Source organism: Mesorhizobium sp. B2-8-5 (genome assembly GCF_006440675.2).
Lineage (GTDB): Bacteria > Pseudomonadota > Alphaproteobacteria > Rhizobiales > Rhizobiaceae > Mesorhizobium.
Genome location: NZ_CP083951.1, coordinates 958374 through 1013220, shown reverse-complemented (window position 1 = coordinate 1013220; position 54847 = coordinate 958374). Strand labels below are relative to the sequence as shown.

The 54847-nt window shown below is 65.2% G+C and carries 55 protein-coding genes and 1 tRNA gene (2 of these 56 only partly in view); 31 read left to right on the top strand and 25 right to left on the bottom strand.

The window, feature by feature from the left end:
• Nucleotides 1–442, top strand: partial view of a hypothetical protein gene (locus FJ430_RS04820; RefSeq protein WP_140707245.1) — the 3' portion only. 233 nt of this gene lie to the left of the window's left edge; 442 of the gene's 675 nt are visible here — the last part of the coding sequence; the start codon falls outside the window, past its left edge; its stop codon occupies nt 440–442.
• Between the two features lie 33 nt (nt 443–475).
• Nucleotides 476–1234: a DUF4336 domain-containing protein gene (locus FJ430_RS04815; protein WP_140647860.1), complete on the top strand. Its 759-nt coding sequence runs from the start codon at nt 476–478 to the stop codon at nt 1232–1234.
• Nucleotides 1235–1255: 21 nt separating this feature from the next.
• Here the strand turns inward: FJ430_RS04815 and FJ430_RS04810 are convergent, their stop codons facing one another.
• Together FJ430_RS04810 and FJ430_RS04805 are read right to left on the bottom strand one after the other, a co-directional pair.
• Nucleotides 1256–2608 carry a chloride channel protein gene (locus FJ430_RS04810; protein WP_140707247.1) on the bottom strand — a complete coding sequence of 451 codons (1353 nt, stop codon included), beginning with the start codon at nt 2606–2608 and terminating at the stop codon, nt 1256–1258.
• Between the two features lie 137 nt (nt 2609–2745).
• Nucleotides 2746–3045, bottom strand: coding sequence for a hypothetical protein (locus tag FJ430_RS04805; protein WP_140647862.1), 300 nt, complete (start codon nt 3043–3045; stop codon nt 2746–2748).
• A 331-nt stretch (nt 3046–3376) separates the two neighbouring features.
• Between FJ430_RS04805 and FJ430_RS04800 the strand changes: the two genes are divergently transcribed.
• The 3 genes from FJ430_RS04800 to FJ430_RS04790 all read left to right on the top strand — a co-directional run bounded on the left by FJ430_RS04800 (nt 3377) and on the right by FJ430_RS04790 (nt 6607).
• Nucleotides 3377–4807, top strand: coding sequence for a DHA2 family efflux MFS transporter permease subunit (locus tag FJ430_RS04800; RefSeq protein WP_140707249.1), 1431 nt, complete (start codon nt 3377–3379; stop codon nt 4805–4807).
• A gap of 103 nt (nt 4808–4910) precedes the next feature.
• Nucleotides 4911–6143 (top strand): 23S rRNA (adenine(2503)-C(2))-methyltransferase RlmN, encoded by a 1233-nt coding sequence (gene rlmN, locus FJ430_RS04795; RefSeq protein WP_140707251.1) that lies wholly within the window; start codon nt 4911–4913, stop codon nt 6141–6143.
• Nucleotides 6140–6607 carry a hypothetical protein gene (locus FJ430_RS04790; RefSeq protein WP_140707252.1) on the top strand — a complete coding sequence of 156 codons (468 nt, stop codon included), beginning with the start codon at nt 6140–6142 and terminating at the stop codon, nt 6605–6607. The genes rlmN and FJ430_RS04790 overlap by 4 nt, the downstream gene beginning before the upstream one ends.
• 3 nt (nt 6608–6610) lie before the next feature.
• On the opposite strand, the gene FJ430_RS04785 is transcribed toward FJ430_RS04790, so the two are convergent.
• Nucleotides 6611–7252 carry a LysE family translocator gene (locus FJ430_RS04785; protein WP_140647866.1) on the bottom strand — a complete coding sequence of 214 codons (642 nt, stop codon included), beginning with the start codon at nt 7250–7252 and terminating at the stop codon, nt 6611–6613.
• Nucleotides 7253–7435: 183 nt separating this feature from the next.
• Here FJ430_RS04785 and FJ430_RS04780 point away from each other — a divergent pair, with 183 nt between their 5' ends.
• Nucleotides 7436–8656 (top strand): argininosuccinate synthase, encoded by a 1221-nt coding sequence (locus FJ430_RS04780; protein ID WP_140707254.1) that lies wholly within the window; start codon nt 7436–7438, stop codon nt 8654–8656.
• A 143-nt stretch (nt 8657–8799) separates the two neighbouring features.
• On the opposite strand, the gene FJ430_RS04775 is transcribed toward FJ430_RS04780, so the two are convergent.
• Both FJ430_RS04775 and FJ430_RS04770 read right to left on the bottom strand, forming a co-directional pair.
• On the bottom strand, nt 8800–9087 hold the full coding sequence (locus FJ430_RS04775) for a GIY-YIG nuclease family protein (RefSeq protein ID WP_140707256.1): 288 nt from the start codon (nt 9085–9087) through the stop codon (nt 8800–8802).
• A 297-nt stretch (nt 9088–9384) separates the two neighbouring features.
• Nucleotides 9385–10188, bottom strand: a complete 804-nt coding sequence (locus FJ430_RS04770; RefSeq protein ID WP_140707258.1) for a lytic transglycosylase domain-containing protein — start codon at nt 10186–10188, stop codon at nt 9385–9387.
• A 155-nt stretch (nt 10189–10343) separates the two neighbouring features.
• On the opposite strand from FJ430_RS04770, the gene FJ430_RS04765 reads away from it, so the two are divergent.
• From FJ430_RS04765 to rpsP, 7 genes are all read left to right on the top strand, one after another.
• Nucleotides 10344–11591 carry a flavin monoamine oxidase family protein gene (locus FJ430_RS04765; protein WP_140707260.1) on the top strand — a complete coding sequence of 416 codons (1248 nt, stop codon included), beginning with the start codon at nt 10344–10346 and terminating at the stop codon, nt 11589–11591.
• A 69-nt stretch (nt 11592–11660) separates the two neighbouring features.
• Complete coding sequence (locus FJ430_RS04760) at nt 11661–12740, top strand: putative zinc-binding metallopeptidase (protein ID WP_140707262.1); 1080 nt, start codon at nt 11661–11663, stop codon at nt 12738–12740.
• An 86-nt stretch (nt 12741–12826) separates the two neighbouring features.
• Nucleotides 12827–13432: a DUF1236 domain-containing protein gene (locus FJ430_RS04755; protein ID WP_140647871.1), complete on the top strand. Its 606-nt coding sequence runs from the start codon at nt 12827–12829 to the stop codon at nt 13430–13432.
• A 479-nt stretch (nt 13433–13911) separates the two neighbouring features.
• Nucleotides 13912–14862: a CPBP family intramembrane glutamic endopeptidase gene (locus tag FJ430_RS04750; protein WP_140707264.1), complete on the top strand. Its 951-nt coding sequence runs from the start codon at nt 13912–13914 to the stop codon at nt 14860–14862.
• Between the two features lie 341 nt (nt 14863–15203).
• Complete coding sequence (gene ffh / locus FJ430_RS04745; protein WP_140707266.1) at nt 15204–16784, top strand: signal recognition particle protein; 1581 nt, start codon at nt 15204–15206, stop codon at nt 16782–16784.
• 7 nt (nt 16785–16791) lie between these two features.
• On the top strand, nt 16792–17118 hold the full coding sequence (locus FJ430_RS04740; RefSeq protein WP_095770012.1) for a chorismate mutase: 327 nt from the start codon (nt 16792–16794) through the stop codon (nt 17116–17118).
• Nucleotides 17119–17167: 49 nt separating this feature from the next.
• Entirely contained in the window at nt 17168–17569 is a 402-nt protein-coding gene (rpsP, locus tag FJ430_RS04735) for a 30S ribosomal protein S16 (RefSeq protein ID WP_140647874.1), read from the top strand.
• 73 nt (nt 17570–17642) lie between these two features.
• Here rpsP and FJ430_RS04730 read toward each other — a convergent pair whose 3' ends face one another.
• The 4 genes from FJ430_RS04730 to FJ430_RS04715 form a co-directional block, all read right to left on the bottom strand.
• Complete coding sequence (locus tag FJ430_RS04730) at nt 17643–17906, bottom strand: YMGG-like glycine zipper-containing protein (RefSeq protein ID WP_095770014.1); 264 nt, start codon at nt 17904–17906, stop codon at nt 17643–17645.
• A gap of 147 nt (nt 17907–18053) precedes the next feature.
• Nucleotides 18054–18581, bottom strand: a complete 528-nt coding sequence (locus FJ430_RS04725; RefSeq protein ID WP_140707268.1) for an SRPBCC family protein — start codon at nt 18579–18581, stop codon at nt 18054–18056.
• A 12-nt stretch (nt 18582–18593) separates the two neighbouring features.
• Nucleotides 18594–19004 carry a DoxX family protein gene (locus tag FJ430_RS04720; protein ID WP_140647876.1) on the bottom strand — a complete coding sequence of 137 codons (411 nt, stop codon included), beginning with the start codon at nt 19002–19004 and terminating at the stop codon, nt 18594–18596.
• 326 nt (nt 19005–19330) lie between these two features.
• Nucleotides 19331–20236 (bottom strand): bestrophin family protein, encoded by a 906-nt coding sequence (locus FJ430_RS04715; protein WP_140658646.1) that lies wholly within the window; start codon nt 20234–20236, stop codon nt 19331–19333.
• Nucleotides 20237–20398: 162 nt separating this feature from the next.
• Between FJ430_RS04715 and FJ430_RS04710 the strand changes: the two genes are divergently transcribed.
• Nucleotides 20399–20806: an ACT domain-containing protein gene (locus tag FJ430_RS04710; RefSeq protein ID WP_140707270.1), complete on the top strand. Its 408-nt coding sequence runs from the start codon at nt 20399–20401 to the stop codon at nt 20804–20806.
• Between the two features lie 517 nt (nt 20807–21323).
• On the opposite strand, the gene FJ430_RS04705 is transcribed toward FJ430_RS04710, so the two are convergent.
• The gene (locus FJ430_RS04705; RefSeq protein WP_140707272.1) at nt 21324–22358 is read right to left on the bottom strand and encodes an aspartate-semialdehyde dehydrogenase; all 1035 of its coding nucleotides are present in this window, start codon (nt 22356–22358) and stop codon (nt 21324–21326) included.
• 667 nt (nt 22359–23025) lie between these two features.
• Here FJ430_RS04705 and FJ430_RS04700 point away from each other — a divergent pair.
• On the top strand, nt 23026–24891 hold the full coding sequence (locus FJ430_RS04700; RefSeq protein WP_140707276.1) for a DEAD/DEAH box helicase: 1866 nt from the start codon (nt 23026–23028) through the stop codon (nt 24889–24891).
• Nucleotides 24892–25214: 323 nt separating this feature from the next.
• Here the strand turns inward: FJ430_RS04700 and leuB are convergent, their stop codons facing one another.
• The 5 genes from leuB to leuD form a co-directional block, all read right to left on the bottom strand.
• A complete protein-coding gene (leuB, locus tag FJ430_RS04695; RefSeq protein ID WP_140707278.1) occupies nt 25215–26318 on the bottom strand; it encodes a 3-isopropylmalate dehydrogenase in 1104 nt (367 codons plus the stop codon).
• A 333-nt stretch (nt 26319–26651) separates the two neighbouring features.
• Complete coding sequence (locus tag FJ430_RS04690; RefSeq protein ID WP_140647186.1) at nt 26652–27002, bottom strand: VOC family protein; 351 nt, start codon at nt 27000–27002, stop codon at nt 26652–26654.
• On the bottom strand, nt 26999–27397 hold the full coding sequence (locus FJ430_RS04685; RefSeq protein ID WP_140707280.1) for a RidA family protein: 399 nt from the start codon (nt 27395–27397) through the stop codon (nt 26999–27001). Before FJ430_RS04685 ends, FJ430_RS04690 begins: the two co-directional genes overlap by 4 nt.
• Nucleotides 27398–27877: 480 nt before the next feature.
• Nucleotides 27878–28831, bottom strand: coding sequence for a hypothetical protein (locus tag FJ430_RS04680; protein WP_140707282.1), 954 nt, complete (start codon nt 28829–28831; stop codon nt 27878–27880).
• A 72-nt stretch (nt 28832–28903) separates the two neighbouring features.
• Complete coding sequence (leuD, locus tag FJ430_RS04675; protein WP_140707284.1) at nt 28904–29509, bottom strand: 3-isopropylmalate dehydratase small subunit; 606 nt, start codon at nt 29507–29509, stop codon at nt 28904–28906.
• A 184-nt stretch (nt 29510–29693) separates the two neighbouring features.
• Here leuD and FJ430_RS04670 point away from each other — a divergent pair, with 184 nt between their 5' ends.
• From FJ430_RS04670 to FJ430_RS04655, 4 genes are all read left to right on the top strand, one after another.
• On the top strand, nt 29694–30119 hold the full coding sequence (locus FJ430_RS04670; RefSeq protein ID WP_140707286.1) for a GNAT family N-acetyltransferase: 426 nt from the start codon (nt 29694–29696) through the stop codon (nt 30117–30119).
• Between the two features lie 337 nt (nt 30120–30456).
• Nucleotides 30457–30777, top strand: a complete 321-nt coding sequence (locus tag FJ430_RS04665) for an ArsR/SmtB family transcription factor (protein ID WP_140647191.1) — start codon at nt 30457–30459, stop codon at nt 30775–30777.
• Nucleotides 30774–31223: an SRPBCC family protein gene (locus FJ430_RS04660; protein ID WP_140707288.1), complete on the top strand. Its 450-nt coding sequence runs from the start codon at nt 30774–30776 to the stop codon at nt 31221–31223. Before FJ430_RS04665 ends, FJ430_RS04660 begins: the two co-directional genes overlap by 4 nt.
• A gap of 44 nt (nt 31224–31267) precedes the next feature.
• On the top strand, nt 31268–31804 hold the full coding sequence (locus tag FJ430_RS04655; protein ID WP_140707291.1) for an SRPBCC family protein: 537 nt from the start codon (nt 31268–31270) through the stop codon (nt 31802–31804).
• On the opposite strand, the gene FJ430_RS04650 is transcribed toward FJ430_RS04655, so the two are convergent.
• Genes FJ430_RS04650 through FJ430_RS04635 form a run of 4 tightly spaced genes read right to left on the bottom strand, consistent with a single transcriptional unit; the run spans nt 31782 to nt 36772 of the window.
• A complete protein-coding gene (locus FJ430_RS04650; RefSeq protein ID WP_140707293.1) occupies nt 31782–32948 on the bottom strand; it encodes an NAD(P)/FAD-dependent oxidoreductase in 1167 nt (388 codons plus the stop codon). The two genes, FJ430_RS04655 and FJ430_RS04650, sit on opposite strands and share 23 nt — an antisense overlap.
• Nucleotides 32949–32975: 27 nt before the next feature.
• Nucleotides 32976–34475 carry an ATP-binding protein gene (locus FJ430_RS04645; RefSeq protein WP_413467860.1) on the bottom strand — a complete coding sequence of 500 codons (1500 nt, stop codon included), beginning with the start codon at nt 34473–34475 and terminating at the stop codon, nt 32976–32978.
• Between the two features lie 59 nt (nt 34476–34534).
• On the bottom strand, nt 34535–35233 hold the full coding sequence (locus FJ430_RS04640) for a response regulator transcription factor (RefSeq protein ID WP_140707297.1): 699 nt from the start codon (nt 35231–35233) through the stop codon (nt 34535–34537).
• 3 nt (nt 35234–35236) lie between these two features.
• Complete coding sequence (locus FJ430_RS04635; protein WP_226892077.1) at nt 35237–36772, bottom strand: DUF4153 domain-containing protein; 1536 nt, start codon at nt 36770–36772, stop codon at nt 35237–35239.
• 543 nt (nt 36773–37315) lie between these two features.
• On the opposite strand from FJ430_RS04635, the gene FJ430_RS04630 reads away from it, so the two are divergent.
• Nucleotides 37316–38194, top strand: coding sequence for an HpcH/HpaI aldolase/citrate lyase family protein (locus FJ430_RS04630; protein ID WP_140707301.1), 879 nt, complete (start codon nt 37316–37318; stop codon nt 38192–38194).
• Between the two features lie 29 nt (nt 38195–38223).
• Nucleotides 38224–38430, top strand: coding sequence for a DUF1737 domain-containing protein (locus FJ430_RS04625; RefSeq protein ID WP_140647198.1), 207 nt, complete (start codon nt 38224–38226; stop codon nt 38428–38430).
• Between the two features lie 253 nt (nt 38431–38683).
• On the opposite strand, the gene FJ430_RS04620 is transcribed toward FJ430_RS04625, so the two are convergent.
• Nucleotides 38684–39121 carry a metallopeptidase family protein gene (locus FJ430_RS04620; protein ID WP_140647199.1) on the bottom strand — a complete coding sequence of 146 codons (438 nt, stop codon included), beginning with the start codon at nt 39119–39121 and terminating at the stop codon, nt 38684–38686.
• A gap of 184 nt (nt 39122–39305) precedes the next feature.
• Here FJ430_RS04620 and FJ430_RS04615 point away from each other — a divergent pair, with 184 nt between their 5' ends.
• Genes FJ430_RS04615 through FJ430_RS04605 form a run of 3 tightly spaced genes read left to right on the top strand, consistent with a single transcriptional unit; the run spans nt 39306 to nt 45077 of the window.
• Nucleotides 39306–40313 carry an ImuA family protein gene (locus tag FJ430_RS04615; RefSeq protein ID WP_140707303.1) on the top strand — a complete coding sequence of 336 codons (1008 nt, stop codon included), beginning with the start codon at nt 39306–39308 and terminating at the stop codon, nt 40311–40313.
• Nucleotides 40255–41745 carry a DUF6504 family protein gene (locus FJ430_RS04610; RefSeq protein WP_140707305.1) on the top strand — a complete coding sequence of 497 codons (1491 nt, stop codon included), beginning with the start codon at nt 40255–40257 and terminating at the stop codon, nt 41743–41745. The genes FJ430_RS04615 and FJ430_RS04610 overlap by 59 nt, the downstream gene beginning before the upstream one ends.
• Nucleotides 41742–45077 (top strand): error-prone DNA polymerase, encoded by a 3336-nt coding sequence (locus tag FJ430_RS04605; RefSeq protein ID WP_140707307.1) that lies wholly within the window; start codon nt 41742–41744, stop codon nt 45075–45077. The genes FJ430_RS04610 and FJ430_RS04605 overlap by 4 nt, the downstream gene beginning before the upstream one ends.
• Nucleotides 45078–45329: 252 nt before the next feature.
• On the opposite strand, the gene FJ430_RS04600 is transcribed toward FJ430_RS04605, so the two are convergent.
• The 4 genes from FJ430_RS04600 to FJ430_RS04585 all read right to left on the bottom strand — a co-directional run bounded on the left by FJ430_RS04600 (nt 45330) and on the right by FJ430_RS04585 (nt 48154).
• On the bottom strand, nt 45330–45575 hold the full coding sequence (locus FJ430_RS04600; protein ID WP_140707309.1) for a Trm112 family protein: 246 nt from the start codon (nt 45573–45575) through the stop codon (nt 45330–45332).
• Nucleotides 45576–45598: 23 nt separating this feature from the next.
• Complete coding sequence (locus tag FJ430_RS04595; RefSeq protein WP_140659057.1) at nt 45599–46270, bottom strand: LON peptidase substrate-binding domain-containing protein; 672 nt, start codon at nt 46268–46270, stop codon at nt 45599–45601.
• 276 nt (nt 46271–46546) lie between these two features.
• Nucleotides 46547–47539 (bottom strand): thioredoxin, encoded by a 993-nt coding sequence (gene trxA, locus FJ430_RS04590; RefSeq protein ID WP_140707414.1) that lies wholly within the window; start codon nt 47537–47539, stop codon nt 46547–46549.
• Between the two features lie 120 nt (nt 47540–47659).
• Nucleotides 47660–48154 carry a prolyl-tRNA synthetase associated domain-containing protein gene (locus FJ430_RS04585; protein ID WP_140707311.1) on the bottom strand — a complete coding sequence of 165 codons (495 nt, stop codon included), beginning with the start codon at nt 48152–48154 and terminating at the stop codon, nt 47660–47662.
• A 262-nt stretch (nt 48155–48416) separates the two neighbouring features.
• Here FJ430_RS04585 and FJ430_RS04580 point away from each other — a divergent pair.
• From FJ430_RS04580 to FJ430_RS04560, 5 genes are all read left to right on the top strand, one after another.
• Nucleotides 48417–48491 (top strand) — tRNA-Gly (locus tag FJ430_RS04580).
• A gap of 334 nt (nt 48492–48825) precedes the next feature.
• Nucleotides 48826–49803, top strand: a complete 978-nt coding sequence (locus tag FJ430_RS04575; RefSeq protein WP_140707313.1) for a hypothetical protein — start codon at nt 48826–48828, stop codon at nt 49801–49803.
• An 8-nt stretch (nt 49804–49811) separates the two neighbouring features.
• Nucleotides 49812–50945 (top strand): glycosyltransferase, encoded by a 1134-nt coding sequence (locus FJ430_RS04570; RefSeq protein WP_140707315.1) that lies wholly within the window; start codon nt 49812–49814, stop codon nt 50943–50945.
• Between the two features lie 411 nt (nt 50946–51356).
• Nucleotides 51357–51839: a hypothetical protein gene (locus tag FJ430_RS04565; protein ID WP_140707317.1), complete on the top strand. Its 483-nt coding sequence runs from the start codon at nt 51357–51359 to the stop codon at nt 51837–51839.
• A gap of 214 nt (nt 51840–52053) precedes the next feature.
• Entirely contained in the window at nt 52054–52431 is a 378-nt protein-coding gene (locus FJ430_RS04560; RefSeq protein WP_140707319.1) for a hypothetical protein, read from the top strand.
• A 251-nt stretch (nt 52432–52682) separates the two neighbouring features.
• Here FJ430_RS04560 and FJ430_RS04555 read toward each other — a convergent pair whose 3' ends face one another.
• Complete coding sequence (locus tag FJ430_RS04555; protein WP_095769871.1) at nt 52683–53123, bottom strand: Lrp/AsnC family transcriptional regulator; 441 nt, start codon at nt 53121–53123, stop codon at nt 52683–52685.
• 128 nt (nt 53124–53251) lie between these two features.
• Between FJ430_RS04555 and rocF the strand changes: the two genes are divergently transcribed.
• Together rocF and FJ430_RS04545 are read left to right on the top strand one after the other, a co-directional pair.
• Entirely contained in the window at nt 53252–54184 is a 933-nt protein-coding gene (gene rocF / locus FJ430_RS04550; protein WP_140707321.1) for an arginase, read from the top strand.
• Between the two features lie 2 nt (nt 54185–54186).
• Nucleotides 54187–54847, top strand: the 5' portion of a protein-coding gene (locus FJ430_RS04545; RefSeq protein WP_140707323.1) for an ornithine cyclodeaminase. It continues 398 nt past the right edge of the window; 661 of the gene's 1059 nt are visible here — the first part of the coding sequence; its start codon is at nt 54187–54189; the stop codon falls past the right edge of the window.

Sequence of the window (54847 nt, the reverse complement as noted above, 5' to 3'; positions counted from 1 at the left end):
CGAGCTCTGCGAATGGAACGGCGCCATCCTCGCCGATCAAGCCGCTGCCTTGCTCCGATATTATCCGCGGGGGTCGCGCCTCGTCCTCGTTACGATCAAAGGTGACAACCTCGTTGCGATCCGGGACTGCGACACCGCCACGGCCCCGGCAAAGTCGCAGGTGACTGCGAATGCAAAACCGGGCGAAGGGCAAGCCGGTCCGGCCGAGGACGCGCGGCTTGCCGATTTTCGCGCCGCGGCGATGCTACGCGATTCCGCGTCCATGTCGTTCGACCGGGCCACCGAAATTGCGCTGTCGACGATCGCGGCGCGCATGAAGCTCGGACGCATGGAATTAATCCGTGTCGCGCTTCGCGAGTGGCTGGCGATGCGTGCAGCCATGCGCTTCCCTCCAGACGAAGGCGCGCCATATGGCTCGCAGGCGCCGGACGGTTTCGGCTGACCGCATCGCGCTTCGAGTTACCGCCGAGTAGCCATGCCCCAGGAATCGCCCGCCGACAGGTCCGCTCTCGATCTCTATGAGCCGATCGATGTCCTGAAACCCGTCGCTCCCGATCTGTGGATCGTGGATGGACCACGGATCGGCTTCGGCGTCGGACCGTTTGAATTTCCTTTCACCACCCGCATGACGGTCGTGCGGCTTCGCAGTGGCGACCTGATCCTGCATTCGCCCGTCGCGCTTGCGCCCGCGCTCCGGTCCGCAGTCGAGCTTCTGGGGCCGGTCCGCTTCCTGGTCGCGCCGAACTCCCTTCACTACTGGTGGCTGCCCGATTGGAAGGTCGCCATGCCTAGGGCGGAGGTTTTGGCCGTGCGCGGCCTGCGGGAACGGGCAAAGCGTCCTATCGCCGTGGACCGGCTGCTGGTGGGGCGCGCCTCGCCCTGGCCCGCTGAGATCGACCTTTTGGTCGTGCGCGGCGACGTCCTCACCGAGGCCGTGCTGTTCCATCGCGCATCGCAAACGCTGATCCTCACCGACCTGATAGAGAACTTCGAGCCAGGCCGGATTCATAGCTGGTTTCTGCGATTGCTCGTCAGGCTCGCCGGCGCGATCGATCCGGACGGCAAGGCGCCGATCGACATGCGGCTGAGCTTCTTTCGCCGTCGTCGGGCCTTGCGGGCGGCGGTTCACCAGATGCTCGCTTGGCAGCCGGAGCGCGTCATAATCGCGCATGGCCGATGGTATGACAAAGACGGCGCCGCCGAACTCAGGCGCGCGTTCCGTTGGGTTTTGTGACGACGACCCACCTTCGAAGCGCTACGCCTTGACTGCTTCGCTCGTCTCCGCCCTGCGACGCCGGATCGCCTCGGCGATGAAGACGCGCGACAGCGCGTGATAGAGCGGCTCGTGCGAGATCAGCCGCGCCGTGCCGTAGCCCAGCACCGCAGCGCACATCAGCGCGATCACATTGTCGTGGTTGCCGGTCATTTCGAGGATGATGACGAAGGCCGTCATCGGTGCCTGCACGACGCCGGCGAAATAGCCGGCCATGCCGAGCAGCGCCGCGGTTCCCGTGGCCGCGCCGAAGACGAGGCCGAGCGTGCTGCCCAGCCCGGCGCCCACCGCCAGCGACGGCGCGAAGATGCCGCCCGGTATCCCCGACACCATCGACAGCAGGCCGGCCGCGAATTTCTCGACGAAGAAGAAGGCCGGCAGCGGCGTGCCTTCGATCGCGCCGCGCGCCTGCGTGTAGCCGGTGCCGAAGGTCAAACCGCCCGAGGTGATGCCGATCGCGGCCACGGCCAGGCCGCAGACAGCCGCCACGACCAGCGTGCGCGGCAGCGGCTGCAGCGCGTTCCAGCGCCGGATGCGGCGCATGACCTTCAGCGCCGAGAGCGAGAACAGCGCGCCGACACCGCCGCCGATGATGCCGCAGGCCAGCACCAGCGGCCAGTCGGCGGCGAAGGCGACCGTGTCCTTGGCGACGCCGAAATAGGTGTAGTTGCCGATGAGCCCGAGCGAGGCAAGGCCGGCTAGGATAACCGCCGTCAGCACCAGCCCGTTGGTGCGCGATTCATAGGCCCGGCCCATCTCCTCGATGGCGAAGACGATGCCGGCGAGCGGCGTGTTGAAGGCCGCCGCGATGCCGGCGGCCGAACCGGCAAGGATCAGGCCGCGCGCCTGCGCCATGCCGCCCCAGCGCGCCGCCTGCAGCATCAGCGAAGCGCCGACTTGCACCGTCGGGCCTTCGCGGCCGATCGAGGCGCCGCAGGCGAGGCCGACGATGGTGAGCGCGATCTTGCCCGCCGCCAAACGCAGCGACAGGATGTGGCTGCGGTCGTCCTCGTCGCGCAGATGCCGTGCCGCGATCGCCTGCGGAATGCCGCTGCCTTGCGACCCCGGGAAGAAGGAATGCGCCAGCCAGGCGCAAAGGACGAAACCGAGCGGCGTCACGACCAGCGGCAGATAGAGGCGCCAGCCGCCGTCATTGCCCGTCATGAGATGGAACAGGGTTTGCGCGCGGTCGGCGAGCAATGCGAACAGGACGCTGATCAGGCCGATCGAGATGGCGCCGGCCCAGAAGACCAGACGCGGCTGCCAGACGCGCCGCGACACCCACATCGCCTGTGAGCGCCGCAGCATACGATTCTTTCGGGATATGCCGGCCATGTCCGCCCTCGTGATGGAATTCAGCCCTAGCACAGGCTGAGGGTCGATCAAGACCGCGCAGGCGTAATCGTGCATGCGCTCAAGATTGTCCCGCCGGCTCCGATGCCGGCGGGAATGTCAGGCGGGCAAGGTGGATCTCACATCGCCATTTTTTCACATTCGGCCTGGGCCTTCTTGGTCGACGTATCGATCATGTAGGCTTTGCCCTTGGCGTCGGTGATCATCATCATGCAATGCTTGATGGGCTTGGCCATCTTCATCATATCGGCGCTCATCTTGGCGTCCGGCATCATGGTGCCCATGTGACCGTCCGGCATGATCGCGGTGACCTGCCCGCCCTTCATCATCGTCATGGCGCCCATCGTGTCCTCGGCGAAGGCCTGCGAGGCGCAAAGACCGGCGAGGCCGGCAACGAGTGCGAACTTGATCGAGTGCATCAGAACAACTCCCATTGTTGAGGGGCATGGTCGCCCCTTTCAGGTTCGCGGATGCGCTTCGATTGGTTACGCCAACACGAATATGTGATCGATTTTCAGCCGACCATGGCGGGAGCCAGCCCCGTTCCGCCCTGGCACAGGCGGCAGGGCTCAAAATTTGTTGACCCCTGTGCCAGTCGAAATCGCTATCGCTTCGCATCGATCGGGACATAAAGCAGTCGGGTGCGGTGGGAAGGCCAGGCCGGCTGGGCCGCACGACATCGACGCCGGCTTGATCGTGGATGGCCCACAGGCGGGCCACCGCTTCCTGCACGACGGAACTGGCGGACAATTGGAACAGCATCTCTTTGCGACCGAGCGCGACCCGCGTCTCAAGCTGATCATCGCGGCAATCGTCGCCATCGCCTTCCTGATGGAGCAGCTTGATTCCACCATTCTCACCACCGCTATCCCGGCCATCGCGCAGAGCCTCGACACCACCCCGGTCCGGCTCAACCTGGCGATCACCACCTACATCCTGACGCTCGCGGTGTTCATCCCGGTCAGCGGCTGGTTCGCCGACCGGTTCGGCGCCCGCAAGATCTTCGCCCTGGCGCTCTTCACCTTCACCCTCGGTTCGATCCTGTGCGGCGTGGCCGACAGCGTCGGCATGCTCCTGGCCATGCGCGCGCTGCAGGGGCTGGGCGGCGCCATGATGACGCCGGTCGGGCGGCTGATCCTGTTGCGCTCCTTTCCGCGCAGCGGGCTGATCACCGCCATGACCTACATGACCTTGCCGGCGATCGTCGGTCCCGTCATCGGGCCGCTGCTCGGCGGCTTGCTGACCACCTATGCGTCCTGGCGCTGGATCTTCTACGTCAACGTGCCATTCGGCCTCATCGGCATCTTCGCCGCCTTGCGCTTCGTCGACGATTTCCACGGCGAGGAGGCGCAGCCTTTCGACTTCGCCGGCTTCCTCATGGTGGGGGCCGGCGCCGCGCTGCTGCAGTTCGGCCTGGAGAATATCGGCAGGCCGATCATTTCCTCGCTGGCGACCATGCTGGTGCTGGCCGCGTCGGTCCTGCTGCTGCTCGCCTTCGGCCGCTATGCCCGCCGCGTCGCGGCGCCCGCGATCGATCTCACGCTGTTTCGCTTCCGCTCCTTCTGGGTCGGCACGCTGGCCGGGGGGCTGTGCCGCATCGGCCTCAACGGCGCGCCGTTCCTTTTGCCGCTGATGCTGCAGGTCGGCTTCGGCATGAGCCCGGTCACGTCCGGCTCGCTGACCTTCGTCGGCAGCTTCGGCGCGCTTCTAATGCGGCCGCTGCTGTCGTTCTTCCTGCGGCGCTTCGGCTTCAAGGCCGTGCTGAGCGGCAGCGCGGTGGTCGGCTCTGTTGCCGTGGCGGGCTTTGCCCTGCTCGATGCCGACACCCCGCATTGGCTGATCGGCCTCTATGTCTTTTTCTTCGGCATCGTGCGTTCGGCGCAGTTCATGTCGTCCAACACGCTGTCCTATGCCGACCTGCCAGGCGAGAAGCTCAGCCGCGCCACCAGCCTCGGCGGCGTCCTGCAGCAGCTCAGCGTTTCGCTCGGCGTCTCGATCGCCGCCATGGTGCTCGGCCTCGTCTCCGGCCAGGCGCATGCGCCGACGGCGGACCAGTTCCATTGGGCGTTCCTGCTGACGGCGGTGATCCCGCTGCTTTCCATACCGGGGTTCTTCTTCCTGCATCCGGAAGACGGCCAGCAGGTCAGCGGCCATCGCCGCAAGGCGGAAGCCGACGCCTGAACCTGCGGGGCGCATGACTCCGTCGCCGAGCTGTGCTATGCGCCGCGCTTCCATTTGCGGCCGATGCTGAAATCGGCCGCAAATCGCTTATATTGGCGCCACCATGACCGTTTCGCTTGATCTTACCGCCGAAGGCGCTCGTGACGCCTTGCGCCGCGCAACACCGGCCGAGAAGCCGTCGCTGATCGGCCTGACCCGCGCCGAGCTCGGTGAAGCTCTCATCAATGCCGGCATCGTGCCGGAGCGTCATGCCAAGATGCGCGCCCAGCAGCTCTGGCACTGGATGTATGTGCGCGGCGTTTCCGACTTCGCGCATATGTTCAACATCTCCAAGGACCTGCGCGCCGAGCTCGACAAGCATTTCACCGTCGCGCGGCCGGAAATCGTCGAGGAGCAGATCTCTTCCGACGGCACGCGCAAATGGCTGTTCCGCTTTCCGCCGCGCGGCGCCGGGCGTCCCGTCGAGATCGAGACCGTCTACATTCCCGAGGAAGGCCGCGGCACGCTCTGCATTTCCTCGCAGGTCGGCTGCACGCTCACCTGCTCCTTCTGCCACACCGGCACGCAGAAGCTGGTGCGCAACCTCACCGCCGAGGAGATCCTGGCGCAGCTGCTCACCGCGCGCGACCGGCTCGGCGACTTCCCCAATCGCGACACGCCCGACGGCGCCATCGTGCCGGCCGAGGGCCGCAAGGTTTCCAACATCGTCATGATGGGCATGGGCGAGCCGCTCTATAATTTCGAGGCGGTGAAGAAGGCGCTGCTGATCGCGTCCGACGGCGACGGGCTTTCCTTGTCAAAAAGACGCATCACCCTGTCGACCTCGGGCGTGGTGCCGGAGATCGCCCGCACCGGCGAGGAGATCGGCGTCATGTTGGCGATCTCGCTGCACGCCACCAATGACGACCTGCGCGACCTGCTCGTGCCGATCAACAAGAAGTTCCCGCTGAAAGACCTGATCGCCGCCTGCAAGGCCTATCCGGGCCTTTCCAACGCCAAGCGCATCACCTTCGAATATGTGATGCTGAAGGACGTCAACGATTCCCTCGACGACGCCAAGGCGCTGATCAAGCTGCTCAGGGGCATTCCGGCCAAGATCAACCTGATCCCCTTCAACCCCTGGCCCGGCACCAACTATCAGTGCTCGGACTGGGAGACGATCGAGAAGTTTGCCGACTACATCAACAATGCCGGCTACGCCTCGCCGATCCGCACCCCGCGCGGCCGCGACATCCTCGCCGCCTGCGGCCAGCTCAAGTCGGAATCCGAGCGCATGCGCAAGGTCGACCGTCTGGCGCTCAAAGCCATGATGATCGCGGGACACGGCGAGGCGTGAGGCGCATCATCGCCTACCTCATCCGCTTTGCCGCCATCCTGGTCGGCTATGTCGTCGCCTCGCTGGCGGCGAGCGCCTTCCTCAACATCCTGGTCCTGGCGCATCTGGGCTACACCCCGGCCGATCCGGAGCCGACGGCCACCGCCTCGCTCTATTTCTCGGTGCCTTTCGTGGCGCTGTTCGTCGCCTATTTCGCCTTCATGCCGGCGGCGGTCGTCATTTTGATCGCCGAGGTGCTTGGCCGCCGCGACTGGCTGTTCTACGCGCTCGGCGGTGCCGTCATCGCCATCGTCTTTCTCGGCTTCGTGCACAATGTCGGCGATGCGAATTTCGACATCACCGAAACCAATGCCAGGCTGGCCGTGATCGGCGCCGGCATGGTCGGCGGCATCTTCTACTGGCTCTCCGCCGGTCGCTGGGCCGGAAGCTGGCGCCGCGCACCCTTGCTCGACGCGCAGCCGTGAGCCCTACTTCGCCTGTGCGGTCAGTATCTTGAGCGCGAAGGCGGAGAACACGCCGGCGAACAGATAGTCGACCACGCGGGTGACGCGCGGGCTTGCCTTCATCGCCGCCGAGAACTTTTCCGCCGCCAGCACCATCGGCACCGTCACCGGGATCGACAGCACGATGAACATCATGCCGAGGAAGAACAGCTTTCCGGACGCGTTCGGATCGTGCGCGGAGACGAATTGCGGGAGGAAGGTCATGAAGAACAGGATGATCTTGGGGTTGAGCAGGTTGACGCCCAGCCCGGCCGCCCAACTGCGGAACAGGGAGACTTGCGGTCCGGTCCTCTTCTCCGGCGAGAAGGCCGAGCCCTTCGTCACTGCCTGCCAGGCCAGGAACACCAGATAGCCGGCGCCAAAAATCTTCAGGACGAAGAAGGCCATCGGCGAGGCGACGATCAGCGCCGAGATGCCGACCACCACCAGCGTGGTGTGGATCAGCGTCCCGGTGAGCGCACCCGCCATCGAGGCAAAGCCGGTGGCGCGGCCCTGGCTCAGCGTGCGCGAGACGAACAGCGTCATGTCCGGCCCCGGCGTGATCGCCAGGATGACGGTGGCGATGGCGAACTGGATGAGCGTCGAAGTGTCGGGAATAAAGGACATGCGCGCGGCCCTGGGAGAGATCGCGCAGCCTATAACGCGACCATTTTTGCTCCGCCAGCGTCTGCCCGGGCAAACATCTGGCCCAGCCTGTGCTGGAGCCAGGCCTCTGTTCGTCTCTTGCGCCGCCCGGAAAGGCCGTGATACCTCGCCCCGCGAAGCTCTTTTCCCGCGGAACCGCCAAAAATGTCCAAGATCAAGAACGTCAAGAAAGTCGTGCTCGCCTATTCCGGCGGCCTCGACACCTCCATCATCCTGAAATGGCTGCAGACCGAGCTCGGCGCCGAAGTCGTCACCTTCACCGCCGATCTCGGCCAGGGCGGCGAGCTGGAGCCGGCCCGTAAGAAGGCCGAGATGATGGGCATCAAGGACATCCGCATCGTCGATGTGCGCGAGGAATTCGTCGCCGACTTCGTTTTCCCGATGTTCCGCGCCAATACCGTCTATGAAGGCACCTACCTGCTCGGCACCTCGATCGCCCGGCCGCTGATCTCCAAGCACTTGGTCGAGATCGCGAAAGAGACCGGCGCCGACGCGATCGCCCATGGCGCCACCGGCAAGGGCAACGACCAAGTCCGCTTCGAATTGTCCGCCTATGCGCTCAACCCCGACATCAAGGTCATCGCGCCCTGGCGCGACTGGACGTTCAAGTCGCGCACCGATCTGATCAACTTCGCCGAGCAGCACCAGATCCCGGTCGCGAAGGACAAGCGCGGCGAAGCGCCCTTCTCGGTCGACGCCAATCTTTTGCACTCCTCCTCCGAGGGCAAGGTGCTGGAGGATCCGTGGAGCGAGCCGCCGGAATTCGTGCATCAGCGCACCGTTTCGCCTATGGACGCGCCCGATGCCGTCACCGAGATCGAGATCGAATTCCTCAAGGGCGACCCGATCGCGCTCAACGGCAAGAAACTGTCGCCGGCCACCATGCTGGCCGCGCTCAACGACCTCGGCCGCGACAACGGCATCGGCCGCCTCGATCTGGTCGAGAACCGCTTCGTCGGCATGAAGTCGCGCGGCGTCTACGAGACGCCCGGCGGCACCATCCTGGTCGCCGCCCATCGCGCCATCGAATCGATCACGCTCGACCGCGGCGCCGCCCACCTCAAGGACGAGTTCATGCCGCGCTACGCCGAGCTCATCTATAACGGCTTCTGGTTTTCGCCCGAGCGCCTCATGCTGCAGGCGATGATCGACAAGAGCCAGGAAGACGTCGAAGGCACGGTGCGGCTGAAGCTCTACAAGGGCAATGTCATCGTCACCGGCCGCAAGTCGAAGAAGACGCTTTATTCCGATGCGCTGGTCACCTTCGAGGACGACCGCGGCGCCTACGACCAGAAGGACGCTGAGGGATTCATTCGCCTTAATGGCCTGCGGCTGCGGACGCTGGCGGCAAGGAACCGTCGCTGAAGCTTGCTGATCTTCCCCGCAAGGGGAGTGCTGTCCCGGCAGCCCATCCTTCGTCATTCTAGGGCGGAGCAAGGAGCGAAGCGACGCGCGCAGACCCTAGAATCCATGCCGTGACGCCTGAGCGCCGCCACGGTCCAGAACGCTCACCAGCCAATTCCGCGAAACAACTCGAACCATTCCGGATTGGTCTTCTCGATCAAGTCGACCTTCCATTGGCGTGGCCAGCGCTTCAATGAGGTCTCACGCTGGATGGCGTCGGTGATGTCGAAATGCTCCTCGTACCAGACCAGACGCTGCACGCTGTAACGGCTGGTGAAGGTGGAGCCCTGGCCGGTCTTGTGCTCGGGCATCCGACGAGCAAGGTCGTTGGTGACACCAATATAGATCGTGCCGCCTTTCTGGCTTGCGGTCATGTAGACGTAGCCTGTCATGCTTCGATCTTACCTGGCGCCATCGCCAACGGCTATTCTGGACGGCAGCATTCTACGGCTAATGTCACGGCATGGATTCTAGGGTCTGCGCGCGTCGCTTCGCTCCTTGCTCCGCCCTAGAATGACGAAGGATACGTCGCCGTTTCACGCGCAAGGACCCCTCCGTCGCTTCTGGCGACATCTCCGCCGAGGCACCCGAGAGGGGAGAGACCTGCTTCCCGGCTTTCGCCAATCTCCAAGTCCAACAAAAAAGCCCGGCGCATGGCCGGGCTGTTCTGCTCAACAGAGATTCAAAGATCAATCCGCGTCGATCGCCTCGGCGATGCGGGCGATGGCCTGCTGGTAGACGCTGGCCGAATTCCAGCCGGCGATTGCGCCCATATTGGCCTCATAGCTCGCGCCGGCGTGCCAGCCATGGCCCTTGAGGTAGTTGGCGGTGGAAGCCAGCGCCGTGTTGCGGTCGCGCAGGTTGCCGCTGCCGACGCCGTATTTCAGCACGTTTCCGGGCAGGAACTGGGTGTGGCCGATCTCGCCATGCATGGCGCCCACCGAGGCGGCGCTGAGCGCGCCGCGATCGACCAGCTTGAGCGCCGCAATGGCGTGCGGCGTGAAATAGTCCGGGCGGCGGCAGTCATAGGCGAGCGTCAGGATGGCCGACACCGTGTTCTGGTTGCCCATCGAGGCGCCGAAGCCGGTCTCCATGCCCCAGATGGCCAGCAGCACGCCCGGCGGCACGCCATAGGTCCGCTCGATATTGGCGAACATCGCCGCGTTCGCCTTCTTCAGCGCACGGCCTCTCGAGATGATGGCGGAAGCGCCGCGACGTTTCATGAACGCCTCAACGGAGCCGCTGAAAGCCTTGTGGATGGCGCGGTCGGCCGAAATCGTCCTTGTCGCGTAGGTCGCCCCGGCCAGCGCCGAAAGGCCCCTTTGGCCGACGCCGTTGGCCTTGGCCTCGGCGGCAAAGTCCTGCTTCCAGGCGTCGAAGCCGGCGCCGTTCTTGCCGCAGCTGGCCGCGGCCTCGGCGCCTGTCGCCAGCCCAAACATCGCCACCACCGCCGCGGCGGCCACGAAAATCCTTCCCTTGGCAAAAAATGCCATATCCGTCTCCTGGTTGCCTTGAATCACGTCCCGGTTGCGAATTTGCCAGCGAAACGCCTGATTGTCACCGCCCCCGCCGGGGACGTGACACCCGACACTGGCGAAAGAAGGGCAATTTGCCTACGATCAGCCATCAGGTGTGGCGGGCTTGCCTCATGAAAGACGTTGACGTCGTGATCATTGGCGCCGGTTCCGCGGGGCTTGCCGCGGCCAAGACGCTTCGAGCGGCCGGGCTTTCCTTCATTCTTCTCGAGGCGATGGATCGCATCGGCGGCCGCGCCTGGACCAGCGACCGCCATTTCGGCGTGCCCTTCGACATTGGCTGCGCCTGGCTGCACGCGGCAGACCGCAATCCTTATTTTCCGGACGCCCAGGCGGCCGGCTGGACGCTGCATCACCACGACATGAATGTCGACCACCTCTATTACCGCAAGCGCAAGGCGGGCGAGGAGGAAGAGGCCGAGATGAAGGCGGCCGATGCCAAGCTGTTCGAATTGCTCGCCAATCACCAGGTCGAGGAAGGCGACGACGACCGGCTGTCGGCGCTGCTCGCCAAGGGCCAGGCGCCGCGCGCGGCCGCCACCTTCGCCGGCCCGATGGATTTCGGCGCCGACGAGGACGAGATCTCGATCCGTGACTTCCAGGCGGCGGCCGACCTCGACCCCAATTATTTCAGCAAGGAAGGGTTCGGCGCGCTGGTCGCGCGCTTCGGCTTCGATGTGCCGGTCGAGCTGTCGACGCCGGTGCGCAAGATCCTCTGGGATGTACCGGGCGTCGCCTGCGTCACCGACCGCGGCACGGTGCGCGCGAAGGCGGTGATCGTCACCGCCTCGCCGGCCGTGCTCGCCTTCGAGGAGATCGAGTTCTCGCCGGCGCTGCCCGACGCGCATTTCGGCGCCTTCTTCGACCTGCCCATGGGCATGCTGACCAAGCTGCCGGTGGAGATCAAGGGCACGCGGCTCGGCCTTGAACCTTTCGACGACCTTCTGATCGAACGCATGGCCAGGCACGACATCTATTTCCTCTGCTTCCCCTTCGACCTCGACCTGATGGTCGGCTTCGTCGGCGGCGACTTCGCTTGGGAGATGTCGGCCGCCGGCGAGGCGGCCGGGGTCGATTTCGTCGTCGACCGCCTGTGCGGCATCTTCGGCGGCGACGTGAGGAAGCATGTCGGCCGCGCCATGATGACAAACTGGGGCGCGGAGCGCTTTGTGCGCGGCGCCTATGCCGCGGCGCGCCCTGGCCGTTCGGAGGCGCGCGCGACGCTGCTGCAGCCGCTAGCGGAAAAGATCTTCTTCGCCGGCGAGCATGTCGCCGGCCCGCTGATCCAGACCTGCGGCGGCGCCAGGCTTTCGGGCGAAAGCGTGGCCCGGCAGGTCATTGCCCAGCTCGCTACGAAATAGCTTCGGAACGCCGGAGGCCCGGCGGACGTTTCGACGAGGCTTCCACCTCTTCCGCATGTTGAAAACAAGATGAAGCTGTTCGACTGTCCAAACTGCGGCCACCGCCTTTATTTCGAGAACGCCCAGTGTCTGAACTGTTCCAGCCTGGTGCTCTACGACCCGTACGAAGCACGTTTCCTGCTGGCGGGTGCGAGCGGCATTGCCGCATGCGGCAATGCCGATGAATGCGCCTGCAACTGGCGGGCCGAGGCTGGCCGGACTTTCTGCCGCGCCTGCGCCCTCAACCAGGTCATTCCCGACCTTTCCATCGACGGCAACCGTCGGCGCTGGATCCGGATCGAAGCAGCGAAGAAGCGGGCCGTCTATTCACTGCTCGCCTTTGGCCTGCCGGTCGTTCCCAAGGCCGGCCCGGACGACGAGGTTGGGCTTGCCTTCGACCTCCTCGCCGACCCGATCGGCGCCGGTCCGGGCGGAGAGCGCATCCTGACCGGCCATGACAACGGCTTGGTCACGCTCAACGTTGCCGAGGCCGATTCCGTCGAGCGCGAGCGACGACGCGTCGAAATGGGCGAGAATTACCGCACCCTGCTCGGCCATTTCCGCCACGAGCTTGGCCACTATTATTGGGACCGGCTGATCCGTGGCGATCCCGCGCGACTTTCGGCCTTTCGCTCGCTTTTCGGCGACGAGCAGGCCGATTATGAGCAGGCCCTGAAGGCATACTACGCCAATGGCGCGCCGCCGGACTGGCAGCAACGCCACATCTCCGCCTATGCCGCATCCCATCCCTGGGAGGACTGGGCCGAGACCTGGGCGCATCATCTCCACATCGCCGACACGCTGGAAATGGTCCATGCGCTGAATTTTCCGCTGGGCCGGCTGGAGACCGTGGATGCCGACGCCATCCCGCGCGGCGACACTGGTGGCCGTCTGCACCCGGCGCCCGCCGATCCCGACCTGGATCCGGAGCCATTTGAAAGGATCCTGGCCCGCTGGCTGGTATTGTCGGAGGCATCCAACTCGATCAACCGCTGCATGGGTCTGCCGGATCTGTACCCCTTCGTGATTTCCGAGGTGGCGGCGGGCAAACTCGCATTCGTGCACGAGCTTTTGACAGGCGCGCCGAAAAAGGCCTGGAACAATTCGTGAGCGGGCGCAAAGCACTTTAGCCGGAACGCATAAGCCTTTGTTTCGTTTCCGATCCCGAGGGAGCGTTGAAAACGGAGAGAAGAACCATGACACGCGTGTTGTTTCCGGCTCTGGCCGGTGCGCTGCTCACAATCTCGGGCGCAGCTTTCGCCGACACTCCCGTACAGGCGGTGACCGACTTGAACGTTCGCGCTGGCCCCGGGCCGCAATATCCGGTTATCGGCGTGCTGGCGGCAGGGCAGTCGGCCACGCTTAACGGCTGCATCGAAGGCAGCAAATGGTGCACGATCGCCGAAGCCGACGGCAAGGGCTGGGTCTATTCCGACTATGTGACGGGCGATTTCGGCGGCAGCCGCGTCGTCGTGACCCGCCGCCCGGCCAATGCCGAGATCGCCGTCGTCGCCCCGCCGACCGACAACATCTACACGACCGATACCTACACCGGCGCCATCGTTTCCAACGACGACGCCATCGAGTCGATCGGCAGGCCGCCGGCCGAGGTCGGCACCTATGTCGCCACGCACCGGGTCGACCCGGTCTATCTCGACGGCGAGGTGGTGACCGGCGCCACACTGCCCGACACGGTCGAGCTGCGCGAGATCCCCGATTACCGGTATCGCTACGTCTATGTGAACAACCAGCCGGCGCTGGTCGACCCTGGCACGCGGCGCATCGTCTATGTGATGCGTTGATCGGCCTGATCGCCGTGAGAAGAGCGGCCGCCGGCGATGGCGGCCGTTTCTTTTGTGTGCCGGCGGCTCAGGCCGCCTGCATCTGTTCGATGCCGCGCAGCAGACGTTTGTGGATTGCCGAAGCTTCCGAATTTCGTCATCCACGGGCGGAGCGGAAGCGAAGCGGACGCGTAGACCCGAGGATCCATTCCGTGACTTTGCGCGAAGGGTAAAGTCGGCGCAGAACAGAGATCGTTCTGCACCGTCGTGACGCTTACAGGTAACGGAATGGATCCAAGGGTCTGCGCGGCGTCACTTCGCTCCTTGCTCCGCCCCAGGATGACGATCGATATACGTTTCAGCAAGTTTCCAACCGTGGCGTCCGCGCCGCATTGTGCTCGAGCCGATCCTATTCAGCCGCGAACCTCGATGGCGTAATCACGCGGTAACCACTGGTCGCCATAGATCATGCAGCCGAAAGCCTTCGGCAGGGGAGCCGCGTGACGATCGAAAATGCCGCCTTCGAGCGCTATCGCCGCTCGCCGAACGGAAAGACCAATTTGCTGCGCCTGTTCTTCGGGACGGCGATCGTCATCGCCTTCTGGATGGCGATGACGGCTCTGGTGCTGTTTGCCGGCACCTATGTCTACATCGTCTGGCGTCTCCCCGGCCCCTCGACCGGGCGCTACATGCAGGACTTCCTGGCATCGCCCACCGGCATCCTGAGCGCGCTGACCTCCTTTGCCGGCATCTGGATCGGCCTGTGGGTGGCGATGCGCTTCGTCCACGGTGAGCCGCTGTCGGCCCTGTTCGGCGTCAGCCGCCGCGTCGCGGGCGGCGATTTCCTCAAGGGCCTGGCCGCGGTGATGATCACCTCGCTCTTTTCCGAGGTCTTGCTCTATTGGCTGCAGCCCGAGATCGCGCGCGGACCGATCGCCTTTTCGTCCTGGCTGCTCTTCCTGGTGCCGATCGTGCTGCTCGCCTTTCTACAGACCTCGTCGGAGGAGATGCTGTTTCGCGGCTATCTGCTGCGCGGCCTCGCCTATCGCTTCAGCAGCCCGCTGGTCTGGGCGCTGCTGCCCGGGCTGCTGTTCGCGTCGCTGCACTGGAATTCGGCCTCGACACTTGCCATCAATGCCTGCGTGCTGGTCTCGATCGGCACCTTTGCCCTGCTGCTCACGCTCCTGGTCTATGTCACCGGCAATCTGGGCGCCGGTTTCGGCGCCCATCTCGGCAACAATCTGACCGGCTTCCTGCTGATCTCGCACCAGGAGGGCTACAATGGCTTCGCGCTGCTTAATGCCAAGCCCCTTGAAGGCCCCGGCTGGACCGGGCTGGACGCCGTTCTCATCGCCGCGATCGGTATCGTCAGCACGCTTTTGACGATGCTCTTGCTTTTGCACCGCCGCTCGCCGCTCAGGGTCGGGACGATCAAGCAAAGCCTGGGCTGAGTTATCGACAATAGCGGCGTTTTGGCTCGGATTCCGGCATTGTTTTTTGATGCATGCCGTTGCCGCAAAACCGCTGCGCACTTTTGCGCGACATGCATCAGCCTTGACTCCGCGGCCAATTTCCTGTCTAGAGCCGCTGAATTCCGCGACGAGTTTTCTTTCGCGAAAGCCGACCAGGACGCCGAAGCCTCTTTGAGGCCGGTGCTGTAAAGAGATCCTGGAGGCCAACACCCGGCAGCGCGATGCGCCCCCGGGTGCTTTTTGGCTTTGCGCTTTTGCTTGGCGACCCGGCGCGAACGCACTACCTCTCGGTCGAAACCCACCGAGATCAAGGACCGCAGATGTTTGAATCCCTCCAGGAGCGTCTTGGCTCCATCCTGAACGGCCTGACTGGCCGCGGCGCGCTGTCCGAGGCGGATGTCTCGGCGGCTTTGCGCGAGGTGCGCCGTGCGCTGCTCGAGGCCGACGTCGCGCTGGAAGTGGTTCGCTCCTTCACCGACAAGGTGCGCGAGAAGGCGGTCGGCGCCGCGGTGCTGAAGTCGATCAAGCCCGGACAGATGGTCGTCAAGATCGTCCATGACGAACTGGTCGACATGCTCGGCGCCGAGGGCGTCGCCATCGACCTCAACGCGCCGGCGCCCGTCGTGGTCATGATGGTCGGCCTGCAGGGCTCCGGCAAGACGACCACCTCGGCCAAGATCGCCAAGCGCCTGACCGAGCGGCAGAACAAGAAGGTCCTGATGGCCTCGCTCGACACGCGGCGGCCCGCAGCACAAGAGCAGCTGCGCCAGCTCGGCGAGCAGACCAAGGTCGCTACCTTGCCGATCATCGCCGGCCAGAGCCCGGTCGATATCGCCAAGCGCGCCGTGCAGGCCGCCAGGCTCGGCGGCCATGACGTCGTCATCCTCGACACCGCCGGCCGCACCCATATCGACGAGCCGCTGATGGTCGAGATGGCCGACATCAAGAAGGTGTCGAGCCCGCACGAGATCCTGCTGGTCGCCGACTCGCTGACCGGCCAGGACGCCGTCAACCTTGCCAAGAGCTTCGACGAACGCGTCGGCATCACCGGCCTGGTTCTGACCCGCATGGACGGCGACGGCCGCGGCGGCGCGGCCCTTTCGATGCGCGCCGTGACCGGCAAGCCGATCAAGCTGATCGGCACCGGCGAAAAGATGGACGGGCTGGAGGAATTCCACCCCAAGCGCATCGCCGACCGCATCCTCGGCATGGGCGACATCGTCTCGCTCGTCGAGAAGGCCGCCGAGACCATCGACGCCGAGCAGGCGGCGGCGATGGCCAAGAAGATGCAGTCGGGCAAGTTCGACCTGAACGACCTCGCCCAGCAGCTTCAGCAGATGTCGAAAATGGGCGGCATGGGCGGCATCATGGGCATGATGCCCGGCATGGGCAAGATGAAGGACCAGCTCGCCGCCGCCGGCCTCGACGACAAGATGTTCGGCCGCCAGCTCGCCATCATCTCCTCGATGACCAAGGCCGAGCGCGCCAACCCCGATATGCTCAAACACTCGCGCAAGAAGCGCATCGCCGCCGGCTCCGGCACCGACGCGGCCGAGATCAACAAGCTGTTGAAGATGCACCGCGGCATGGCCGACATGATGAAGGCGATGGGCGGCAAGGGCAAAGGCGGCGGCCTCATGCGCGGCATGATGGGCGGCCTCGCCTCGAAAATGGGCCTTGGCGGCATGATGCCGGGCGGCGGCATGCCCGATCTTTCCAGGATGGATCCCAAGCAGCTCGAGGCCCTGCAGAAGCAGGCGCAGGCCGCCGGTCTCGGCAAAGGCATGCCGGGCGGACTTCCCGGTGGCGGCGGACTGCCGGGCCTGCCCGGCGGCATGAAGCTTCCGGGTCTTCCGGGCCTCGGCGCCGGCGGGCTGCCCGGCCTTGGGAAAAAGAAGTGAGGGGGCGATGAACGAGGAGAAAGACATGGCCGACGCACGCGCCATCCTGGCTGGCTACCGCGCTTCGATCGACAACATCGACGCCGCCCTCATCCATATGCTGGCCGAGCGCTTCCGCTGCACCAAGGCCGTCGGCGTCCTGAAGGCCGAGCATGGCCTGCCGCCCGCCGACCCCGCGCGTGAGCAGCAGCAGATCGCCCGCCTTCGCCAACTGGCGAAGGATGCGCATCTCGACCCGGATTTCGCGGAGAAATTCCTCAACTTCGTCGTCCGCGAAGTGATCCGGCACCACGAACAGATCGCCGCTGCCAACGGCGTGACGAAAACCGGCTGAAACCCAGCTGAAAACTCATCAACGAAATCAGAGCTTTTAGGAGAAAACAATGGCACTGAAGATCAGACTGGCCCGTGCGGGCTCGAAGAAGCGTCCCTACTACCACGTCGTCGTCGCCGACGCCCGTTCGCCGCGCGACGGCCGGTTCATCGAGTCGCTCGGCTCGTGGAACCCGCTGCTGCCGAAGGACGGCGAGCGCGTCAAGGTCGACGCCGATCGCATCAAGCATTGGCTGTCGCATGGCGCCCAGCCGACCGACCGCGTGCTGCGCTTCCTCGACGAGGCCGGCCTTGCCAAGCGCGAGACCCGCTCGAACCCGAACAAGGCCCTGCCCGGCAAGAAGGCGCAGGAACGCGCCGCCCTTTTGAAGAAGGCCCAGGAAGACGCGGCCGCTGCCGCCGCCGCGGCGACCGCCGCGCCGGCCGAGGCTGAAGCCGCCACCGCCGAGTAATCACGGCTTTTTCGTTAACGAGAACGGCGGGCCCATGCCCGCCGTTTTTTATTCGATTGTCCGGTCCGATGCCTCAATAGCCGGACGGGCAGCGCGCCACATAAACGCGTCCGTAGCGGTCGCGGTAGCGGCACTGGCCGGCTTCGCTGGCATGACCGATCAGCGCGCCGGCCACTGCGCCAACAGCGCCGCCGACCACCGCGCCTTGCACCGGATCGCCTGCCACCGCGGCACCGACCGCCGCACCGCCCAGGCCGCCGATCGCAGCACCCTTTTCTGTTTGCGAGCAGGCGCCAAGGGCCACCGTCAGCACCAGGATGGTAATTGCTTTCTTCATTGCTGTTCCTCTCTCAAGCGCCGTCCTCGCCGCCATGCCCTAAACTCACGAACAGCTGAATTGATCCCGCAGATGATGAAGATTGGCCGGCTACGCGCCGGCCGGATTTACGGTACTGAGCGCCAACGCATTGAAACTTCGTGGTTTTCACCGCTCGGTGAGGCGCTTCAGATTGCCGAGCCCGGCCTCGAAATCCTTGCCGATCAGCGTGTCGAAATTCATGAACAGGCCCATCAGCTTGGCGATGAAGGGCCTCGCGCCGCGCATCGCCCAGGTGACGGTCGTGCCCTCGCCGGACGGCGAAAGCGAGAAGTCGACACTGTTGTTGGCCCTGAACGGCTTTTCGAAATCGAGTTTGAGCGAAACCAGCGAGGACGGCACCGAGTTGACGATTTCCATGCGCCCCTTGCCGGCCTTGGAATTGCCCTCCCAGGCATAGGCCGCGCCCTTGCCGCTTTCGGCGCCGGACAGCGTGCGCTGCATCTGGGGGTCGAGCTTTTCGAAGGGCGACCACTCCGGCCAACGCCGGAAATCGTTGATCAGTGGAAAGATCGTCTCGGCCGGCGCCTTGATGCTGGCCGAGCGGGTGACGACGAAATCGTTCGGCCGGGTCGCGGCATAGACCAGCACGGCGGCGATGATGAGGGCCAGGATGATGAGGATGGTGGCAAACATCTCTTCTCCTCCCTATCGCGAAAACGGGATCAGCGCGCGCACTCTTGCGTCGCGCAGATAGAGCCCGCCCCACAGGATAATGCCGAGATAGACGCCAAACAGCGTGTGCGAGAACAGCGGGTTGCCAATCCGCACATGCGTCGAAATCGCGCCGCCCATATAGGCGGTGAGCAGGATGGCGCCGAGCACCGACGTGCGTGGCCATGCGTAGAGCGCGGTCGAGACCAGGCCGATGACGCCCAGCATGCGCGCCACATTCGGATCGGCCGGCCAGCCGAGCTGCGCCATCGTTTGCGTGACGATGTCGAGCGGCGGCAGCTTGATGGCGCCGTCGAAGATCATGAACAGGACGATGACGCCGCTGAGCGCGCGCCCGGCCCACAAAGCGCCTTTTGAAGCAGGCGCGGCTTCGGAAATGCTCATGGATATTCCCTCCTGATGGTTTCGAATGCCGGCCATTTGCCGGGTTCGATCCAAGGACGAAGGAACATGCCGCGATCCTACACGCCTTCGTCATACTCGGGCTTGACCCGAGTATCCATGCCGTGACGTCGAACGAAAAATGCAGCGCTCTAGAATGAAGCTCCAGCCAGGCGATCTTAACTTCTGGCCCGATGGCGCCCGTGACCAACACACAGGATCGAGGGTCTCCGCGACGGAGCTTCGCTCCTTGCTTCGCCCTAGAATGACGAAGAGAACACAGCGCTTTCGACCAATCTCCGAGGGCAGAGCCCTCGTGGGTCGACCTCCTAAGAGAAATAGAACTTGTCGGCCGCGATCATCTTCGGCGGAGTCTCGTCCAGCGCCTCGAACACGGAGATCTCGCAGACGCGGCAAAGGCCGTCGAGCGCCAAGTCGTTGGCCTCGATGCCGAACGGGTCCTCGAGCTCCTCCGACAGCGCGTCGAGGCCGAAGAACGTATAGGCGATCAGCGCCGTGAACAGCGGCGTCGCCCAACCCGTGGTCGAGACCAGGCCGATCGGCAAGAGCAGGCAGACGACATAGGCCGTGCGGTGCACCAGCAGCGTATAGGCGAAGGGCAAGGGCGTGCCGGCGATCCGCTCGCAGCCGGCCTGGATGGCGGCGATCGCGGCCAGCCTTTCATCGAGGATGCGGAAGCCGATCGGGTCGAGCGCGCCCGCCTCGCGCCGCGCATTGGCGCGCCGGCCCATGCGGCGGACCATGTCGTCGGCCGGGTTGGTGCGGGCGGCGGCCTTGTCGACCTCGTCGCCGATGAAGGCGCGGGCGTCCTTTATGCTGTCGATTTTGCGCAGTTGCCCGCGCAGCAGGTGGCAGAAGGCAAGCGCCTCCATCAGAAGCGCGCGCTGCTCGGCGCGGTCGCCGACCAGGCTGGTGGTGGCGCGCGCCAGGTTGCGTATCTCGAAAACCAGCGCGCCCCAGAGTTTGCGCGCCTCCCACCAGCGGTCATAGGCGGCGTTGTTGCGGAACGACAGATAGATCGAGAGCGTCACGCCGACGAGCCCGAAAGGCGCGATGCTGAAAGCGCTGAGGTCGAGCTGGAACTGTCGCGCCAGAAGCAGGATGACCGCCGAATAGAGGGCGAAGCCGAAAATCTGCGGCAGGATGCGCGGCACCACCGAACCACGCATGATGAAGAACAATTGCAGGAATGTCGGACGCGGTCGGACGATCATCGGGTTAACCTTTGCAAGCCGGCCTGGCTTTGATGTCTTATTGTGCGGTCGATGCCCGCGGCGCGACAGCAAGCGACATCGAGATGTCGTCGGCACGGCCGGACCGTCGGCCCTTGCATGTATTGAGACATGCGACTGCGACTGCCAAGAGGAGGAGCGACGATGACGGGCGAGACCGACCTGCAAAAACTGCTCGCGTCGATGACGCCGCAACTGCTTGCCGACGTCTATGTGTTCGCGACGCTGGCGCCGGACACGCCGGTTCCGGCGAGACTCGATCCCATCATGCAATTTCGCGAGCGGGAAGGCCTGACCCTGGTCACAACCGAAGACGAGGCGAAGGCCGCCGGCCTTGCCGGAACGTTCCGCTGCCGGATGATCACGCTCGACATCCACTCCTCGCTGGAAGCCGTCGGCTTCCTCGCCGCCATCACGAGACGGCTCGCGGCGGCCGGCATGAGCGTCAATCCGGTCTCGGCCTTCCATCACGACCATCTCTTCGTGCCCGCCGACCGGGCCGAGGAGGCGCTGGCCATATTGCAGCGGTTGGCGGCGGAAAGCGGTGGGTGAACTCAGCGCCTGAGCGCATAGAGATGGTTTCGGCGACGGCTCGGCCAACAAGGAAGGCCTGCCGGATATTTCGCGATGGTGGCGGCATCGGAGCCGATGGCCGGGCGTACGGTGATTTCGGTCCGGTCACTCATAGGCCGGCGCTGCCCCTCATCCGCCCTTCGGGCACCTTCTCCCCGTTGAACCGGGAGAAGGAAGGGCGTCCCGGCCAAAGGCCGAGCCCGCGACTGCGGGCCGCCGGTCGTCCGGCGCCCCCCGCGGAGGGCCCGCCGCGGCAGCGGCGATACGGCCCGCGAGCGAAAACAAACTGCCGAAGGCCGAGCCCGCGACCGCGGGCCGCCTGTCGTCCGGCGCCCCCGCGGAGGGCCAGCCGCGGCAGCGGCGATACGGCCCGTGAGCGAGAAACCAAACGGCCAAGGGCCGAGCCCGCGACCGCGGGCCGCCGGTCGTCCGGCGCCCTCGCGGAGGGCCAGCCGCGGCAGCGGCGATACGGCCCGTGAGCGAAAACAAACTTCCGTCAGGCCGCCTTCTTCTTCGGCTGGATGAGGCCGCGCTCGACCAGCAGCTCGGCGATCTGCACGGCGTTCAGCGCCGCGCCCTTGCGCAGATTGTCGGAGACCACCCACATCGACAGGCCGTTGTCGACGGTCGAATCCTCGCGGATGCGCGAGATGAACGTGGCGTCCTCGCCAGCCGATTCGAGCGGCGTGATGTAGCCGCCGTTCTCGCGCTTGTCGAGCACCTGGCAGCCGGGCGCCTCGCGCAGGATCTCGCGCGCTTCATCCGCCGTGATCGGCTTCTCGAACTCGATGTTGACGGCTTCCGAATGGCCGATGAACACCGGCACGCGCACGCAGGTCGCCGTCAGCTTGATCTTTGGGTCGAGCATCTTCTTGGTCTCGGCGACCATCTTCCACTCTTCCTTGGTGAAGCCGTCGTCGAGGAAGACGTCGATATGCGGGATGACGTTGAAGGCGATGCGCTTGGTGAACTTCTTGACGTCGACCTGGTCGGCGACGAACACCGCGCGGGTCTGGGTGAACAGCTCATCCATGCCTTCCTTGCCGGCGCCGGAGACCGACTGGTAGGTGGCGACGACGACGCGCTTGATGGTGGCGATGTCATGCAGCGGCTTCAGCGCCACGACGAGCTGCGCGGTCGAGCAGTTCGGGTTGGCGATGATGTTCTTGCGTGTAAACAGCGAGATCGCGTCCGGGTTGACCTCCGGCACGATCAGCGGCACGTCCGGATCGTATCGGAAGGCCGACGAATTATCGATGACGACGCAGCCCTGCTTGCCGATCTTCGGCGACCATTCCTTCGACACATTGCCGCCCGCCGACATGACGCAGATGTCGGTATCGGAAAAATCGTACTGGTCGAGCGCCTTGACCTTCAGCGTGCGGTCGCCGAAGGACACTTCGGTGCCCTGGCTGCGCCGCGACGCCAGCGCCACCACTTCGCTCACCGGGAAGCCGCGTTCGTCCAGAATGTTGAGCATTTCGCGGCCCACATTGCCCGTGGCGCCGACTACCGCAATCTTGAAACTCATCTGATATCTCCTGTCCCTCTCCGCTTGGTTGTTGGAGAAAACCCGCCGGCCTCATGCGGGTTCCGTCCCCGGGCCGGACCCGGGAGAGGGTGGTTAGGCCAAGGGAATCACACCGTTTTGGTGGTGGTTTTGGCCGTAGTTTTGCTGGAACGAACGGACGCGTCTAAGCGCCCAGCCCAATGCGTTACATTGTGGCTGGGGGAATCGAATGCAAGAAGAGCCATCAAAAGGCCGCGCATCGAAAAACGATCCCGTTCGACGCGGGCTTTTACGCGGTTTGATGAAAGAGTCAATTGGCGCAACTCTCTCCTTCTCCCCGTCACTATACGGGGAGAAGGTGCCCGAAGGGCGGATGAGGGGCGGCGCCGACTTCGACAGTTAGCTCGTCCGGAAGTGAGGCCTGAAGCCTCGCCCCTGCCTTACCTATCAGCGGTCGCGCTGCCCCTCACCTGCCTGCCGGCATCCTCTCCCCGTATAGTGACGGGGAGAGGGGCGCTCTCGCGAGCGGTTTCGCCAGCCGGCACAGCATGGTCGCGGTTCCGGTGGAGCCGATGCACTATACAAGTGAGGCCGCAAGAAGTACGAACGCCCAAATATCCTTTGGCTGGCGCAGTGCCGGCCTTGTGCTCCACGACGAGCACAGAACCCCGAATTCCGAAAGAAGAAAATGTCCAGTTTCGAAACGATCGTTCCTGCGCTGGCGGAGGCGCTGGAAAAGCGCGGTTATTCAGCGCTGACGCCGGTGCAGAAGGCGGTGCTTGGGCCGGAGCTCGGCCAAGCCGACGCGCTGGTTTCGGCGCAGACCGGGTCCGGCAAGACCGTCGCCTTCGGCCTTGCTGTGGCGCCGACCCTGCTTGGCGGTGCTGAGCGTTTCGCCGTCGCCGGCGCGCCGCTGGGGCTGGTCGTGGCGCCGACGCGCGAGCTGGCGCTGCAGGTGCGGCGCGAGCTCGAATGGCTTTACGAACTGACTGGCGCGCAGATCGCCTCCTGCGTCGGCGGCATGGACATGCGCACCGAGCGGCGCGCGCTGGAACGCGGCGCCCACATCGTCGTCGGCACGCCCGGGCGGCTGCGCGACCACATCACGCGCGGCGCGCTCGACATGTCGGCGCTGAAGGCCGTGGTGCTCGACGAGGCCGACGAGATGCTCGACCTCGGTTTTCGCGAAGACCTCGAATTCATCCTCGATGCCGCACCGCCCGAGCGCCGCACGCTGATGTTTTCCGCCACCGTGCCGCGCTCCATCGCAACGCTCGCCCAGGGCTACCAGCGCGACGCGGTGCGGATCTCCGCCGGCGGCGAGGAAAAGCAGCATCTCGACATCGAATACCGAGCGCTCAGCGTTGCCCAGGCCGACCGGGAAAACGCCATCATCAACGTGCTGCGCTACTACGAGGCGCAAAACGCGCTGGTGTTCTGCAACACACGCGCGGCGGTCAACCACCTGACGGCGCGCTTCAACAACCGCAATTTCTCCGTCGTGGCGCTGTCGGGCGAGCTCAGCCAGAACGAGCGCAGCCACGCGCTGCAGGCGATGCGCGACGGCCGCGCAAAAGTTTGCATCGCAACGGATGTCGCGGCGCGCGGCATCGACCTGCCCAATCTCGAGCTGGTGGTGCATGCCGATCTGCCGACCAACCCCGAGACGCTGCTGCATCGCAGTGGTCGCACGGGCCGCGCCGGGCGCAAGGGCGTCAGCGCGCTCATCGTGCCGGGCAATGCCCGCAGGCGCACCGAGCGGCTGCTTGGCAATGCCGGCATCAAGGCGACATGGGCGAGCCCGCCCTCGGCCGACGATGTGCTGCGCCGCGACGACGAGCGCATTCTGGCCGATCCCGCGCTTGCCGAACCGATCAACGAGGAGGAGCGCTCCTTCATCGAGACGCTGCTCGACCAGCACGGCGCCGAACAAGTGGCGGCTGCCTTCGTGCGGCTTTGCCGCAGCAGCCGCTCGGCGCCTGAGGACCTGCTCGACGTCGCGCCGTTCACGCCTTCGCATGAAAGATTGGCGGGCGAGAAATTCGCGCGCCGGGAGGAGACACCCAGCCGCCGCGACGATTTCGGCGACAGCGTCTGGTTCTCGCTTTCGGTCGGCCGCCGGCAGAATGCCGAGCCGCGCTGGCTGATCCCGATGCTGTGTCGCACCGCCGGCATGTCCAAGCGCGAGATCGGCGCCATCAAGATGCAGCCGGAAGAAACCTTCGTGCAGATCGCCGCCGACTGGGCCGACCGGTTCGTCGCCGCGATCGGCCCCGACCGCAAGCTGCAGGGCAACATCGCGGTCAAGCGGATCGACGGCACGCCGGACCTGTCGCGCGCCGGCTACCAGCCGCCGAAGCCGGACAAGAAGCCGCATCGCGGCAAGGGTGCTTTCGACCAGAAGAGCCCCAGATTCGAGAAGCGGGAACCGGGCGAGCGACAGCCTGGCGGCGAGGCGAAATCTTGGGCGAAGAAGCCGGCAAAGGCGAAGTTCGACAAGCCGAAATCCGACCAGTCGGCAAAGCGCAAGAAGCAGAAGAAGCGGCCAGCGTAAGATCGCGACGGAAGTTGGAAGCCGACCCGCGGCGAGCGCCGGGTAGATCGCCAACCTCGGAGATTAGCTGAAGCGTCCGAACTTCGTCATCCACGGGCGGAGCGGGAGCGAAGCGGACGCGTAGACCCGAGGATCCATTCCGTGACCTCGCGCGAAGAGTCGCGACGGTGCGGAACGAAGGCTTTTTCTGAACCGCTGCGACGCTCATAGGTCACGGAATGGATCCATGGTCTGTGCTGCGTCGCTTCGCTCCTTGCTCCGCCATGGAATGACGAAGGCGTGGTGGCTGCCGGCTCCCGCAACGTCGGGCCGACCGGCTGGTTTCACCCCAGGAACTTGGCGATGATGGCGTCGCCCATTTCGGTGGTGCCGACTTCCTTCATGCCTTCCGAGAAGATGTCCTTGGTGCGCAGGCCGTCGTCGAGCACGGCGGCGATCGCCGCTTCGAGCTTGTCGGCCTCGGCGACCATGCCGAAGGAATAGCGCAGGCACATGGCGAAGGACGCGATCATCGCGATCGGGTTGGCGATGCCCTTGCCGGCGATGTCGGGCGCCGAGCCGTGCACCGGCTCGTAGAGCGCCTTGCGCTTCTTGGTCTTCACATCCGGCGCGCCGAGTGAGGCCGACGGCAGCATGCCGATCGAGCCGGTCAGCATGGCGGCGATGTCGGACAGCATGTCGCCGAACAGATTGTCGGTGACGATGACGTCGAACTGCTTCGGCCAGCGCACCAGCTGCATGCCGCCGGCATCGGCCAGCATGTGGTCGAGCTTGACGTCGCGGTATCTGGCCTTGTGCGTCTGGCCGACCACTTCGTTCCACAACACGCCCGACTTCATGACGTTGCGCTTTTCCATCGAGGTGACGTGGTTCTTGCGCGTGCGCGCCAGCTCGAAGGCGACGCCCGAAATGCGCTCGATCTCGAACGTGTCGTAGACCTGGGTGTCGATGCCGCGCTTCTGGCCGTTGCCGAGATCGATGATCTGTTTCGGCTCGCCGAAATAGACGCCGCCGGTGAGCTCGCGCACAATAAGGATATCCAGGCCCTCGACCACGTCCTGCTTGAGCGAGGAAGAGGCGGCCAAAGCCGGGTAGCAGATCGCGGGCCTGAGGTTGGCGAACAGCTCCATGTCCTTGCGCAGCCGCAGCAGGCCGGCCTCGGGGCGCACCTCGTAGGGCACGGCATCCCATTTCGGCCCGCCGACGGCGCCGAACAGCACCGCATCCGCCGCCATCGCCTTTGCCATGTCTGCATCGGAGATCGCCGCGCCATGCGCGTCGTAAGCGCAGCCGCCGACCAGCCCCTCGTCGGTGGCGAAGCCGCTGCCGAGCTTGTCGTTCATGGCCTTGATCAGCTTCTTCACCTCGGTCATGGCCTCAGGGCCGATGCCGTCGCCGGCGAGCAGGAAGAGATTTTTCGAAGCCATGGAGAACCGTCCGGTGAGAGAATTGAACCGGCGCCTTGCTAAACGGCAAGCGCTTGCGGCGCAAGGGGACGAGCGCCGAGATCCTTCACACCCCCTCTGCCCTGCCGGGCATCTCCCCCGCAAGGGGGGAGATCGATGCACTTCGGCCTTCGCCAATCGCCGACGTTGAAAAAGAGGAGCGGGGCGGCCAAGCTGCCAATCTCCCCCTTGCGGGGGTTGAGGAGCGGTCCGCGCAGCGGACGGGAAGCCAATTGCTCGGCTTTCCGAGCGACGAAAGCCGGCAGGACAGAGAGGGGTGCTGTCCCGCCAGCGTCTCAAGAAGACCGGCAGCGCCTACCGATGCGACAGGATATTCACCAGCCGGCCGAACGGGTCGCGCACATAGAAGCGCCGCACGCCCCAGGGCTCGTCAGCCGGGCCATATTCGACGGCGAAGCCGGCGGCCTTCATACCCGCAAGCGCCGCATCCACGTCGTCGACCTCGATCGAAAGGTCCGGCACCGGCGTACCCGATCCGCCCTCGGCCATGAAGCTCACCTGCGCCTGCATCCGTTCCTCGGATCCATAGGTGGCGATCCAGCCTTGATCCATGAGGATGTCGAGGCCAAGCACGTCATGATAGAAGCGCTTCGCCGCCGCGATGTCCCTTGTGGCGATGTTGGCTACGATGCGTCGGACAGTCATCGCTCCGGCCCCTGTGCCGTGCGCCGCAGCGCCGTCACCTCGATCTCGATCTTCATCTCCGACTTGTTGAGCTGGCACACGATCATCGTCGCCGCCGGGCGGATGTCGCCGAACGCCTCGCCGAGGATCGGGAAGACCACGTCAACGAAGGCCTGGTCGGTGATGTAATAATGCGCCCGCACCACGTCGGCCATGTCGAAGCCGCCATCGGCCAGCGCCTTGGCGATGGTCGCGAGGCAATTGCGCGTCTGCGCCTCGACCGTATCCGGCATCGTCATGGTGGCATAGTCGTAGCCGGTCGTTCCGGACACGAAACACCAGTCGCCCTGCACCACCGCGCGCGAATAGCCGGCGATCTTCTCGAAGGGGGAGCCAGTGGAGATGAGCTTGCGCATGGGCGGCCTCGTTGGGTTGCAGGCCTGCATTTAGCAGGCGGAGCGGCGCAGATCGTGGGCCAAGCCGGGCGGAGCATTGTCACGAAGGCAGGCGCAAGCCTTGGAGATTGGTCTGGGCCTTCCTCCGGTCGTTATTCCAGGGCGGAGCAAGGAGCGAAGCGACGCGCGCAGACCCTGGAATCCATGCCGTGACGTCGAAGCGCCGCCAGCGGTGCAGAATTCTGCTCCGATGCACTCTGCGGCAACCGTCACGGCATGGATCCTCGGGCCTGGGCTCCGCTGCGCGTCGCTCCGCCCGTGGATGACGAAGCTGACGGGTGATCAGCAAGACACCGGCCTAAGGTATGTTGAGCTTCAGGTCAGGCCGAGTCGAAAGTGGTGGCTGCCGAGAACCGGAGCGGAGCGTACTTAAGTACGTGAGCACCGGAAGCGCAGGAGGCCGCCACTTGCAGGCCGGCCTCACCTGAATATCAGTATACCTTAATTCCCCGACCCTTGCGCGTCGTCATAGGCCTTCTTGATGTCCGGCGGCCAGTCCTTGACCGGTGGCCAGGCCTGCGGCTCGCCATTGTCGCCGCGGCGGGCGAAATAGACTTTCTGCTTGGCCTGGTCGACCGCCATGAAGCCGTCATTGCCGCCGCAGTCATGCGGCACGCAACCGGTGGCGTAGAAGGCGCCCGATGCCGTCTTTTCGGTGCCGCCGCCGACCAAAAGGCTGGTCGCCATGTCGGGCATGTCGTCGCCCAGCAGCGCCTGTCCGGCCTTGTAGACGGCCTCGTTGTGGAAGGCGTCGATGATGTTGTCGTATTTCGACGGGTCGACGTCCTTCCAGCCGGTGCCGGGTTCGGGCGTGTAGGTCAGGTTGCCGGAGGTCGTCAGCCCTTCCGTGGGCGACCATTGCAGCGCCGGCTTGGAATCGCCGGGCAGCAGATAGGGCACGAAATAGATGGCGCTGTCGGAGATTGCGGCCGGCGGCGCGCCGCATTCGTCCTGCTCGACCGTGGTGGTCTGGATCTCGCCGTCCTTCGGCTTCCAGACGATGACCTTGGCCGGACCGCACTGGTTGCCGCCGTCGCCGACATCGACCAGCGCCACGTTGACGTCGCCGATCTTGACGATCCTGTCGAAGAAGACGTCGTAATTGCTGGCCAGCTGCTTGCCGTCATAGGACAGCACCTTCTCGCCGTCCTGCTCCGGCTGCGTGATGGTGAGCTGGCCGCCTTCGAACGGGATCGGCGCCTGCTTGTCGTCATCCGACGCGGCCTGGTCGCTGCCCGATCCCTGGTCGGATGCGCCTTGATCGGCCGCCGGCTGGTCGGACGTGGCGGGCGCCGGCTGCGTGGCCGGCGCGGCGGTCTGCGCATTCGCGCCGATTGTGGCGAGAAGGATTATTGCCGCCGAAGCGCCGGCGGCGGCCAGAAGCGAGCGTGTCATGACTGTCCCTCCATTCAGCCGCCACGAACCCGGCCTGCCATGGCCGGGGGCCTATCGATATAGCTTAGGTGCTCAGGCCCAGGGGCGCTGCTCGGCATTCTTCTTCTCGAAGGACGCGATGGCGCCGACCTTCTCCATGGTCAGCCCGATGTCGTCGAGGCCGTTCAAGAGGCAATGGCGCTTGAAGTCGTCGAGGTCGAAGGTCACCACGCCGCCGTCCGGTCCGCGGATCTCCTTGGCTTCCAGATCGATCGACAGCGTTGCGTTGGAGCCGCGCGAGGCGTCGTCCATCAGCTTGTCGAGGTCTTCCGGGCTGACGGTGATCGGCAGGATGCCGTTCTTGAAGCAATTGTTGTAGAAGATGTCGGCGAACGAGGTCGAAATCACGCAGCGGATGCCGAAATCCAGCAGCGCCCAGGGCGCATGCTCGCGGCTCGAGCCGCAGCCGAAATTGTCGCCGGCGACCAGGATCTGCGCCTTGCGGTAGGCCGGCTTGTTGAGCACGAAATCCGGGTTCTCCGAACCGTCCTCATTGTAGCGCATCTCGGCGAACAGGCCGGTGCCGAGCCCGGTGCGCTTGATCGTCTTCAGATAATCCTTCGGGATGATCATGTCGGTGTCGACATTGACGATCGGCATGGGCGCGGCAACGCCGGTGAGCTTGGTGAATTTATCCATGATCCTTGCCCGTCTTCTTGGCTTGCGGGGAATTTTGCCGGACGGTTTACACAAAGCCGGCGGCAAATGAAAGGCAACTGTTCGTGCGCGGGCCTTGGGCCAAGTCGAGCATGGCATGCGCGCCGGAGCTGCAATACCTAAAAAACGGCTTCGAAATCCTGGCCGGCTGGTGCAGTCTGCGATCATGGTTGAGCCTTCCAAAGTCCTTTACGCCAGCGAGCCTGCCCTCGACGTCGCCGAATTCCGCCGTGTGCTGGTCGAATCCGGCCTCGGTGCAACACGGCCCGTCGACGACGAAGCGCGCCTGAAGACAATGCTCGGCAATGCCAATCTGGTGCTGACAGCGCGGCTCGACATCGAGGGCAAGCCGCTGATCGGCGTCGCGCGCGGCATCACCGATTTTTCCTGGGTCTGCTACATCTCCGAACTCGCAGTATCCGCCTCGGCACAGGGTCTCGGCGTCGGCAAGGGCCTGATGGACGAGGCGCAGCGGCAGCTCGGGCCTTCGGTCGCCATAAGCCTGATCTCGATGCCCGACGCCGTTGGCTTCTACGAGCGCATCGGCATGACGCGCATGAGCGACGCCTTCTGGTTCTCCCGCAAGCGCTGACCTGAACCGCCACCGATATCGGAGCCGACTCCTGCCTGGAACCGGCGAGCCAGATCGACCCCCACTCCGTCGAGCTTCGCTCGACACCTCTCCCCCGATCGACGGGGGAGAGGAACCGTGCGAGTTCGCCGACCCTGGCTCCCTTCCTCTCCCTCCGGAGGGGGGAGAGGTGGCGCTGCGAAGCAGCGACGGAGTGGGGGAAGGCGCTGCTCAAAAGCGAAGCCACCTCAAGACAGGCACAATCCGGCAAGCAAGAAAACTTAGGCAAGCAGTCATCAGGCGGCAGAATATTTTTGCCATCGCTTGACATGCAACCAAATGGTTGCATATTAGAGCCATGAGCATGGATGCCGTCTTTCGCGCTTTGGCCGACCCGACCCGCCGGCAATTGCTGGACAGTCTCCATGCCCGGAACGGGCAGACGCTGAACGCGCTCTGCGAGCATATGGAGATGACGCGCCAGGCGGTGACCAAGCACCTGGCGATCCTCGAGGAGGCCAACCTCGTCACCACCATGCGCCGCGGCCGCGAGAAGGAGCACTACCTCAACCCCGTTCCGATCAACGAGATCGCCGAGCGCTGGATCGGCAAGTTCGAGCGGGGGCGGCTTGCTGCCCTCAGCCACCTGAAGCAACGCCTTGAAAGGGAAGAGCCGTGAGCGAGAACAGCTTTGTTTATGTCACCTATATCCGCACGACGCCTGAAAAACTTTGGCAGGCGCTGACCGATCCGGAATTCAACCGGCAGTTCTTCCTCTGCTCCCATCAGGAGAGCGACTGGAAGGTCGGTTCGAGCTGGAAACTGGTCTTCCCCGACGGGCGCGTCGCCGACTCGGGCGAGATCCTCGAGGTTGACCCGCCAAAACGCCTGGTCATCAAATGGCGCAACGAATGGATGCCCGAGGTCAAGGAGGACGGCTACACCCGCTGCACCTTCACCATAGAGCCCGATGGTGAGTTGATGAAGCTCGCCGTCATCCACGAGGCTGACGGCCCGCACAGGCTGATCCCGAACGTCGCCAAGGGCTGGCCACTGGTTCTGGCGAGCCTCAAGAGTCTGCTTGAAACCGGCAAGGGTTTCGAGCGCCCGCCTTCAAAGGGGTGAACGTTCGTTTCGGATACGAGACAATCCTTGGTGGAGTTAATCTGATGCTTCACTTGTCGATACCGCAAGCCATGGCGAATGCAGACACGGTCATGGCCTCGGCCGAGCTTTGCGCCTCGCCGGGCGAGGTTATCGCGGCGCTGGCCACCAGTGAAGTCGAGCGCTGGTGGGGTTCGCCCGAAACCTACCGCATGACCGACTGGTCCGCCGATCTGCGTGTCGGCGGCGGTTGGAACGTCACGGTACAGGCCGCCGACGGCAGACACCTCCCCGCCGGCGGAAAATTCCTCGAAATCGAGATGCCGCGCCGCATCGTGCAGACGCGGCGCTACGATTGGGACCATCCGGCGCTGGGGCATCACGAGACGACGGTGGCTTATCTGCTGGAGCCGATCGGCGGCGGCACGCGGCTCACCGTCTGCCATGGCGGCTTCGCGGGTTTCCCGGATGCGGCGGCCGAACATGCCGAAGGCTGGGCGCGGGTGCTTGGATGGCTGCAGGGCTATTTTGCCGGCGCGGCCGCCCCTTCTCCCGCAAGGGGAGAAGAGAGCGCTGGCGCTAGATCACATTCAATTCCCTGAACGCCCTTCCTTCCGCCACCCGTTCATATCCAAACGCCCTGCAGTCCACCGTCCGGTAGCCGCCATGCACGATCAACTCGGCGAGCGACTTCCCCACCGCCGGCGCCTGCTGCAGGCCGTGGCCGGAGAAACCGTTGGCGAAGAGGAAGTTCTCGACCTCCGGGTGCGGTCCGATCACCGCGTTCTGGTCGAGCGTGTTGTAGTCGTAATGCCCGACCCAGGCGCGCGTCGGCTTGATCGCCTCGAAGGCCGGGATGCGGGTGGCTAAGGTCGGCCAGATCACCTCTTCGAACAGCGGCCAGTTGACGTCGAAATCCTTCGGATCGGGCGCGACATCGCCCTCCTCCGGCTCAGCGCCGCCGGTGAGGTAGACGGAGCCTTCCGGCCGCACATAGATGCCTGACGGATCGACCAACAGCGGCATGTCGGCATATTTCTCGCGCGCCTCGAAGACGAAGACGTTGCGCTTGCGCGGCTCGACCGGCAGCGCAAGCCCGGCAAAACCCGCCACCTTGCCGGCATTCGGCCCGGCGGCGTTGACGACAATGCCCGCTTCCAGCGTCTCGCCATTGTCGAGGCTTACACTGGTGACGCGATTGCCGTCGCGCGCAATGCCGGTGACGGATGCCGTAATGAAATCGATCTTCTTGTCGCGCAGCGCCTTGCGGAACAGCGTCAGCAGCGCATGCGCGTCGAACCAGCCCTCGCCGCTGCGGCCAAAGGCGCCGGCGGTGATGCCTTCGACCGACAGCCACGGGAAGCGGCGCGCCAGCTGCCCGGCGTCCTCGAGCAGGATATCGGCGCCCTCGGCGACCTGCGTCTGGTGATTGGACTTGAGGATCGGCAGGCCGGCCTCGCCGGCGAGGATGAGGTAGCCGCCCTCGCGAAAGCCGATATCGGCGTCGGCGCCGAAGATTTCCTCCAGCCGACGGAACAGTTTCAGCGTGAACTGCGACAGGCGGATGTTTTCCGGGATGGAGAATTGCTGGCGGATCGAAGCCAGGGACAGCGTCGTCGCCGCATGCGGAAACTGCGGATCGCGCTCGATCAGCGCGATCGAGCCGGTAAAGCCCTCCTCGCGCAAATAGTAGGCGACCGAGGACCCGACGATGGCTCCGCCGATGATGACGATGTCGTAGCGCATTTTTTCTCCGATCATTCGGTCGCGTCTTCACGCAACCGGCAAGTCGATCTCGAAGCGCGTGCCGCGCTCGGAGTCAACCAGCCTGATCGTGCCATCATGCGCTTTCAGGAGGGCCAGCACGATGCCGAGCCCCATGCCGGTGCCGCCGGTCTCGCGCCGCGTGGTGAAGAACGGCTCGAAGATCCTGGCGCGGTTGGCGGCCGAGATGCCGTCGCCGTCGTCGCCGATCCGGACCGACGCGCGCTCTCCATCGGCTGAGGCATGGATCGCCACCTGTCGGGCGCCATGTCGTGCCGAATTGTCGATGAGATTGGCGAGCACGATGCCGAGATTCTCAGCCGAGATGCCGAGCCTGATGTCGCCGCCGCCTTCAAGCCGCGCTTCCAGCCTGGTGTCGACCGGCAAGGATGCCAGGGCCGCATGAAGCGTCGTGCTGTCACCGCTCGGTTCCAGGTTCTCGGCGCGCGCCAGGTCGAGCAGCCGGCGCACCAGGAGATTGAGCCGCCCGGCGTCGGTGACGATGTTGTTGGAGAAACGCTTGCGCTCGGCCTCGTCCATCGCGCCGCCGGAATCCCTCAACAGCTCCGCCGCGCCCTGGATCGCCGTCAGCGGCGATTTCAGCTCATGCGAGACATGGGTGGCGAAGGTCTGGATGCTGTCGGAGCGCGCCTGCAGTTTTTGCGCCATGTCGAGGAAGGCCGCGGACAGCGCCGCCATCTCGCGCGTGCCGTGATGGGCGAGCGGCCTGATCGCCTCGCGGTCGCCGGCGGCGATGCGTTTCGTTCGCTCGATCAGCGCGTAGATCGGCCGGCTGACGGTGCGGATGAACACCAGCGCGATCAGCAGCGTGCCGCCGAGGATGGCGATCGCCGCCAACGTCACCTTGCCGCGCTCGCCATAGAGGTGCTTGACGATGTTGTTCGGCGTTCGCGACAGATAGACCACGCCCGCGACCCGGCCGTCGAGCTCGACCGGCATGGCGACGAAGACGCGCACCTTGGTGCCGCGGCTGACCGAATAGAGCGGCGGGGTCGGCTGGTCGGGGATGCGCAGCCTGAGCTCGCTGGCATAGGTGCCGGAAAGCGCGGTCCGCACCTCTTCGATCTGGCCGAGCGACTGGCCGACCTCGTCGCCGCCGGCGATCACCACACCGCGTGGATCGAGCAGCCGGAAGCCAGCGAGCGTCGTTTTCTGCGTCTCGTCGAGAATGCCGTCGAGCCGCGCGCCTATTGCCGCGAAGGCGGGATCGGGCGTGGCGGGAAGCGCCGCCGGCCGCGACGGCATGACATCGTCCGAGGCAAGGTCGAGGCGCGGCTCGATCGGATCATAGGGATAGTTGTTGTCCCTTGCCGGATCGGCCGAGACTGGCGCCCCCAGTCTTTCCGGGGCGATGCCGGCCGCGCGCACCTCGCTGGCATAGACGGCGGCGACGACCGCCCCTTGCGCGATCAGCTCGCCCTCGGTCTGGCGGATCAGCTGGTTCTCATAAAGCCGGAAGAAGAACAGCCCGACCAGCGGCAACGCCATGACCAGGATCAGGATGACGACGACGACGGTGGCGAGCCGCGGCCGCCACCTTTCCTTGCTCAACCACCGCATCGGCCGAGCCGGAAGCCGACGCCGTGCACCGTCGTGATCGCATCGAGGCAGCCGACCGCGGCCAGCTTGGCCCGCACGTTGCGGATGTGGCTGTCGACCGTGCGTTCCGAGACATGGATGTTGGAGGCATAGGCATTGGCCATCACCGCGTCGCGGCCAAGCACGTGCTGCGGACGGGCGAGGAAGCCTTTCAGGATCGCGAACTCGATCGCCGTCAAGGTGAGCGGCCTGCCGCCGAAACTTGCTTCATGGCTTGCCGGGACGAGCATGAGCTTGCCATGCGTGAATTCACGATCGTCCGCCTCTTCCTCCGCGGCGGCCGGCCGCGCGCGCCGCAGGATGACATTGACGCGGGCGACCAGCTCGCGCGGGCTGAACGGCTTGGTCACATAGTCGTCGCCGCCCATCTCCAGACCCAGAATGCGGTCGATCTCTTCATCCCGCGCGGACAGGAACAGCACCGGCACGTCGGATTTTTGCCTGAGCCGGCGGCAGACCTCGAGCCCGTCCATCTCCGGCATGCCGATGTCGAGTACGATGAGGTCGGGCGCGCGGCGCTCGACCGCCTGGAGTGCTGCGGCGCCATCGGCGACGCCGGCCGTCTTCATGCCGGCCTTTTCCAGCGCGAAGCAGATGATCTCGCGGATATGCGGGTCGTCGTCGGCGACGAGGATATTATGCGGCATCGATCAATGGCCCGGTGCGGACGGTTGCGCAGATGGAGGAAGCACGAGCGGGCCTCTGTTGTCGAGAACCCGCACCAGCCGCCAGTCGCGAAAGCTCCAGGCGCGCCATTTCTTTTGTTCGGCAAGATAATCGTCGATCATCACCTGGTCGGCCAGATAAGTGGTCGGCATTCCGATCTTGTGTGTGTAGTAGCGGTCCAGCGCCGGCATGGCGACAGCGCCGAGCGAGTGCAGATATGGCGTGTCGAGCGGAGTGCCGGATCCGGTCATTTCCAGGGAATGGTCGACATTGAAGTTGGCGATCGTTGCTGCGAAGTTGACGAAGCAGCAGGCATAAAGCGTCGCCGAAAGCGTCAGAAGATTGGCGGAAAGCAGCCATTCGCCGGATTTTTGAAGCGCGATGCGGGCGACGATGAGGGCCAGTCCCGCCGCCACCAGTCCCATCCAGATGAAGGCGGCGATGCGCAGATAGGTGAGCGCATAGACGTCGATATAGAGATCGAGCCGCAGCATCGAGGAGATCACCAGCGCGATGTTCTGCGCCACCCAGAGATAGACCAGCCCGCGGATCAGCGGATCCCGGGACGTCTCGCTGCCCGAGCGCAGCGCCGCCAGCACGAAGCCGGCGGCGAGCAGCGCGGTGGCGACCAGCGGATAGGCGCCGCGATGCGCATAGGCGGCATAGGTCATCCCGTCGGGCAGGGCGACCCCGCCCCAGAGATAGGTGGCGTCGAGCGCGCTCTGCACCGCGAACAAGCCATTGAAGACAATCAGCGCGCGCAGGATGGCCGCCTTGCCGAAGAGGTTGTCCTCGGCCTTCGCCGGTCTCGCTACGGGCGTGGCAGGCAAAACGCGCCTGACACGGAAGGCGAAGCGCGGCAGGCGCGGCCGCAGGAACGCCCAGACGCCGGCAAGCATGGTCAGCCAGAAGATCAGCCGCGCGAACTCGATTTTTTCGAAGAGCGCGTAGAGGTCGATCAGCGACAGCCAGTGCTCGATGATTGGATTGGCGGCGCCGAACAGCGCCAGGAAAACGACGCCAAGCGTCAAGGGCATGATCCAGACGACAATCGCCGTAAGCTGAAGCCGCCGCTGACCGAGTTCCCGCGCTGCCTTGCGCCAGCGGAAGAAGTCGCGGGCGAAGCGGAAGGGCGCTGCGACCAGGAACAGGCTGAGCTGGCGGGCTATTCGGGCAGGTTCGCTGCGCAGCCGCCCGGCCAACGACAGCGCGAAGACCGCAAGTGCCGTGACAGCGACCAGCAGCGAAAGCGGGCTGACATTTTCGACGAGAGGCAGCAGCGCGGCGAACAGCGCGGCCGGCTTCAGCCAGACCCGGCCGTCGCTGAGCGCCGCCGGATGCATGGCGACGACCGTGGCGGCGAGCACGGTCGCGAAGATGAAGACGGTGATCCCGACCGGCTGGCCGTAGAAAAGAAAATCGGCCAGCGCCACCAGCAGCGCGGCGGCGCCGACGCGGCGGCAGTAGCTCGGGACAGGCGATGTCGTGCTCGCCGGCGCCGTCACGGTCATCGTCGTCATCGCTGGGCTTTCCTGGCTGTGTTAGCGCCGCCGCATGCCGGCCGCGATCTGAACGGAAGCACCGTCGCCGTCACGCGCCGCCTTTGCGGCTCGACGAGCCACCAGCCTTCGTCGCGGAGCCGGCGCGGCAGGAACCAGCGGGATGTGTGAGGTGTTCGCATGCCTGCTTTATCGCCGACGGGCACGGTGAACGCGCGGCGGATTGGAGGAGGTTTTCCGCACAGATTTGCAGATTTGGTGCAGGACAGCCTGGCGCCGGCGCCCGAGACGCTCGAGTACGGCATCGCATATGGCGGTGCCAGCCCCTGGGATGTCGTCAAAGGCGATAGAGAGGGTTCTTGCGCGTGAAGCTGCGATCTATCCTTCGTCATTCTAGGGTCTGCGCGCGTCGCTTCGCTCCTTGCTCCGCCCTAGAATGACGAAGGACGGGTTGGCAGGACAGCGTGCGCCTCCGCCCTGCCGGGCATCTCACCCTTGCGGCCCCTCAAGGAGAAGATTACTCCCCGCCTTGCCTCATCCGCCATCACCCGGCATAGATCGGCCATGACCGTCGACACCTACCGCCCGCGCCGCTCGGTGCTTTACATTCCCGCCTCGAACGACAAGGCGCTCGCCAAGATCGGCGCCTTGGCCTGCGACGCCGTCATCATCGATCTCGAGGACGCCGTCCTGCCCGCCGACAAGAAAGCCGCGCGCGACAAGATTGCCGGCATCCTTGGCCGGCGCGAAAAACGCTGCGAGATGGTGGTGCGCGTCAACCCGCTCGCCAGCGAATGGGGCGCCGACGATCTGTTGGCCATGGCCAAGGCCGAGCCCGACGGCATTCTCCTGCCCAAGATCGGCACGCCGCGCGACATCCTCGAAGCGGGCGACCTGCTCGACGACAATTTCGCCCCGGACAGCGTGAAACTATGGGCGATGGTCGAGACGCCCAAGGCGCTGCTCAACATCGGCGCCATCGCCGAGTTCGGCCGCGATCCGGCGTCGCGCCTCGCTTGTTTCGTTGCCGGAACAAATGACCTGGTGAAGGCGACCGGCATCCTGGCGACGCCCGACCGGCGCTATCTGATGCCCTGGCTGATGCAACTGGTGCTCGCCGCGCGGGCCGGCGGCCTCGACGTGATCGACGGTGTCGCCAATGATTTTCGCGACCTCGATGCCCTGGCGCGCGAATGCGCCGACGGGGCGGCCATGGGCTTCGACGGCAAGTCGCTGATCCATCCCGCCCAGATCGAACCGGCGAACTACGCCTTTTCGCCGTCGCCCGAGGCGCTGGCCAGGGCGCGTGCGATCAGGGATGCATTCGCGCGGCCCGAAAATGCCGGCAAGGGCGTGATCGCGATGGACGGCCGCATGGTCGAGCGGCTGCATCTGGCGGAAGCCGAGAAACTACTGGCGAAGGCAATAATCATCGGCGCATGATGCGCCGATATTCAAGACAGGCTCGAAAAATGAAACTCTACCGCTTTCTGTCCGGCCCGGACGATTCAACTTTCTGCCACAAGGTGACGGCGGCCCTGAACAAGGGCTGGCACCTGTTCGGCTCGCCCACCTACGCCTATGACAAGAAGACCAAGTCGATGCGCTGCGGCCAGGCAGTGGTGAAGGATGTCGAAGGGCAGGACTACGGCCCGGACACCAAGCTGAGCGACTGGTAGAAAGGGCGGCAGCCCCCACTTCGTCATTCTAGGGCGGAGCAGGAGCGAAGCTCCGTCGCGAAGACCCTGGAATCCATGCCGTTACCTGAGCCGAAAGGCGCAGCGGATCAGAATATAGGGGACGTTTGCGGGTGTCGGGCGGCAAGCGTTCCGTTCTGCACCGCGGGTTTGGTGTTGATGGAACGGCATGGATCCTAGGGTCTGCGCGCGTCGCTTCGCTCCTTGCTTCGCCCTAGGATGACGAAGTGCGCGCTCAGCCCGCCGCCGCCTGCTCGGCCGCCTCCTCGATGCGCTCCATGTCGTCGTCCGACAGGCCGAAATGGTGACCGATCTCGTGGATCAGCACGTGGGTGACGATGTCGCCCATCGTCTCTTCGTTCTCGGCCCAGTAGTCGAGTATGGCGCGGCGGTAGAGCGTGATGCGGTTCGGACCTTCGCCGGTCTGCGGGTTCCAGCGCTCGGCGATGCCGCGCCCCTCGAACAGGCCGAGCAGGTCGAAGGGCGTCTCCAGCGACAGATCGTCCATGATCTCGTCGGTCGGGAAATCGGCGATCTGGATGATGATCTCGCCGGTGAGCTTGCGGAACTCGTCCGGCAGATGGGCATAGGTCTCCAGCGCCAGAAGCTCCATCTCGTCCATCGACGGCGAGAGCTGGTCGTGCCAGGTGCGTGTCTTGTAGATGCGGGCCATGAAATTTCCTTTGATCCCGGCATATAGGCTTTCGCGCCGATTGAGGCAAATGAGCCGGCTGGGCGTTCGCTTTCAGGGTAAAAGCTCGAAGGAATAAATTCCTTGTGACTCTGCTTGACTCTTCCGGCCGCCTCTGGAATCTATAGGAACATAACAGGAACAATTGCTGCCGGAAGTGAACGTCATGGCGATGAGCGCCGTGGCGCGGGACACTGTTTTTGCCCTGCGCCGCCAGATCGCGAAGATCGAAGGAACGCTGCCCGAGCGCCTGGAAGCGTCGGCGGCCGGTGGTATCGTGGATGCCACTCGATCGGACAGGACGATCGTCCGGCGTGGCCTCGCCGTGGCTTCGGCGGACGCCTTCCTGCATACCGGCATCGGTCGCCTCGACGCCGCCCTCGGCGGCGGCCTGCCCAAGGCGGCGCTCAGCGAAATCCATGGCCTGGAGACCCGCGATGCCGGCGCCGTTGCCGGCTTCGCGCTGTCGCTCGTAAGCCTGGTCCTCAGAGAGAAGCAGGGCCTGCCGATCCTCTGGGTCGGCACGGCGGAAATTTTCCACGAGGCCGGCTTTCCCTATGCCAGGGGCCTTCACGCCCTGTTCGGCATCGAACCGGAGCAATTGCTGTTTTCCGAGGCGCCAAAACTGCTCGACGCACTGTGGATCGCCGAGGAGGCCGCCCGCATGACGGCCTTTGCCGCGGTCATCCTCGAGATCCGCGGCAGTCCGCAGCGGCTCGACCTCACCGCCACGCGCCGGCTGCACGCCCGCGCCCAGAATGCCGGCCGGCCGCTGCTTTTGCTGCGCCAGGCCGGCGAGGCCGACCCCACCGCCGCCCCGGTGCGCCTCATCGTCTCGGCGGCGGCGGCGGCAAGCCGCGAAACCGTCGCCGGGCCGCTCGCCGGCTCGATCGGACGCCCCGCCTTCAAACTCGATATCGGCAAGAGCCGCACGGCCCTGCCCGGACAATTCACACTGGAGTGGAACCCACATGAACACGCTTTTGCAGAAAGAACAGAGAATTCTGTCGCTGTGGTTCCCGCATCTGGCCGCGGAGCGGATCCTGCGCCAGCGCCTGGGGCGGTCCTGGCGTTCCCGGCCCCCGCATCACCTGCCGTCACCTCACCCGCCGCTTGTGATCAGCCATCGCGACAACAACACCCAGCGCATCGCGGCCCTCGACGAGCGGGCTGAGGCGCTCAGATTGAAGCGCGGCATGGGCATCGCCGATGCGCGCGCCATGCATCCCTCGATCGATGTGGTCGAGGCCGATGCGGAAGCCGACCGCCGGCTGCTCGAAGGCCTTGCCGACTGGTGCGACCGCTACACGCCGCTGGTGGCGATCGACGGCGAGGACGGGCTGTTCCTCGACGTCACCGGCTGCACGCATTTGTTCGGCGGCGAGCGCGCCATGCAGGACGAGATCCTCACCCGCTTCTTCCAGCAGGGCTTCGATGTCCGCGCCGGGCTGGCTTCGACGCCGGGCGCCGCCTGGGCGGCGGCGCGCTTCCATGGCGACCGCATCATCGCCGGCGGCGAGGAGGAGGCGCTCCTGGCGCCATTGCCACTGTCGGCGCTGCGCATCACGCCGGAAACCCGCGTCGGCCTGGAAAGTGTGGGCCTGCGCACCGCCGGCGCGGTGATGGCCGCGCCCCGCGCGCCGCTCGCCCGCCGCTTCGGCGCCACCTTGCTTCTGCGCCTCGACCAGGCGCTCGGCCGCCTCGACGAGGCCGTGTCGCCGCGCCTTCCCGTCGCGCCGCTCTCGGTCGAGCGCCACCTTGCCGAACCGGTCGTGCTCACCGACGACATCGAGCGGCTGGTGAGCCGGCTGGCGATCGCCTTGAAGAGCGACCTCGAACGCCGCGGCGAGGGCGCGCGCACGCTGGCGCTGCTTCTCTTCCGCGTCGACGGCGCCGTCAGCCGCATCGCCGTCGGCACCTCGCGCCCGATGCGCGAGCCGCGGCTGATCCAAAGACTGTTCCATGAGCGGCTTACCGCGCTGGAGCAGACCATCGACGCCGGCTTCGGCTTCGACCTCGTGCGGTTGTCCGTGCTGTCGGTCGCGGCCTTCGACTTGGCCCAGGGCGACCTCACCGGCGAGACGAACGACGATGACGCCGACATCGCGCTCTTCGCCGACCGCGTCCGCGCCCGTCTCGGCGAGGCCGCCGTGCTGAAGCCGGTGGCCGTCGAAAGCCATCTGCCGGAACGCGCCGTCAAAACCGTGCCTTTCGCCGAAGCGCCGCAAAGACGCGCCCCGGCGGCCGGCCGGGCAGCACCGCCCCGAACGGCGCCGCCGATGACCGTCTATCCGCCGGAGCGGCCGGTGCGCCTGTTCCGCTCGCCCGAGCCGATCGAGGTGCCGGCGACCGAGATCCCGGAAGGTCCGCCAATGAATTTCCGCTGGCGGCGCGCGCTCTACCGCGTCGCCCGCGCCGAGGGGCCGGAGCGCATCGCCGCCGAATGGTGGCGGCAATTGCCCGGTGAGGAGGAGGCGCCGACCCGCGATTATTACCGCATCGAGGACAGCGAGGGACGCCGCTATTGGCTCTACCGCCAGGGCCTCTACAGCAGCGCCGCGCAGGCCGCGCCGCCGCGCTGGTTCATGCATGGGGTGTTCGCATGAACGCGCTGACCGTCATCCCCTATGCCGAGTTCGGCATAAGTTCGAATTTCTCCTTCCTGCGCGGCGCTTCGAAACCCGAGGAACTGGTGGTGACCGCGAAGTTCTACGGTTTTGCCTCGATCGGGCTTGCCGACAGGAACACGGTCGCCGGCGTCGTGCGCGCCTGGCAGCAGGCCAGGGTGGAGAAGATGGCCTATCATCCCGGCTGCCGCCTGGTTTTCGGCGACGGCGCGCCGGATATCCTCGCCTATCCCCGCGACCGCCAGGGCTGGGGCCATCTCTGCCGCATGCTGACCCAGGCCAATCTGCGCGACGAGAACGAGAAGGGCGCGACGCTGCTCCAGTTGAGCGACCTGCTCGAATGGGGCGATCGGATGTCGCTGGCGATCCTGCCCGATCTGTTGGCAGGCGCCGAGGACGGCTTGTCGTTTATTAGCCGGCTTAAGGATCGTTTCGGCGCGGCGCTCCGGCTGGCCGTGGCGCCGGATTATGCCGGCAACGATCGTTTCCGCATCGAGCAGGCGGCGTCGATGGCCGAGCACGCCCGCGTCCCGCTGATGGCGACCAACGACGTGCTCTATCACGCCGCCGACCGCCGCCCGCTGCAGGACGTGCTCACCGCGATCCGCCTCAACACCCCGGTTTCCGAAGTCGGGCTCGAGCTGACGGCCAATGCCGAGCGCCACCTGAAGCCGCCGCTGGAGATGGCGCGGCTTTTCCGCCGCCACCCGCAGGCGCTGGCGGAGACGCTGCGCTTCGCCGACGAGCTCACCTTCTCGCTCAGCGACCTCGAATACAATTATCCGGACGAGCCGACCGAATCCGGGCTTGGACCGCAGGCCGAGCTCGAACGCCTGGCGCGGGAAGGGGCGGTCAGGCGCTATCCGGCCGGCGTTCCCGATTATGTGCTGAAACGCATCGACAGCGAGCTCGCTTTGATCGAGCGCCTGAACTACGCGCGCTATTTCCTCACCGTCCACGACATCGTCAAATTCGCCCGCAGCCAGGACATCCTTTGCCAGGGCCGCGGCTCGGCCGCCAATTCGATCATCTGCTTCTGCATCGGCATCACCGAGGTCGGCCCGGAACGCATCGACACCTTGTTCGAGCGCTTCATCTCGGAAGAGCGCAACGAGCCGCCCGACATCGACGTCGATTTCGAGCATGAGCGGCGTGAAGAGGTCATTCAGTACATCTATACGAAATACAGCACCAAGCGCACCGCCTTGGCCGCCGCCGTCATCAGCTATCGCGGCCGCTCCGCCTTGCGCGAGGTGGCCAAGGCCATGGGCCTGTCGGAAGATGTCCGCAGCGCGCTGTCCAGCACCATCTGGGGCTGGTCGACCTCCGAGCTCGGCGCAAGGGAAGCCAATGCCGGCGGTCTCGACCGCACCGATCCGCTGTCGCGGCAGGTGCTGGAGCGCGCCAACGAGATCATGGGCTTTCCCCGCCATCTTTCCCAGCATGTCGGCGGCTTCGTCATCACCAGGGACCGTCTCGACGAGGTCGTGCCCATCGTCAAGACGGCGATGGAGGAGCGAAAGATGGTTGAATGGGACAAGGACGATCTCGATGCGGTGAAGATCCTCAAGGTCGACGTGCTGGCGCTCGGCATGCTGACCTGCCTGAAGCGCGCTCTGACCTTGCTCACGCAGCATTATCCGCAGGCGCGGGACGATTACGGCCGGCCCTACAGCTTGGACTCTATCCCGCCGGAGAACCAGCGCGTCTACGACATGATCTGCCGGGCGGATACGCTGGGCGTCTTCCAGATTGAATCCCGCGCTCAGATGTCGATGCTGCCGCGGCTTAAGCCCCGCGAATTCTATGATCTCGTCATCGAGGTGGCGATCGTGCGGCCCGGTCCGATCCAGGGCGACATGGTGCATCCTTATCTGCGTAGACGACAGGGCAAGGAGAAGGCCGAATACCCCAAGCCTGAGTTGGAAGAGATCCTTGGCAAGACGCTCGGTGTGCCTTTGTTTCAGGAGCAGGCGATGAAGATCGCCATTGTCGCCGGCGGCTTCCGGCCGGGCGAGGCCGACGAACTGCGCCGCGCCATGGCGACCTTCAAGAGAACCGGCACGATCGGCAACTATGAGACGCGGATGGTCGAAGGGATGGTCGAGAAAGGCTATCCCAGAGACTTCGCCGAGCGCTGCTTCAAGCAGATCGAAGGCTTTGGCGAATATGGCTTTCCCGAAAGCCACGCCGCCTCCTTCGCGCTGCTGGTCTACGCCTCCTGCTGGTTCAAGACCTTCTTTCCCGACGTGTTCTGCGCCGCGATCCTGAATTCCCAGCCGATGGGTTTCTACCAGCCGGCGCAGCTCGTGCGCGATGCGCGCGACCATGGCGTCGAGGTGCGCGAGGTCGACATCAACCATTCCGTCTGGGACTGCACGCTGGAGGCCACCGCCTTCGATCCGTCCCGCATCCTCGAGCGCCACGCCTCGATGCGCGGCGTCATCGAGACGGCGCATGCCGTCCGCCTTGGCTTCCGCCAGATCAAGGGCCTGTCCGAGGAGCGCATGGATATCGTCGTTGCCCAGCGCGGCGATGGCTATCGGTCGGTCAGGGATGTCTGGTTGCGCTCGGGCCTCGATGTCGGCGAGATCGAGAAGCTGGCGCAGGCTGATGCGTTCCGCTCGATCGGCCTCGACCGCCGTGCCGCGCTCTGGGAGGTGCGGGCGCTCGACGGCAAGAGCGCAGCCGAAAAACTGCCGCTGTTCGACCAGCCGTCGCTCAGCCTGCGCGAGCTGGAGCCGGAAACGAAACTGCCGAAAATGCCGCTCGGCGAGCATGTCGTGCACGACTACCGCTCGCTCGGCCTGTCGCTGAAGGAGCATCCCGTCGCCTTCCTGCGCGAAAGGCTGGATCGCGCCGGCGTCACCCCCAATTCCCGCCTGCCGTCGGTGCGCGACGGCCGCCGCGTTTCCGTCGCCGGGCTGGTGCTGGTGCGCCAGCGCCCAGGCAAGGGCAATGCGATCTTCCTCACGCTGGAAGACGAAAAATCGATCGCCAACGTCATCATCTGGCCACGCGTCTTCGACCGCTTCCGCTCCGTCGTCATGGGCGCCCGCTTCATCCGCGTCACCGGCAAGCTGCAGCATGAATCGGACGTCATCCACATCGTCGCCGACCGGATCGAGGATCTGACCTCCTGGCTGAGCGTGTTGCTGGAGTCCAACCGCCCGGTCATCGAGCATAATCCCGCCGAACGGCCGGCTGGATCAGAGTCCGCCGCAAGCCGCGGCCTGCCGGTCCGCCAGGATATCGAGGCCCTGTCGGGTGCCGCGCAACAAGTCATGCCGAAAGGGCGGAATTTTCAGTGAGGCAGAGGCTCTTCGACCTCAATCGGAGCGAAGACGCATTGTGAAGCCGCGTTCCTTCACACCCCCCTCTGGCCTGCCGGCCATCTCCCCCGCAAGGGGGGAGATTGAACGCTCAGCCGGTTTCGCCAATCTCCAACGTTGCAAGAATGGCGGAGCGCCAGAACTGCCAATCTCCCCCCTTGCGGGGGAGATGCCCGGCAGGGCAGAGGGGGGTGCTGTCCCGCCAGCGTTCCGGTTGTCAGCAAAAGGTCTTCACGAAGCCCCGCCGAGCCGCGGCGTCCGCGGCGCCAGCATGTCCTCGGCCGAGATCGTGCGCGCCTCCGAAGGCAGCATGATCGGGATACCGTCGCGCACCGGATAGGCGAGCTTCGCCACGCGCGAGACCAGCTCGCTGCGCTCGGGGTCCCAGGTCAGCGGCCCCTTGGTCAGCGGGCAGGCCAGCAGCTCCAGCAGCTTCGGGTCGACCTCGGCCTTCCGCCCGTCACGTCCGTCAGCCATGAACCCGTCCCCGTACCGGCAACCTATTGTAGACTTGACCCAAATTCATCATCCTCGCGCGCCAGCGTTATTTCGGTGATGGCGATCAGCGTCTCGGCGCGCGTCTTCAGGTCCGGCGCTTCCAGCAGCGCCTGTTTCTCGGCCGGTCCATAAGGCGCCATCATCGACAGCGCGTTGACCAGCATGCCGTTTTCGGCGCGGCTGACGCTTTCCCAGTCGGCCTCGAGGTCGTTGGCCTGCAGATAGGCGCGAAACGCCTTGAGCAGCGCCGGCCGGTCGACCTCGGCGCCGGCCGGGTCTTCATCGAGGTCGGCCAAAAACGGCCTGATCTTGCACTGCCGGAACGGCGCCTTTGCCGCGAGCTCCTGCACGATGCGAAACCGGCATACGCCCTGCAGCGAGATCAGGTAGCGCCCGTCGCCGGTCTCGGCGAGCGAGATGATGCGCCCGGCGCAACCGACGCTGCACAGCTCGGGCTCGCCGTCGTCGCGCAATGCGCCGTCAAGGCTGGGCTGGACCATGCCGATCAGCCGCGAGCCGGCCATCGCCAGGTCGATCATCTGCAGGTAACGCGGCTCGAAGACGTTGAGCGGCATGCGGCCGCCCGGCAGAAGCAGCGCCCCGGCAAGCGGGAACACCGGGATTGCCGGCGGCAGATCCTTGGCAAGCCGATAGAGTGCGTTACCGACGCGCACCGCGACCCTCCCAAAGCAACGGCGGCAAGAGCATCAAGCTGCAATCTCCTCTCGCACCGGCAAACTCGCCTCTATCGGCGTCCGGCCCCGCCCTTATCTGGCGCTGACGTCCCGCTGCGCAAGCCTGCCGGCCACGATAGCCGGCAAAAAATTCACGGCAATTCCGCGAAAAGTGCCTGGCGGTCAGGTTCGGCGACGTCGCCGTAGCCTCCCGTCCGGAATTGCGCAAAACCAAACTTAAAGCGGTTCGGCGATTCTGTGAAACGCCGAACCGTTCTAGGAAAACAGCAGCGACGAGAGCTTGCGGCGTGCCGCGAGCGTCGCCTCGTCGGTCATTCCCCAGGCCTCGAACAATTTCAACAGCTGCGCCCTGGCGCCGTCGTCGTTCCAGGTCCGGTCGGCCTTGACGATCGCCAGCAGGTTGTCGGCGGCCGCGCTGCGCTCGCCGCGCGCGTTCTGGATCATCGCCAGGTCGAAGCGCGCCTGATGGTCGGCCGGGTCGGCGGCGAGCCGGCGCTCGAACTCGGCCGGATTGCCGAGCGCGGCCGCTTCCGCGGCAAGCGTCATCTTGGCGCGCAGCGCCGCCAGCGCCGGCGCGTCCTTCTTGTCCTCGGGCGCCCGCGCCAGCACGGCTTCCGCGCCTTCCGCATCCCCGGCATCGAACAGGATCTCGCCCAGACCCGCGACCGCCTCGATCGTCTCCGGCGCCTGCTCGAGGATCGCATCGTAGATGTCGGCAGCGGTCTGGACGTCGCCGGCCGTACGCGCCTCGGCCGCCGCGGCAAGCGCGTCCGCGATCTGCGGCGCGCCGCCGCCCTTGCCGCCAACCTTCTGGATGAACTGGGCGATCTGGCTTTCCGGAACAGCGCCCATGAAGCCGTCGACGGGCTGGCCGTCCTTGAAGGCGATGACGGCGGGGATCGACTGGATGCCGAGCTGGCCGGCGATCGAGGGATGATCGTCGATGTTCATCTTGACCAGCTTGACCTTGCCGCCGGCGTCCTTCACCGCCTTTTCGAGCTGCGGCGTCAGTTGCTTGCAGGGCCCGCACCATGGCGCCCAGAAGTCGACCAGCACCGGCTGGCGGCGCGATTCCTGGATGACGTCGGCGGCGAAGGTGGCGGTCGTGGTGTCCTTGATCAGGTCGGCCGCCGCCGGCGCGTCGCCGAGCGAAACCTTGGCGCGGTCGCCGCCGCCATATTGCACCGTCTGGGCGTACTGGCCGCCATTGCCGCCGAACGCGCCGCTATACGGATTGTCGTCACTCATATTCTCGCCCTTTCGGTCACGCTCTCGGGCGTCGGCGCCCGGCGCGTCATTGTCGGATTTCAAAACCGCCTTCCATGTGGCGATCAGCCCCCGAGTTTCAAGGTAATAAGGCCTTCAAGGTCATGAGACCTTGAGGATAACAGGATCGTGGCCGGTTGCCTCGACGAATCTGATCAGGTCTGCGGCGGCGATCGAGGTCGTCGCCTCATTGGTCAGCGGGTGGCCGTTGATGACGTCGTGGCTCATCAACGCCTGGTCGAGCACGATCTTGACCTTCCCTTCCGTGTCGTTGATCAGGCCGAAAACGGTGACCGCGCCGGGGATGACGCCGAGCAGTTCCATCAGCATTTCCGGCTTGCCGAAGGACACCCGGCTGGCGGCGCCGATCAGGTGGTGGATCTGCTTCAGGTCGACCACGGCGTCCTCGCCGACGGTGACGAGGAAATAATTGTCCTTCTTGTCCTTGAGGAACAGGTTCTTGGTGTGGCCGCCGGGAATCTCGCCGCGCAGGCCTTGCGAATCGGCGACCGTGAACAGCGGCGGGTGCCGCACCGTCGTCACGGCAATGCCGAGATCGGCAAGAAATTCGTTGAGCTCGGCTTCGGTCTTCGGCATCGGTCCTCGCGCAATCAGAAAGGGGTCATGCCGTTTACGGCCAACGGCGCCCTCGGGGCAAGGCTGCCGCAGCGATTCCAGGCAAGGCGAACGGCGGCTTTGCCCGGGGACTCGCAACCGGCCCGGTTTTGGCCCCGCTTCGATCATTTCGAAGCGAACTTCGCCGCGTGAGGAATTCGCTCCAAGAACACCGTCATTTCCCTGTTGCAATCGCCGCGCTCTTCGGCCATATAGGCCCGGCTTGCGGCCCAAGGCCGCGCGAGCGGGTGTAGCTCAGGGGTAGAGCACAACCTTGCCAAGGTTGGGGTCGAGCGTTCGAATCGCTTCACCCGCTCCAATTTCCTCAAGGAAGTTAAGCGCTATGAAAAAGGGCCGGATCGATCCGGCCCTTTTCATTTTTGCCGCTGACATACGCTGTTGGACACTCATGGCTGCCGCTTGGCGGAGCCTTTCGCGGATCATTTCGCGATTGCCCCTCGCACCGGAGATACGCTAACAACGGCAAGGCAGGCCTTGGCGGGGCGCTTGTCGCGTAACGCAGGCACGCTTGCCGCAGTATCTGGCCTGAACAGGCTCCATACCCATGACCTTCCCTCTCTCATCAACGATCACTCGGTGCGCCGCGATTGTCGATCCGGTCACCACGGGGGCGTGCGCTGCGCAGGTGCCGCGTGTACCAGCCTGATCGCTCACAGGCCGATTTGGAGGCCCGCAACGGGCTGGCGGAGGCGCTCTCGCCTCTATTGCAGGGTTTTGTTCGGGCTCCCTCTGGATCCGGGCCTGCCGAAGCGATTCAGGGCTTGTTCACACGTTTCAAGCGCCGTTTTGCCGAGCCGGTGGGGCACTGGGCGCAGGATAACCTTGCGGCGCACCGGACCGTGGTCGAGACCATTTTCTATCCTTTCGGCGGCCCGGACCTGCTGTTCCCCCTTCACCTTTTCCCGCAAGCTCGGGAATATATCCTGGTTGGCGCCGAACCATGCGGTCCCTGGCCGCTCGCGGAAAGACCGGACGACTTCGCGTTGGCCGACATGGTGGACATCTTGCGGCACTATCTCGACTGCTCCTATTTCGTCACCAAGGACCTGCGATCGCAGCTGACGGGCAGCAGCATAGGGGGCGTCCTGCCGCTCCTGATCGCGCAGATCGCCCATGCCGGGCTGCCGCTGCACCGGATCGATCCCGTCGACGGCACGGGGATCCATATCCTGTTCGGTGACCGGGCGGCGCCAATCCGCCTCACCTATTTCCAGCAGGACCTTCGCGACGAACACTGGGCGCGCGAGAGTCCGCTCAGCCGTCACCTCGGGGCCACGCGCCGCTTGGCGACCTTTGTCAAGAGCGCGAGCTATCTCCTGCACGAACCGCCCTTCGAGCGGCTTCGCGGTCTTCTGCGGGAACGGACCGATGTCCTGGTGCAGGATCCAAGCGGCGTCCCCTACCGCCTGTTGCGCGACTGGGGATGGCATATCGAGCTGCATGGACGCTTTGTCGCCGATATTCCGATGTTCGCGAAGTATGATCAGTCGGAGCTGGCCGCGGCCTATGGCGACAGGGGCGACGGTCCGGTCCTGCCCTTCGGGATCGGCTATCTCAACGACGCCGCAAGGGCCGGCCTTATCGTCGCCGTGCCTCCGTGCCGCTTATAGGGGCCGGCATGCGGCTCCTGATGACCCAACGCGCGCTTGTCGACTTCCACGGATCGGAGATGGTCACCGTCGAGGTCGCCCGCGAAATGGCCGAGCGCGGTCACGAAATCACGGTTTTCAGTCCTCGTCTCGGCGGTGTCGCCAAACTGCTCTGGCCAAGCGGCGTGCGTGTGGTATCGCGCCTGGACGACGTGCCGTGGACCCCGGACCTGATCCACGCCCACCATCATCTGCCGGCCATGGCGGCCATGGCGCGCTTCGAAACAACGCCTGCCGTCTACTATTGTCACGGCGCCATACCATGGGTGGAGCAGCCGCCCATGCACCAGCGCATCCACAGCTACGTGATGATGTGCGAATGGATGGTGCGACGCGCCATCGCCGAGTTCGATCTCGATCCCGGGCGTGTTTCCTGCGTGCCGAACTTTGTCAACACGACGCGCTTCTCCGAGCTGCGCGCGCCGCCTCGGGAGATGCGCCGGGCGCTGCTCTTCCAGAGCAGTGGCCTGCCCGCGATCGAGCTTTCGCAACTGGAATCCGGTTGTGCCGCGCTCGGTCTCCAACTCGACAAGATCGGCGCGGCCTATGGCAACAGCCAACCCCGGCCGGAGATGCTGCTGCAGCAATATGATCTCGTCTTCGCAAGCGGCAAATCCGCGCTGGAAGCAATGGCGACCGGTTGCGCGGTGATGACGCTGGCGCCGACCCAGGCCGGTGGACTGGTGACAGTGGAGAACTTCGACCGCGGCTCCTCCTTGAATTTCGGACCCCGCTACTACAGCGGCGCGACGCCGATCAACGAGGCATGGCTGCGCCGGGAGCTCGCTCTCTATTCGCCGGAGGACGCGGCCCAGGTGACGGCAAAGGTGCGGCGCGAACGAACCCTCCAGATTGCGGTCGACGGGCTGGAAGGCCTTTATCGAAAAGCGCTGGAATCCGGTGTGCCCGAGCCGGCAGTGGGTCCGTTCGCGCCCTATCTCGAACGCCTGGCAAGCGAGGTTGACGCGATGTGGCTGGAGAGGGAAAGCTTGCCTGCGCTGCGCGGGCGCATCGCTTATCTGGAAAGGAAGCTCGCGCGGAGATGGCCGTCTCGTCTCAAAAAAATCATCAAATCCATCTCGCGCAAACGTGGGCATGAATAGGGCGGCGCGTCTTGGCGCCGCGCATGGCCCGAAAAACGTCGCCGCCTGAACCGATCGCCCGTGCGCCTTCCGTCACGGACTTCCCGCAAAATTGATCAAGCAGATGGATCACGCGATATTTCTCCCGGGTAGTAGCATTCGCCACCCCGAAAATATCGGCAACCCATCAGACTTGGGTCGCATGCCGAAGGGACTGTAGAGCCTCTTTTGCCGGGCGCCCGACAATTATATGTTGAGCGAAAGTGCCGGAATTGATCCGGCCGGGCAGTCTCGCGGGGAACCATTCCCGCAAGTCGTTACGTTGGGGCATAGCTAAACAAAACGGCCATGAGGTTCACAGCCTTACAGGATCCGTGCGGCCAATGGATGGTGTACGATCTGCGGTCCGGTTGCCCGGCGCAGATGCCGGACATGGTGCTGCTCGGTCTCACGCGCGAGCAAGCGGAGGAGTTCGCCAGCCAGGCGAATGAACTCCTCTCGACACCGCGGCCGGCGGTACTTTCCCGATATTCCAGCCTTTTATCGATACTTTACTGGCCTGCGCTGGAACAATCGGACTCTGTTTCAACTTCCATGCGTGTTGTGGGAGCGCGCTGCGGTTCCGGGGCAACCACGTGGGCCAAACAAAGACTTAGGCCGGTCAGCTATTCTGTGAACACCGAGCCCGCTTTAGCTACGCTGAAACAAGGAGCGTCAATGCGGTTCGCAGCGATGCGGGATCCGTGCGACGACTGGCTTGTGTGTGATCTGGCTTTCGACATCCCGGCGGAGATGGTCGGCCGGCCGCTGATCGGCTTGACGCGCGGCGAAGCCGAGCAGCTTGCCGACCTGGCCAATGCCAGGCTTGGCGGACAGACTGCCAGTTCGCCGATCCCGTTCGCCAGCGTCGCCTGAAGACCCCGGCCCGCGCATTGGCGATTCAACGCCCGTTCACATCGGATAACGTTTGCGTTCCACCCTCGTTTCAACGCCGGGGCGGCTTCTATATGTCTGCTTTGGGCCGAGAAACGCCGGCGGTGAATGGCCAGCACCGCGACACGACGCGACAGGACGGCCCGTTTCGGAAAAAGCGGTTTTGCCGCTTCTTCCATCGCAGGGAGATGTCATCATGCGTTCTTTCATCCCAAAACTCATTGCGGCCGCCTCGATCTTCGCGGCCATGCCGCTTTCCAGCGCCTATGCCGTGCACCGCCACCATAGAGCCGCGGTCGACACGACAACCACGGCGTCAGTGCCGATGGATCCGGAGGCGAGAGCCGCAACGGAGCAGCTGCTTGGCGTCAAGCAAGGTATCCGCGACGCCAGGGAGCTCGGCAAGATCTCTGAAGGCAAGGCCCGCGAGCTGATGCAGCGAGCCGACAGCATCCAGCGCGGCGGATCGGCGATCGGGCAGATCAATGAGCTGGATCAGCGGCTTCAGGACGCCACCGGCCAGGGAACCTATATGGGCGACGGCTCGGACGGCGGCTATTATCCAAACGGCTGACGAACATGCGTTCTTCGCAAGGCGGCTGCCGGTGTGATCGGGCCTTCCCAGGCTTCACACCGGCGCTGCCGTAGAATGCCGCTGCAGCGACGGCGCCGGCATCCGTCATACCAGGCTACGCTCTTTGGCGGTCTTCGCTTTCTCCGCCATGCGCAATCCCGTCGCCTGACGCGTCGCATAACGCTCTTTGGGCCGCCGGTCGTCCCGGCCCTCGCGAATCTGTGATGTGGAGGGGCCGGCCGGCCCCTCGACTACGCCAGCCGCGCCCGCGTCGTCCTCGGCGTCGCCAAGAGCAGGCTTGTCTCGCTTCCCGTTATGCCGGGGATCAGCCTTATGCGCCGCAGCACAGCGTCGAAATCCGTCAGCGTGGCGGTGCCGAGCTCCACCACCAGGTCCCAGCGGCCGTTGGTGGTATGAATGGTCGAAACCTCGGCGAGGCCGCCGAGCGCCTTGACGACGCGGTCGGCGGCGTGGCCCTCGATCTCGATCGTCATCACGCCGCGTATCTTCTGGTCGACCGCGTCGGCGCGCAGCACCACCGTGTAGCCGATGATCTCGCCGGACTTTTCCAGCCGTTCCATGCGCGACCTGACCGTGGCGCGTGACACGCCGAGATCGATGGCGAGGTCGGATACGCTGCGCCGAGCATCATGCCTCAGCAGCGTCACCAGCTTCTCGTCTAGAGCGTCCATGGCTTCCCATTTCGATCAAATCATTTGACCAATATGATAGATTAGTCTTCTCGAAATGCCAATTTTCGCTGTTCAAACCGCCAGCGGGTGATGGTTCACTCCTTCGATCAATCGCAAGGTGAGAAAAAATGCGCTGCAGGATCGTCGGCGCGCCGGTGCAGGACGGCGCGGGCAGGATGGGATGCGAAATGGGGCCGAGCGCGCTGCGCACGGCGGGGCTGGTCTCGGTGCTGGCCGAGCTCGGCCACGAGGTCGAGGACTGGGGCGCGGTCGAGAAGGCCGCGGCGCGGCCGGTGGTCCACGGCAACCTGGCGCTGAAGGCGCTGCCGGAGATCTCCGCCTGGACGGCGGCGATCGCCGAGACCGCCTACGCCGCTTCCAGGGACGCCATGCCGATCTTCCTCGGCGGCGACCATTCGATCTCCGCCGGCACCGTGTCCGGCGTGGCGCGCCGCGCTGCCGAGCGCGGCCGGCCGCTCTTCGTGCTGTGGCTCGACGCGCATCCCGATTTCCACACGCTCGACACCACCACCAGCGGCAATCTGCACGGGGTGCCGCTCGCCTATGCCAGCGGCCAGGCCGGCTTCAAAGGCTATTTCCCGGATCTGCCGCAAGCCGTCGACCCGGCCCGCATCTGCGCCATCGGCCTGCGCAGCGTCGACCCGGCCGAGCGCCGCGCGCTCACTGAAGCCGGCGTCACCGTGCATGACATGCGCGCCATCGACGAGCACGGCATCGCGCCCTTGCTGCGCGCCTTCCTGGCCCGTGTCGAGAAGGAGAGCGGCTTGCTGCATGTCAGTCTCGACGTCGATTTCCTCGACCCTTCGATCGCGCCGGCCGTCGGCACCACGGTGCCCGGCGGCGCCACCTTCCGCGAGGCGCATCTGGTGATGGAGATGCTGTCCGACTCAGGCCTCGTTTCGAGCCTCGACCTGGTCGAATTGAACCCGTTCCTCGACGAGCGCGGCCGCACCGCGACCCTGATGGTCGACCTCACCGCCAGCCTGATGGGCCGCCGCATCATGGACCGCCCGACCCGCAGCCACTCCGGAAGCCTCTGACCATGACCCAGCCTTCGCGCCTTGCCATCGTCCCCTTCGTCAGCGTCGACCGCATGATGAAGCTTGTGCTCGCCATCGGCATCGAGCGCTTCCTGACCGAGCTCGCCGCCTATATCGAGGAGGATTTCCGCCGCTGGGAGCTGTTCGACAAGACCCCGCGCATCGCCTCGCACAGCCATGACGGCGTCATCGAGCTGATGCCGACCAGCGACGGCAAGATGTACGGCTTCAAATATGTCAACGGCCATCCGAAGAACATGCGCGAGGGCCGCCAGACGGTCACCGCCTTCGGCGTGCTCGCCGATGTCGGCTCCGGCTATCCGATGCTACTCACCGAGATGACCATCCTGACGGCGCTGCGCACCGCCGCCACCTCCGCCGTCGCGGCCAAATACCTGGCGCCGAAGGGCAGCCAAGCCATGGCCATCATCGGCAACGGCGCCCAGTCCGAGTTCCAGGCCATCGCCTTCAAGGCGCTGCTCGGCATCGACCGGCTGCGGCTCTACGACATCGACCGCTCGGCTTCCGAAAAATGCGCCCGCAACCTCGCCGGCAAGGGTTTCGACATCACCATCTGCGCGACAGGACAGGATGCCGTGGAAGGCGTCGACATCATCACCACGGTAACCGCCGACAAGCAGTACGCCACCATCCTCACCGACA

Bases quoted from the DNA above. Each gene is read 5' to 3' on its own strand.
- FJ430_RS04815 (WP_140647860.1), top strand. From the start codon at position 476: ATGCCCCAGGAATCGCCCGCCGACAGGTCCGCTCTCGATCTCTATGAG.
- FJ430_RS04810 (WP_140707247.1), bottom strand. From the start codon at position 2,608: ATGGCCGGCATATCCCGAAAGAATCGTATGCTGCGGCGCTCACAGGCG.
- FJ430_RS04805 (WP_140647862.1), bottom strand. From the start codon at position 3,045: ATGCACTCGATCAAGTTCGCACTCGTTGCCGGCCTCGCCGGTCTTTGC.
- rlmN (WP_140707251.1), top strand. From the start codon at position 4,911: ATGACCGTTTCGCTTGATCTTACCGCCGAAGGCGCTCGTGACGCCTTG.
- FJ430_RS04785 (WP_140647866.1), bottom strand. From the start codon at position 7,252: ATGTCCTTTATTCCCGACACTTCGACGCTCATCCAGTTCGCCATCGCC.
- FJ430_RS04780 (WP_140707254.1), top strand. From the start codon at position 7,436: ATGTCCAAGATCAAGAACGTCAAGAAAGTCGTGCTCGCCTATTCCGGC.
- FJ430_RS04775 (WP_140707256.1), bottom strand. From the start codon at position 9,087: ATGACAGGCTACGTCTACATGACCGCAAGCCAGAAAGGCGGCACGATC.
- FJ430_RS04770 (WP_140707258.1), bottom strand. From the start codon at position 10,188: ATGGCATTTTTTGCCAAGGGAAGGATTTTCGTGGCCGCCGCGGCGGTG.
- FJ430_RS04765 (WP_140707260.1), top strand. From the start codon at position 10,344: ATGAAAGACGTTGACGTCGTGATCATTGGCGCCGGTTCCGCGGGGCTT.
- FJ430_RS04760 (WP_140707262.1), top strand. From the start codon at position 11,661: ATGAAGCTGTTCGACTGTCCAAACTGCGGCCACCGCCTTTATTTCGAG.
- FJ430_RS04755 (WP_140647871.1), top strand. From the start codon at position 12,827: ATGACACGCGTGTTGTTTCCGGCTCTGGCCGGTGCGCTGCTCACAATC.
- ffh (WP_140707266.1), top strand. From the start codon at position 15,204: ATGTTTGAATCCCTCCAGGAGCGTCTTGGCTCCATCCTGAACGGCCTG.
- FJ430_RS04740 (WP_095770012.1), top strand. From the start codon at position 16,792: ATGAACGAGGAGAAAGACATGGCCGACGCACGCGCCATCCTGGCTGGC.
- rpsP (WP_140647874.1), top strand. From the start codon at position 17,168: ATGGCACTGAAGATCAGACTGGCCCGTGCGGGCTCGAAGAAGCGTCCC.
- FJ430_RS04730 (WP_095770014.1), bottom strand. From the start codon at position 17,906: ATGAAGAAAGCAATTACCATCCTGGTGCTGACGGTGGCCCTTGGCGCC.
- FJ430_RS04725 (WP_140707268.1), bottom strand. From the start codon at position 18,581: ATGTTTGCCACCATCCTCATCATCCTGGCCCTCATCATCGCCGCCGTG.
- FJ430_RS04720 (WP_140647876.1), bottom strand. From the start codon at position 19,004: ATGAGCATTTCCGAAGCCGCGCCTGCTTCAAAAGGCGCTTTGTGGGCC.
- FJ430_RS04715 (WP_140658646.1), bottom strand. From the start codon at position 20,236: ATGATCGTCCGACCGCGTCCGACATTCCTGCAATTGTTCTTCATCATG.
- FJ430_RS04710 (WP_140707270.1), top strand. From the start codon at position 20,399: ATGACGGGCGAGACCGACCTGCAAAAACTGCTCGCGTCGATGACGCCG.
- FJ430_RS04705 (WP_140707272.1), bottom strand. From the start codon at position 22,358: ATGAGTTTCAAGATTGCGGTAGTCGGCGCCACGGGCAATGTGGGCCGC.
- FJ430_RS04700 (WP_140707276.1), top strand. From the start codon at position 23,026: ATGTCCAGTTTCGAAACGATCGTTCCTGCGCTGGCGGAGGCGCTGGAA.
- leuB (WP_140707278.1), bottom strand. From the start codon at position 26,318: ATGGCTTCGAAAAATCTCTTCCTGCTCGCCGGCGACGGCATCGGCCCT.
- FJ430_RS04690 (WP_140647186.1), bottom strand. From the start codon at position 27,002: ATGACTGTCCGACGCATCGTAGCCAACATCGCCACAAGGGACATCGCG.
- FJ430_RS04685 (WP_140707280.1), bottom strand. From the start codon at position 27,397: ATGCGCAAGCTCATCTCCACTGGCTCCCCCTTCGAGAAGATCGCCGGC.
- FJ430_RS04680 (WP_140707282.1), bottom strand. From the start codon at position 28,831: ATGACACGCTCGCTTCTGGCCGCCGCCGGCGCTTCGGCGGCAATAATC.
- leuD (WP_140707284.1), bottom strand. From the start codon at position 29,509: ATGGATAAATTCACCAAGCTCACCGGCGTTGCCGCGCCCATGCCGATC.
- FJ430_RS04670 (WP_140707286.1), top strand. From the start codon at position 29,694: ATGGTTGAGCCTTCCAAAGTCCTTTACGCCAGCGAGCCTGCCCTCGAC.
- FJ430_RS04665 (WP_140647191.1), top strand. From the start codon at position 30,457: ATGAGCATGGATGCCGTCTTTCGCGCTTTGGCCGACCCGACCCGCCGG.
- FJ430_RS04655 (WP_140707291.1), top strand. From the start codon at position 31,268: ATGCTTCACTTGTCGATACCGCAAGCCATGGCGAATGCAGACACGGTC.
- FJ430_RS04650 (WP_140707293.1), bottom strand. From the start codon at position 32,948: ATGCGCTACGACATCGTCATCATCGGCGGAGCCATCGTCGGGTCCTCG.
- FJ430_RS04645 (WP_413467860.1), bottom strand. From the start codon at position 34,475: ATGGCGTTGCCGCTGGTCGGGCTGTTCTTCTTCCGGCTTTATGAGAAC.
- FJ430_RS04640 (WP_140707297.1), bottom strand. From the start codon at position 35,233: ATGCCGCATAATATCCTCGTCGCCGACGACGACCCGCATATCCGCGAG.
- FJ430_RS04635 (WP_226892077.1), bottom strand. From the start codon at position 36,772: ATGACGACGATGACCGTGACGGCGCCGGCGAGCACGACATCGCCTGTC.
- FJ430_RS04630 (WP_140707301.1), top strand. From the start codon at position 37,316: ATGACCGTCGACACCTACCGCCCGCGCCGCTCGGTGCTTTACATTCCC.
- FJ430_RS04625 (WP_140647198.1), top strand. From the start codon at position 38,224: ATGAAACTCTACCGCTTTCTGTCCGGCCCGGACGATTCAACTTTCTGC.
- FJ430_RS04620 (WP_140647199.1), bottom strand. From the start codon at position 39,121: ATGGCCCGCATCTACAAGACACGCACCTGGCACGACCAGCTCTCGCCG.
- FJ430_RS04615 (WP_140707303.1), top strand. From the start codon at position 39,306: ATGGCGATGAGCGCCGTGGCGCGGGACACTGTTTTTGCCCTGCGCCGC.
- FJ430_RS04605 (WP_140707307.1), top strand. From the start codon at position 41,742: ATGAACGCGCTGACCGTCATCCCCTATGCCGAGTTCGGCATAAGTTCG.
- FJ430_RS04600 (WP_140707309.1), bottom strand. From the start codon at position 45,575: ATGGCTGACGGACGTGACGGGCGGAAGGCCGAGGTCGACCCGAAGCTG.
- trxA (WP_140707414.1), bottom strand. From the start codon at position 47,539: ATGAGTGACGACAATCCGTATAGCGGCGCGTTCGGCGGCAATGGCGGC.
- FJ430_RS04585 (WP_140707311.1), bottom strand. From the start codon at position 48,154: ATGCCGAAGACCGAAGCCGAGCTCAACGAATTTCTTGCCGATCTCGGC.
- FJ430_RS04570 (WP_140707315.1), top strand. From the start codon at position 49,812: ATGCGGCTCCTGATGACCCAACGCGCGCTTGTCGACTTCCACGGATCG.
- FJ430_RS04565 (WP_140707317.1), top strand. From the start codon at position 51,357: ATGGTGCTGCTCGGTCTCACGCGCGAGCAAGCGGAGGAGTTCGCCAGC.
- FJ430_RS04560 (WP_140707319.1), top strand. From the start codon at position 52,054: ATGCGTTCTTTCATCCCAAAACTCATTGCGGCCGCCTCGATCTTCGCG.
- FJ430_RS04555 (WP_095769871.1), bottom strand. From the start codon at position 53,123: ATGGACGCTCTAGACGAGAAGCTGGTGACGCTGCTGAGGCATGATGCT.
- rocF (WP_140707321.1), top strand. From the start codon at position 53,252: ATGCGCTGCAGGATCGTCGGCGCGCCGGTGCAGGACGGCGCGGGCAGG.